Below are 43,856 nucleotides of genomic sequence, written 5' to 3' on the forward strand. Positions count from 1 at the left end.
CCGGGGGGGATCCTGCTGGTGATCATCGCCATCTCCATCTTCGGCCTGATTTTCGATCCGGCGGTGAAGTATCAGGGATTGTTCGCCCTGCCGAGCCTTTCGGACGATCAGGGCAAGTCCCTCATCTTCAGTCTGGATATCATGGGGGCTCTCTCGCCGCTGGTGCTGCCCAGCGTGCTGGCGCTGGTGATGACGGCGGTATTCGATGCCACCGGCACCATCCGGGCGGTGGCGGGGCAGGCCAACCTGCTCGATAAGGATGGTCACATCATCAACAGCGGCAAGGCACTCAGTGCCGACTCGGTCAGCAGCATCTTCTCCAGTCTGGTGGGGGCGGCCCCCGCTGCCGTTTATATCGAATCGGCGGCGGGCACGGCAGCGGGGGGCAAAACCGGCCTGACTGCCACCGTGGTGGGCGGCCTGTTCCTGTTAATGCTGTTCCTCTCGCCGCTCTCCTATCTGGTGCCGGCCTATGCCACCGCACCGGCCCTGATGTATGTGGGGCTCTTGATGCTGAGCAACGTCACCAAACTCGATTTCGATGACTTTGTCGGGGCCATGTCCGGGCTGGTGTGCGCCGTCTTTATCGTGCTCACCTGCAATATTGTCACCGGCATCATGCTCGGCTTCAGCTCGCTGGTGATCGGCCGCATCTGCTCGAAGGAGTGGCACAAGCTCAACGTCGGCACCGTGGTCATCGCCCTGGCGCTGGTGCTCTTTTATGCTGGGGGGTGGGCTATTTAGGGATAACCCGCCCGTTTGGGGCCGCACTGGCGGCCCCATTTTTATGCCTGTTATTTTTAGCCCGCTCATGCTGACTATCACGTCTCGGCCGTCTCCGAAGTTGGGGGGGTATCGCGATACCATTTTGATAAATCCTCCTACCAGATTGATAGGCTCCCACCCTTGCTCTTCTCGCTCTGCCGCTTTTGTCACCGCTGATGTGCCCCGTTTGCTCAGGGGCTGCCCCTGGCTTGTCGCTTCGGGCCAACAAAAGCGGGCTAGATGGGATCCCCTTCACACTTCTCCCCATTCTCCTGACGATGGCGGGAAACAGGCGCATATCTTGCTGTTTTTTATGCCGGTTCCAGATTTTTCCATTCGAAAAAGGACTTGCATATGTCCATAGGATTACCGCTCAAGCGGGTGGATGCCGAGGCCAAGGTGACCGGCAGCGCCCGCTATACCGATGACAACATCATGCTCGGGATGCGCCACGCCAAGTACGTGCGAAGCAATATTGCCCACGGCAAGGTGCTTGCCATCGATGCGACCGAGGCGCTGGCCCTGCACGGGGTCGAAGCCGTGTTTACCCATGAAGATGTCCCCACCACCTGTTTTCGCACCGCCGGTCACGCCTGGTCTCTCGATGAGGCGAAACGGGATGTGAAAGACCGCCGTCTGCTCACCGACCATGTACGCCACTTCGGCGATGGCGTCGCCATCGTGGTGGCCCGGGATCCGCTGGTGGCCGAGAAGGCTGCCGCCCTGGTCAAGGTGACCTACGAGCTACTGCCGGTGATGACGGATGCCGAAAGTGCCCTGGCCGACGGAGCCTATCCCATCCACCCGAGCGGCAATCTGCTGCGCCAAAGTCAACTCAGAGCCAATGAACCGGAGCAGGCCATTGCTGCCGCCGATCTGCAGTTTCAGGCACACTACCGGACTCCGGTGGTGCAGCACTGCCATCTGGAGACGGTGACCTGCTACGCCTACATGGATCAACCGGACCACATCATAGTGGTCACCAGTACCCAGATCCCCCAGATTGTGCGCAGCCGGGTGGCCAAATCCCTCGGCCTGCCCTGGTCCAGCGTGCGGGTGATCAAGCCCTATATGGGGGGCGGTTTTGGCAACAAGCAGGATGTGCTGGAAGAGCCGATGGCGGCATTTTTGAGCTACAAGCTCGGTGGCGTGCCGGTCAAGGTGACCTTGAGCCGGGAGGAGTGCTTCTTCGCCTCCCGCACCCGCCACGGCTTTGCCATCGACGGCAAGATGGGCCTCAACCGTGACGGCACCCTCAAGGGCTATCAGCTCGACGTGCTCTCCAACACCGGCGGGTATGCCTCGCACGGCCACTCCATCGCCAGCGCCGGTGGCAACAAGATCAGCTACCTCTATCCGCGCAGCGCTTTTGGTTATGACGCCACGACCTTCTACAGCAACCTGCCCACCGCCGGTGCCATGCGCGGTTACGGCGCGCCGCAGGTGATTTTTGCCCTCGAATGCATGCTGGATGACGCCTGCGTCGAGTTGGGGTTAGACCCGCTCGATGTGCGTATCGCCAACGTGGCGCGGGAGGGGGATGTCAATCAGGTCAATCAGAAGACCATCTACAGCGCCGGACTACCCGAGTGTCTGCTGCGTGGTCGCGAGATGTTTGAGTGGGATCGGCTCAAGGCCGAGTGTCTGGGGCAGGATCCCGCGAGCCGGGTACGGCGCGGTATCGGGGTGGCCTGTTTCAGCTACGGCTCCAACACCTATCCGGTGGGGGTCGAAATTGCCGGCGCTCGCATGCTGCTCAATCAGGATGGCACCGTCAATCTGCAGATAGGCGCCACCGAGATAGGGCAGGGATCGGACACCGTCTTTGCCCAGATGGCGGCCCAGACCCTTGGGATCCCGTTTGAGCAGATCCGGGTCATCTCGACTCAGGATACCGACATCACCGCCTACGATCCGGGCTCGTTCGCCTCGCGCCAGAGCTATGTGGCGGCGCCAGCCATCCATCAGGCGGCGCTGCAACTGCGGGCGCGCATTCTGTCGCTGGCTGCCCAGCTCTGTCATCAGGATGTAGGGTCGTTGACCCTGATCGATGGCTATGTGGTGCTGGCCGGAGCGCCGGACAAGGTGCTGATCAGCGTGGCCGAGGTATCGGTCAATGCCTACTACCACCTCACTATCGGCGGCCAGATCACCGCCGAGGTCTCCCACAAGACCACCACCAATCCGCCCAGTTTCGGCTGTACCTTTGTCGATCTCAGCGTCGATATCGATCTCTGCAAGGTCACTATCAATCGCATCATCAACCTCCACGATGCCGGCAAGATCCTCAATCCACAGCTGGCGGAGGGACAGGTGCATGGCGGCATGGGGATGGGGATCGGCTGGTCGCTGTTCGAGGAGATGATCATCGACGCCAAGAGCGGCGTGGTGCGCAACCCCAACCTGCTCGACTACAAGTTCCCCACCATGCTGGATTTGCCCGAGCTCGAATGCGACTTCGTGCAGACCTACGAGCCCCAGTCGGTCTATGGCCACAAATCACTGGGAGAACCGCCCATCATCTCCCCCGGCCCCGCCATCCGTAACGCCATTCGCATGGCGACCGGCGTCGCCATCAACGAGCTGCCCATCACCCCCAAGACCCTGTTTCGGGAGTTTGTCGCGGTGGGTCTGATTGGCGAGGGAGCAGGGGAGGAGCAACACCATGTTTGATATTTCCCGTTACTACAAGGCGCACAGTGTGGCCGAGGCGGTCGCCCTGCGTCAGGCCGACTCTGAGGCGCGCCTGCTGGCCGGTGGCACCGATGTGATGATCCAGCTGCATCACCTCAACGCCGCCTATCGCCATATCGTCGATATTCACGACTTGCCCGAGCTCAAAGGGGTGAGCGAGCTGGCTGATGGGTCGATCCGTATTGGCTCCGGTACCACCTTTACCGAGCTCATCGAAAACGAGCTGGTGCAGCGCCGCCTGCCGATGCTGGCCGAGGCGGCCGCCACCATCGCCGGGCCGCAGATCCGCAACGTCGCCACCTATGGCGGCAACATCTGCAACGGCGCCACCAGTGCCGACTCGGCGGCGCCCACGGTAGCGCTGGAAGCAGAGCTGGAGATCGCCGGACCCAATGGCACACGCCGCATTCCCATCGCCGGATTTCATACCGGCCCCGGCAAGGTGGCGCTGCAACCGGCGGAAATTCTGGTGGCATTCCACTTTGCGCCGGACTCGCACCCCCATGTGGGCTCCCACTACTTCAAATACGCCATGCGCGATGCCATGGATATCGCCACCATCGGCTGCGCCGCCTACTGTCAGATTGAGGATGGTCACTTCAAGCGTCTGCGGCTGGCCTACGGGGTAGCGGCCCCGACCCCGGTGCGCACGCCTCACGCGGAAGCGGCAGCCGAAGGGCAACCGCTGACTCGCGCCACACTGGCCGCCATTGCCGAGGCGGTGGTGGCCGATGTGGCGCCACGATCCTCCTGGCGGGCAGAGAAGGAGTTTCGCCTGCACCTTATCAAAACCCTGGCGCAGCGGGTGGTCGCCTGCGCAGTCGAACGTGCCGGAGGGAAGATCCTATGATGCAACCGCAAAGCTGTCCCGCCGTGGAGATCCAGTGCGAGATCAACGGCAAGCCTTACTCCTATGCAGTGCCGCCCACCATGTCGCTGCTCCACTTCCTGCGCGGGCAGGGGCTGATCAGTGTGAAAGAGGGGTGCAGTGTCGGTGAGTGCGGCGCCTGTACCGTGCGGGTGAATGGCACTGCCATCGACAGCTGCCTCTATCTGGCGGTCTGGGCCGATGGCAAATCCATTCGCACCGTGGAGGGGGAGCGCAAAGGTAATGAGCTCTCCGACGTGCAGCAGGCCTTTATCGACGAGGGGGCGGTACAGTGCGGTTTTTGTACCCCGGGCCTCGTGATGGCGAGCGCCGCTCTGCTCGACAAGACCGCACGTCGTCCGCTGACCGATGAGGAGATCCGCCGCGGGCTGTCGGGCAACCTCTGCCGCTGTACCGGTTATCAGAACGTGGTACGGGCGGTGAAGAAGTGCTGCAAAGGGTGATAGTTCGGGTGCCGTGAGTGGTGCGTGCCGTTGTTTGAAAAAGGAAAAAAGCCTTCCCAAAAACACAGGCCCGTCTCGAAAGAGACGGGCCTGCTGCTAAGTGGGGCCAAGAGACATCACACTTTTGGCTGGTCGATCACCAATTTGCCATCTTTGACCGGAATGGTGGCACCGGGGGCTTGCTTCATGCGGATCACCCCCTCCTGACCGGCGAGGCGATAGGTCACGTCATAACCTATGGTGTTGACGCTCGTATCCTGCACGGTCTTGCAGCGCTGCTCGGTGGTGGTGTAGGTATCGCCCGCCTGCATATTGCCCTGCACCTGATTACCGGCATAACCCCCTGCGACCGCCCCGGCTGCGGTGGCCACCTTCTTGCCGCTGCCGCCGCCAAACTGGTGGCCAACCACGCCACCCAGCGCTGCGCCAACCACTGTGCCGAGGATCTTGTGCTCATCCTGTACCGGCTTGCGGTGGGTCACGGTGACGTTGCGACACTCCTGTCGGGGAGTCTTGATGGTCTCGGTGATCGGCTTGCTGGCGATCACCTCGGCAAAGGTGGGCTGGGGTGTAAAGAGGGAGCCGCTGGCCGCCGCCGAGAGCGCCAGGGCCGAGGCGATGCCAATACCGATACCTGCCATCATGGATCTGTTCATTTTATGGTTCTCCTGCATACCCATACGGGCTCTTCCAATCTGGCGCCATCTTGTCACAACTGGTTGGCCGGACAAGGCGAGGGGGATGGGTCTGCGACAGGCGCTGGCAAGGTCAAAAAACAGCCACCATGAAAAAGTGTCGGACTTTGGCGACAACGGACTAAAAGTGACCGGTTTCCGACGTGTGGTGAACTTAGCAAGTGTGATAAGGAGCAATTCGAGTCGCAATTTGCAAGGCGGGCGGTGAGCAGAATGCCAGAGTGGCAAAGTGCTGACGGGGGTAGGTCAAGGAAGGTCTTGAACAAGGGCTCTGTTCGTTGAGATGGCCACGCAAGTGGTTGATAAATGGCTCCAGCCCCATCGGATGTTGGCCGATAAGAGATCACGGCAAGCATTTTGCTTTGATTGGGTGAAGCAGAGGGTGAGCGGGTCGGCAGACAACTGCGTAAGACCTGATATGAAGACGTTCACCCGAGATCACCGGATCAACGAGGGGGAGATATGTCAATGTTACCCAGCTGGATCACCCCGGCCATCCAGGCCAACATCATCACGGTGCAGCAGGCCGAACGTCTGCTCGCATCCCTCTACCGACCCCTGGCCGAGCAGGGAGAGGAGCTTCCCGCCGATATCGTCGACATCAGCCTTAAACTCTACTGCTTCCGCCAGCAGGGGCGGGTACGCCACTAAGGCTGACAAAAGAACACCCCGCGCCAGGCTCGGGGTGTTGTCACTCATGTATCACAGGCCTATCAGGCCAACATCACTTGCGCCACCAGCATCAGGGCGCCAAATCCCAGCACAAAGCCCACCATGGGCAGGACGAACTTGACCCACTTGTTGAACTGGATGCCGAGCATCTGCAGGGTGACCAGCACCAGTCCGGTGGGGGCCAGGAACAGCATGGCGTATTGGCCCCAGTTGTAGGCCGACACCACGATATAGCGGGGGATCATCACGGTATCTGCCAGCGGCGCCATGATGGGCATGGAGAGCACCGCGAGCCCCGAGGAGGAGGGCACCACCAGCCCCAGCAGGGTGAACACCAGCATCTGCGCCACCGCGAACACGGCGCCGTGCATGCCGGAGACCAGATCGGAGGCGTAGGCCAGAATGGTGTCCGAGATCATCCCCTGATCCAGCACCAGATTGACCCCCCGTGCCAGCCCGATGATGAGGGAGACGGCCACCAGTTCTGATGCCCCCTGAGTAAAGGCTTCGACCGCCTCTTTCTCTTTCAGGCCCGAGATAAAAATGATGATGATGGCGATGGTCAGGAAGGAGGCCGCCATCTGCGGAAACCACCAACCGGCCATGGAGACGCCCCACACCATCAGCGGGAAGGCGAGGATAAACAGGGTCAGAATGATCTTGCGGCGCAGGGTGAAGGGCACCCCTTCGTCCATAGAGCCCTCTTTGAGAAAACGGGCGCGAAAGCTCTCTCTGTCCTCATAGGTGTAGGAGAAGGCCGGGTTGGCCTTGATCTTCTTGCAGTACCAGTAGAGATAACCGATCACCACCAGAGTGCCCACCAGACAGCCAATGGCGCGAAAGATCAGCCCCTCGGTAAAGGGAATGCCAGCGGCATTGGAGGCGATCACCACCGAGAAGGGATTGATGGTGGAGAAGGTGGTGCCCATGGAGGCGGCGAGGAAGATGGCCCCTACGCAGACGATGGAGTCATAGCCGAGCGCCAGAAAGATGGGTACCAGTATGGGGTAGAAGGCGACCGCTTCTTCCTCCAGTCCGCAGGTGGTGCCTCCCAGCGCCATCACGAAGCAGACCAGCGCCACAAACAGGAACTCGTTGCCCCGGGTCTTGTGTGAGAGGGCGACAAGCCCCGCACTGAATGCGCCTGTCTTGTTGATGACGCCGATCAGCCCCCCGAGCACCAGAATAAAGACGATGATATCCGCCCCCTCTATAGTGCCCTTGACCATGCTGACCGCCACGTCACCGAACCCCTTGGGCGCTTGCTCCAATCGGGCATAGGTGCCGGGAATGGCAATGGGCTTGCGGATGGTGCCGTTGGTAAATTGCTCCACCGCAATATTGATATTAAGTTTTGCCAGGGCATCCTGGGTTGCGGGAAGTCGGCTTATTTCCCCCTGTGGGCTATTGACCATCAGACTTTCACTGGCTGGATTATAAGAGAGCTTGGCATAGGCGCCCGCCGGAATTATCCAGGTCAGTGCAATGGCCAGTAACATAATAAGAAACAGAATGGTAAATGCAGTAGGGAATTGTCTGCGTGGTGTGGTATTCGGCACGGCACACATAAAATGCTCCTTGATAAAGCAGGTTTGGGCTCGGCGGAATATCGGGTCGATAGGGTTTCTGCGTCATACATCCAAGGTACGCAAACTCACTGTGGATTGCGTAGTGATTGGCGAGAAATCTGGCCTGATATTGAACATCCGGTAGATTGTTTCACGTTGTAACCGTAACCCGTGTGTGGCTGAATGAACATGGTGCCATGCTCGCTTTATGGGATGGCTCACAAAATTTATTTTCCATGGATTTAACAGCTGATATGAAATAAAAGTTATTATGCAATAACTATTTCAGCTTTCGTTTTATGCGGTTTACCTTAAATAAAGGTCATGAAAATAGTGCGTGCCGAGATGAATGAAATGACATATAAAGCAGTTTTGACGGAATAATATTCCATTATCGTCATTTTTCGTTATTCGCCAAAAACAGCCTGTGAAAAAAATGGCACGCTTTCCCGTAATGAAATATTTTTTGCAACGAAAACAGGGGGCCTCTGTTGGCAGCAGGCTGCCCCTGTCTAAGACGTTTTGCTAATACCTGCCGCCACAGGCTCACTGTTAGGCTGTCATCCCCATAAGAGACCAGTGACGGGCAGGATGCCCGAGTCGCTTGCTGATCTCTGAATCATCCCGAAACTGCCCGTTTTGTGCCACTTGTGAGGAAGGAATCCGATGACAGTGCAGAACATCTATGAGCGCGACCTTGCCAAAACTGCCGCCAATTTCGAGGCCCTGACCCCCATCAGTTTTTTGGGGCGGGCGGAGCGGGTCTATCCCGACTATCCGGCGCTGATCCACGGCCCGCTGCGCCAGAGCTGGGGCCAGACTGCCCGCCGTTGCCGCCAGTTGGCCTCGGCCCTGCGGCTTCGCGGCACCGGGGAGGGGGATACCGTCTCCATCGTTGCGCCCAATATCCCGGCGATGTTTGAAGCTCACTTCGGGGTGCCCATGAGCGGCGCCGTGCTCAACACCATCAATACCCGGCTCGATGCAGAGTCGATGGCCTTTATCTTCCAGCATGCCCAGAGCAAGGTGGTGCTGGTGGACAGGGAGTTCGGCTCTGTGGTGCGCAAGGCGCTGGATCTGCTGGAGCGCCAACCACTGGTCATCGCCATCGACGATCCCCTCTACCGGGAAGGGGCGCTTGTCAGTGACCTCGACTATGAGACCTTTATTGCCACTGGTAACGGCGATGAACCCGGCTGGTTGCCAGAAGATGAGTGGCAGGCTATCTCCCTTAACTACACCTCCGGCACTACCGGCAACCCCAAGGGGGTGGTCTATCACCATCGCGGCGCCCACCTCAACGCCATCAACAACGTGCTCTCCTGGGAGCTGCCCAAACATCCCGTCTACCTCTGGACCTTGCCGATGTTTCACTGCAACGGCTGGTGCTTCCCCTGGACGCTGGCGGCCACCGCCGGGGTGAGCGTCTGCCTGCGGCATGTGCAGGCGGCCGCCATTTATGAGGCGCTGCACGAGCACAAGGTGAGCCACTTCTGCGCGGCGCCCATCGTGCTCAATATGCTCAACAATGCCGATCCGGCGCTCAAGCGGTGGCTGGATCACCCCATCAAGGTGATGACCGCCGGCGCTGCGCCCCCCGCCACCGTGATCGCCGGCATGGAGGCGATGGGGATCGCCGTGACCCACGTCTATGGCCTGACCGAAACCTATGGCCCCTGCGTGTTGTGCGAGCCGCAAAAAAGCTGGCAAGGTCAGGATGCCACTGCGCTCTCCCGCCTCAAGGCGCGGCAGGGGGTTGCGTCGCCTCTGCAGGGGGAGATGCGGGTTATCAATCCGGTCAGTGGCGAGCCGGTGGCCAAAGATGGCAAAACCATGGGGGAGATAGTGCTGCGCGGTAATGTGGTGATGAAGGGCTATCTAAAAAATCCGGCGGCCAGCGCCGAGGCGATGGCGGAGGGGTGGTTTCGCAGTGGCGATCTGGCGGTATGGCACCCGGATGGTTATGTGGAGATCAAGGACAGATCCAAGGACATCATCATCTCCGGCGGGGAGAATATCTCCAGTCTGGAGGTGGAAGATGTGCTCTATCGCCATCCCGATGTGGACGAAGCGGCGGTGATCGCCATGCCCGATGAGAAGTGGGGGGAGGTGCCCTGCGCCTTCGTGAAATTGAAAGAGGGGCGAGAGACTACCCAGGCGGAGCTGATCGCCTTTTGTCGTGAGCAGATGGCCCACTTCAAGGCCCCCAAACGCATCATCTTCACCCCGTTGCCCAAGACCTCGACCGGCAAGGTGCAAAAATTCGTGCTGCGCAAACAGCTGGGGTAGCGGTCTGTTCGTAAGGAGCCAGCACAGCAATTCATAGGAGGGAGATACAAGGGGTCTGGAGGGCTGCTGGCCCTCCCGTTGTATGGCTAGGGAGCCTTGCAGGCGACGCAGTTGCGGCCGCTCTGTTTAGCCTGATAGAGCATCTGATCGGCGCGGGCGTAGAGGCTCTCCATCAGCTCCCCCTCGCCATTTTCCACCAGTCCTGCGCTGATGGTGATGACCAGCTTATCTCCATCTGGCAGGGGCAGCGGGCTTTGCATCACCTGCAGGCGCAGTCGCTCGGCCAGGGATGCGGCGGCCGAGAGGGTGGTGTTGGGCAGCAAGATGGCAAACTCGTCACCGCCGATGCGGGCCAGCACATCTTCGCTGCGCAGCACCGATTGCATCACCCTGCCCAGATGCACCAGCGCGCTATCCCCAAGGGGATGACCGAAGCGATCGTTGATGCACTTGAACTGATCCACATCCAGCACCATCAGTACCGAGGTAAGGTGGTGGCGCATGTCCAGACTAAGGTTCTTCTCGCACATCTCGAAAAAGAAACGGCGGTTGTAGAGACCGGTGAGGCCATCGCGCACCGACTGTTGGTGCAGCTGCTCCTTGAGCTGGTGCAGTTCGGTGATATCGGAGGAGATACCGATCAGGGTCGGGGTGCCATCCCCCAGCAGAAAGGGTACCTTGACCGACCAGTAGTAGTGCTGATTGCCCTCGATATCGGTCAGCGTCTCTTCTCCGGCTTGCAGCTCGCCGGTTTCGAATACCCGGTTATCCAGCCGCCACAGCTGGCAGGCGCTGGCAGCCGGGAACACCTCATCATCGCGCCGGTTGATGATCTGCTCGGCAGGAAGGCCTAGCAGATCGGCGACCTTTTGGTTGACGTAGAGAAAGCGGTGCAGGCTGTCCTTCATATAGATATGGGCATCCACGTTGGCGAGGATGAGCTCCAGCAACTGGTGCTGCTCCGCCAGTTTTGCCTCGATCAGCTTGTGTTCGGTGATATCGGTGGAGATACCGCACAGGCCGATCAGGTTGCCGTCCCGGTCATACATGGGCTTTTTAACTGTCCAGTAGCAGCGCTTTTCCCCTGTGGTTTTGAGGTAGTTGATCTCCTCCTGGGCGAGGGCTAGCTGCTGCTCCAGTACCAGTTGGTCGTTGCGCTGAATCGCATCCGAGAATTCGAGATCAAAAAAAGCCCGATCATCCTGCCCCTGCAACTCGGCGAGGGTACAGCCAAAGAGGTCAAGCACCGCCTGATTGGCATAGGTGTAGCGGCCCGCCAAATCTTTGGTAAAAAGGTAAGCGTCAGTCTCGTTGAAGATGGCTTTGAGGTGATCCAGCTCATGCTGCAATCGAATGGAGAAGGGTTCATCCTTCATGGGGTTAACCATCCTTGGTCAATGGAGTCGTTGTATACCGCGCTAATATATGTACCAACGGTTTAAATTAAGCACTGAACAGGCCATATTTCGTGTTTATTTCCGCAGGATCTGCGCCATGTCACACGATTGTCATCGTTGGTGTGGTCAAAGGAAATCAACTGAGTCCGTGGCTGTTCAGATAACTGTCCCACTCATATCGGCCCAGCTTCGTGGGCCAGCAGCAGAGAAATTGCCCGGCAATCAAATGCGCCACTCCGATCGGTAGAAAGGGCAACAAACAGGTCTTTAATCAAACTATTTTCACTGTGTCCTTGATATCATTCTCAGCAACGCAATATGGAGAGATACGAGATGGCAGTGGCACCGTTTAATTGGGATGACGCAGTTCAGTGGGCCGGGCCGGGAGCCATTGACGGAGTGGTGGAAAAGTTGGCCGGTGATCGGCTGGAACGCGCCCGCTATGCCGAGTTTCTGACCAACTACCTCGCCGCCGAAGGCAAGCAGCGCAACTATGTGCTTAACCTCAATGCCGAATGGGGGGCGGGAAAAACCTGGTTTATCAAGCGCTGGTATATGGAGCTGAAAGCGCACTATCCGACCGTCTATATCGATGCCTGGCAGCAGGACTTTTCCGATGATCCCTTATTGACGGTGATTTCGTCGATAATCGATCAGCTCAAAGAGGTTGCAGGGAAAGATAACCCTATTCCAGAAAGGATGCGGCAGCGGCTGCTTGGATTATTTAAGGTCGGCGGCAAACTGGCATTGAAAGCGGCAATCAAGAAGGCTGGATTGGAAGAGGATGATTTTTCTCTGGATGGGGATGATGCCAATCAACTGGTCGATGCCTTATGCAGTAATCAGAAAGAGCGTTATGAATCCATCCAGTATCTTAAACAAGAAATTAGGCAATGGGTGGAAGGGGCTGTTGCTTTAGGTAAAGGAAAGCTGGATTATCCTGCCTTTATCTTGATTGATGAACTGGATCGTTGTCGTCCTTCCTATGCTGTGGAAATGCTGGAGACTATCAAGCATATTTTTGATATTCCCAAGGTGGTATTTGTGCTGGCAACAGATACCGAGCAGTTGCAGCATGCTATCAAGGTAATTTATGGGGAAGGATTTCATGCATCTGCTTATCTAAGACGTTTTTTCAGGCGGCAATTTGCCTTAAAGGAAATATCAAAAGCATCGTTCATTGAAAGCTACATGACTCTTGATGATGCATCATTTGAGCACCTTTTCCCAAGATTTAAAACAATAAACGAATTTTCATTGTTGCTATCAGTAATCGCAGATACTTTCGGTCTTAAACTTAGAGATATTGAACAGTACATAGACAAAGTAATGGCTGCAATATCAAACGTTAGCGATGATTTTGATTTAGTGATTTTTTCCATACTTCTTTTATCCAAAGAGCATGAGCCTGACTTATATAGGCAGATAGTGAATTTAGAACTATCACTTCGAAATGATAATAAAAAACCAATATCTAATGTTGGGTTCTATGAACGATTTAAAGTGAATAGTATGTTGCAGTTTAACTTGCCTTCAGAGAGTAATGGCACAGATCTTTTAAAGGCAGAAATAAGCATATCTAAATATATAAATTGTTTCTTTTATTCCATGAGACATAAAGCGCAATTAGTCGCAGAAAGGAACGCAATTGCGATAGGTGGGGTGTTGGGTCAACATCATATAGATGCATTCACAATTGCTAGCAAAGAAGAGACATTATTGGCTTATCACTTGGCGAATCAGAGTGTCAATATTAATGAGTATCAAGATCTTGTTGAGCTAGCATGCAATTTTAAATAGAAATGGGCATAAGCCCATTTCTAAACATGAATATTATTTTTGATGCCGCTCATAAAGCCGTTGAACGACATCCTGTAATCCCAGCCCTTCGTTTTGCAGCAGTACGGTCAGGTGGTAGAGCAGATCGGCGGATTCGTTAATGAGCTCCTCCCGATCCTTGGCCATGGCGGCCAGCGCCACTTCGACACCTTCCTCACCTACCTTCTGGGCGATGCGCTTGGTGCCTTTGCCGTAGAGGCTGGCGGTGTAGCTGGTGGCCGGATCGGCCCCTTTGCGGGCGGCCAGGATCTGTTCCAGCTCTGCCAGAAACCCGAGCGGTGGCAGCGGGTGGCCGTTAAAGCAGGAGGTTGTCCCTTTGTGGCAGGTGGGGCCGACGGGATTGGCGGCGATCAGCAGGGAGTCCTGATCGCAGTCGGTGCTGATGGCCACGAGTTTGAGCACATTGCCCGAGCTTTCACCCTTGGTCCACAGTCGCTGTTTGCTGCGGCTAAAGAAGGTGACCTGACTGGTAGTCTGGGTCTTCTCCAGCGCCTCGCGGGTCATAAAGCCCTGCATCAGCACCTCGCCGCTGGCGGCGTGTTGGACGATGGCGGGGATCATGCCGTCGCATTTTTCCCAGTCGAGCTGTTCAATTAATAAGTTGGAATTATGCACGGGTATCGGCTCCTCTATTATCAGACCGGCACTCAGGGCGGGGGATCATGGCGCATTTACATTTTTCCCAGTCGAGCTGCTCGGCAAGGGGGCGCGCGCTGTCGGTTGTTTGTGCATTTTCAGAGAAGTTATTCACGGATGGCGACTCCTTCGGTTTTCAGCCAGCGTTTCAATTCGGGAATGGGGATAAGGCCCTTGTGGAACACAGAGGCGGCCAGCGCCCCGTCCACATCGGCGAGGGTAAAGGCATCACGAAAGTGCGCCATGGCACCGGCGCCGCCGGAGGCGATCAGCGGCACCTTGCAGACGCTGCGCACCAGCTTGAGCTGGTCGAGATCATAACCCTGACGCATGCCGTCCTGATTCATCACGTTCAGCACAATTTCACCTGCGCCGCGCTTTTGCACCTCCTGCACCCAGTCGAGGGTGTGCCAGGCGGTGGTGCGGGTGCGGCTCTCGTCACCGGTAAACTGTTTGACCTGATAGTGGCCCGTCTCGGCGTCGAAGTAGGAGTCAATGCCCACCACCACGCACTGCACGCCAAAGCGCTCGGCCAGTCTGCTGATGAGGGTCGGGTCGGCAAGGGCAGGGGAGTTGATGGAGACCTTGTCGGCGCCAAATTCCAGGATCTGGCGGGCATCCTCCACGCTCTTGATGCCACCGGCGACGCAGAAGGGGATGTCGATCACCTCCGCTACCCGGCTCACCCAGCTCTTGTCCACCACCCGGGCATCGCTGGAGGCGGTGATGTCATAGAACACCAGCTCGTCAGCGCCCTCTTCGGCGTAGCGGCGCGCCAGCTCGACAATGCCGCCCATCACCTCGTGGTTGCGAAACTGCACCCCTTTGACCACCACGCCATCCTTCACGTCGAGGCAGGGGATAATGCGTCTTGCCAGCATCAGTTGCCTCCTGTGGTATCTGCTGCGGGGGCTTGCCAGCAGGCGATGGCGTCACCCACCGAGAACTTGCCCTCCAGCAGGGCGCGGCCAAGGATAATCCCCTTGACGCCGGAGCCCTTGAGCGCCTCGATATCCGCGATGCCGCCAATGCCGCCGGAGGCCTGAAAGGCGACGCTCGGGTAACGGGCGCAGAGATCCCGATAGAGTTCGACGTTGGTGCCAGCCAGGGTGCCGTCACGGCTGATGTCGGTGCAGAGCACATGCTTGAGCCCGGCGGGGAGGAAGCGTTCGATCAGCGCCTCGATGGTCACGCCGCTGTTCTCCTGCCAGCCTGCCACCGCGATATGGCGATTGCCCTGCTCATCGATATTGACGTCCAGCGCCAGCACGATCTGCTCGGGGCCATATTTCTCCATCCAGCTCGCCACCAGATCCGGGGATTTGACGGCGGTGGATCCAATCACCACCCGGCTGGCACCGGCGGCCAAGAGATCTGCCACATCCTGTTCGGTGCGCACGCCGCCGCCGACTTGCACCGGCGCTTCGGTGGCTGACAGCAGTTGAGTCAGCAGGGGCAGCTGGCGAGCCTTGGCATCCTTGGCACCGTCCAGATCCACCAGATGGAGCTGCACCGCCCCCTGGGAGACATATTCATCGAAGCGGGCTTGCGGGCTGCTGCTGTATTCGGTCTTCTGCTCGTAGTCCCCCTGATAGAGGCGAACTACCTGACCGTTGATAAGGTCAATTGCGGGAATGATCATTCATAGCTCCAGAAAATTTTGCAGCAAACGGGCACCGGCTGCGCCTGAGCGCTCCGGGTGGAATTGGGCGCCAAAGAAGTTGCTGTGCTCTGCAACCCCACCGACGATGGCGGTAAACGGCTTGCCGTAGTCGCAGGTCGCCAGCGTCGCCCCGGTCACCTCCAGCGCATAGGAGTGAACGAAGTAGAAGTAGCTGCCGCTCGGGATCCCCTTGAGCAGAGGATGGGTCTCGTCATGCTCAATCTGGTTCCAGCCCATATGGGGCAGGCGCAGATTACCGACCTCCATCAGGCGGATCTTGCCCGGCACTATGCCAAGGCAGTCGATAAGCCGCTCTGACGAGTCATCCGTACCCATGCTCTCTTCGGAGGCCTCTGCCAGCATCTGCATGCCGAGGCAAAAGCCCAGCAGCGGCTGCTTGGCGGCGCGAATAAGGGGCACCAGCCCGCGCTCGTTGAGGTTTTTCATGGCGGCCACCGCGGTGCCGACACCGGGCAGGATCAGCTTGTCCGCCTGCTCGATATCGGCCGCCACGCTTGAGACCAGCGGCTGCACGCCGAGGCGCTCGAACGCCATTCTGACCGAGGCTAGGTTAGCGCAGCCGGTATCGATAATGACCAGCTTCTGCTTGCTCACATCCATCACAGCACTCCCTTGCTGGAGGGAAGCTCGCTCCCTTCCACCCGAATGGCCTGACGCAGGGCGCGGCCAAAGCCCTTGAACAGCGCCTCCACCTGATGGTGGGTGTTGCCGCTGCCCACCTTCATCTGCAAGGTGATGGCCATGGCGTCGGAGAGGGAGCGGAAGAAGTGGGGCACCATCTCGGTGGCCATCTCGCCCACCTTGTCGCGGCCAAAGCCGCTCGGGCAGTCAAACACGAAGTAGGGGCGACCGCTGAGATCCAGCGCTGTGCTCACCTCCTGCTCGGTCAGCGGGCGCGCATCGATCACTGCCTGCACCTCGTCCATCGCCAGCACGAAGCCGAAACGGCCGATGCCGCGCTTGTTGCCAAGGGCCTGACGCAGCGCCTGACCTAGCGCCAGCCCCACATCCTCTACCGTGTGGTGATCATCGATATGCAGATCACCGCTGACGTTCAGTTTGAGCTGGAAACCGGCGTGGGTCGCTATCTGATCCAGCATGTGATCAAAGAAGCCGATACCGGTGGCGATCTGGTTGCCGCCGCTCTTGTCCAAGTCAACAGCTACCTGAATGCGGGTCTCCTTGGTATAGCGTTCCACCGAGGCTACGCGCCCCTTGGACAACAGCTGATCACGGATGGCGAGCCAGTCGTGATCCTGCGGGTGGTAGCGAATACCGCCAATGCCCATGTTCTCGGCCAGCTGCAGATCGGTCTGGCGATCGCCAATAACGAAGGAGTTGGCAAAGTCGATGCGACCGGAGGCGAGATAATCCTTCACCAGCCCAAGGTGGGGCTTGCGGCAGCTGCAGCCATCGGTGGGGAAGTGTGGGCAGATCAGCACCTGTTCCCACTTCACCCCTTGCGATTCGAACAGGTGCATCATCAGATCGTGGGGCGGCTGGAAGTTCTCCAGCGGCAGGCTGGCGGTGCCCAGCCCATCCTGGTTGGTCACCATCACCAGCACGTAGCCGGCGGCCTGCAACTCGCGCAGCACCGGAATGACCATGGGCTCGAAGCGCAGCTTGGCGAGGCTATCCACCTGCTTGTCGGTCACCGGCTCTTCAATCAGGGTGCCGTCGCGGTCGATAAACAAAAACGGGGTCTTCATCGCTACATCCTTGTCTTACAAAGTGGGAGAGGGCAGGTCACGCAATACCGCCAGCACGGCATCCATCTCGCCCTGATAGCCGATGGTGACGCGAATGCTGTTGTCCAGACCCGGCTTGCTTGAGAAATCCCGCAGAATGATGCCGGCGGCCTTCATGGCGGCAAAGACGGCTGCGCCATCCACAAAGCGCACCAGCACGAAGTTGCCCTTGTCCTCGAATACTTCCTTCACGCAGGCAAGCGTTGCCAGCTCTGCCTTGAAGGCGGCTTTTTGCTTGTTGAGCTCTACCACTCGCTCCTGCATCAGCTCCAGTCCCATGGGGGAGAGGGCCTGCGCCGCGATCTGGGCGATGGGCTCGGGGATGGGATAGGGGGCGATCACCTTGGCCAGCATGGCGATCACCTCGGGGCTTGCCAGCGTAAAGCCACAGCGGATCCCCGCCAGGGCAAAAGCCTTGGAGAGGGTGCGGGTCACCACCAGATTGGGGAAGCGGGCCAGCAGGTCCACCACGGACGCTTCTGGGCAGAACTCGATATAGGCCTCGTCCACCACCACGATGGCGCGATCCCGGGCTTTCTCCAGCAAAGCGATAAGACCGTCGCGACCCACCAGATCCCCGGTGGGGTTGTTGGGGGAGCAGAGAAACACCAGCTTCACGTCGGAAAGGCGATCGGCGATGGCGGGCCAGTCCGGTTGGCGGCTGGCGGTCAGCGGCTGCTCGACGATGCCAACGCCACAGGTCTCGGCGCTGATGGCGTACATGCCGTAGGTGGGCGGGCAGATCAGGATCTGATCTTCACCTGCTTCACAGAAGGTGCGAATAAGCAGCTCGATGGCCTCGTCGGCGCCACGGCTGACCAGCACCTGATCGGGGTTGACCCCGGCGTAGGCGGCATAGCTGTTCACCACCTCGGCCGGCTGGCACTCGGGGTAGCGGTTGAGACGGCTGCCCTCAATGGTGAAGGGATAGGCCAGCGGGGCCTCGTTGGCGTTGAGCCAGACGTGGCCCTTGCCGCCGATACGGCGGGCGGATTGATAGGGGGTGAGGGCCCGCACCACGCGGCGCGCCAGGTTGGCAATGCTCATGACAAATCCTTCTGCTGTGCTGTTGGTTGGGGCGCGGCGGCCAGGGCGTTCAACCTGAGGGTGACGGCATTTTTGTGGCCATCGAGCCCTTCGGCCTCGGCGATGCGCTCGACGATAGGGCCAAGGTCGCGAATGCCTTCGGCGCTCAGCTCCTGCACCGTGTAGCGGCGCTGATAATCGGCAAGGCCCAGGCTGGAGCAGGTGCGGGCATAGCCGTAGGTGGGCAGGGTGTGGTTGGTGCCGCTGGCGTAATCGCCGACCGACTCGGGGGTCCATGCTCCCAGAAAGATGGAACCGGCGTTCTCGAGTTTATCCAGCAGATCACGCGGGGCGCGGGTCTGCACGATCAGGTGCTCCGGTGCGTAGGCGTTGGAGATGGCACACGCCTCGGCCAGATCGTCACAGAGGATCACCAGACTTGAGCCCAGCGCCTGCGAGGCGATATCGCGGCGGCTCAACTTGGCCAGCTGGCTCTTGATTTCGCCAGCGATGGCATCGGCCAGCAGCGGCGAGGTGGTCACCAGCACCACCTGGCTGTCGGGGCCATGCTCGGCCTGGGAGAGCAGATCCGCCGCCACGAAGGCGGGGTTGGCGCTCTCGTCGGCAATCACCAGCACCTCGGAGGGGCCGGCGGGCATGTCGATGGCGGCGCCGCGCCAGTCGCGGGATACCTGCCCCTTGGCTTCGGTCACATAGGCGTTGCCCGGGCCGAAGATCTTGTCCACCTTGGGAATGCTCTCGGTGCCGTACGCCATGGCGGCGATGGCCTGGGCGCCGCCGATGGCGAACACCTTCTCGACCCCGCAGGCGCGGGCGGCAAACAGGATCTCGTCGCTGGCGGGGGACGGGGTGCAGAGCACCACTTCACGGCAACCGGCTAAGCGTGCCGGAATGGCCAGCATCATCACGGTGGAGGGGAGCGGTGCGCTGCCCCCCGGCACATAGAGGCCGACCCGACTGATGGGCTGGGTGCGCAGCTCGCATACCACCCCGGGCTGGGTTTCTACCCGTACCAATGGCTGCATTTGGGCGGCGTGGAAGGTGCGAATGTTGGCAATTGCCGCTTCGATGGCATTTTTGATGTCGTCATCCAGCCGCGCGCAGGCAGCTTCAATCTCATCTCCACTGACGCGCAGCTGCTCACGGGGGGCGCGCTCGAAGCGCAGGCTCAGCTCGCGCAGGGCCTCATCGCCACGGCTACGCACCGCGGCGATGATATCCCGCACCACGGCGCCGATATCCGCCTCGTCACTCAAGGCCGGTCGGGTCAGCACGTCGGCCTGCTGGGCGGGGGAGAGGGTCTTCCAGATCAGGGTCTGCATGATGTCCCTTCCTTATTCCATCATTTTTTCGATGGGCAGCACCAGAATGGAGCTGGCACCGAGGGCCTTGAGCTGCTCCATGGTCTCCCAGAACAGGGTCTCGCTGGAGACGACGTGCAGCGCCACCTGATTAGTGTCACCGGCCAGTTGCATGATGGTGGGGCGCTCGGCACCCGGCAGCAGATCGGTGATGGCATCGAGCTTGTCTTTGGGGGCGTGCAGCATGATGTACTTGCTCTCGCGGGCCTGCTGCATCCCCTGAATGCGGGGTAGCAGTTTATCGATGAGCTTCTGCTTGGCATCGGACAAGGGGTTGGGGGCCTGGACCAGTACCGCCTTGGAGCGGTAGATCACCTCCACCTCTTTCAGACCATTGGCTTCCAGGGTCGCACCGGTGGAGACCAGATCGCAGATGGCATCAGCCAAGCCCGCTCGGGGTGCCACTTCCACCGAGCCGCCCAGCATCACGCTCTTGAAGCCAAGGCCCTTTTCATCGAAGAAGCGCTTGAGCAGCCCCGGGTAGGAGGTGGCAATGCGCTTGCCCGCCAGACTCTGTGGCCCTGTGTAGGTCACATCTTCCGGCACCGCCAGCGAGAGGCGGCAGCCACCAAAGTCCAGCTGCTTGAGGGTTTTGACCTCGAAGGGGAGGCCTTGGGAGGCGCGAATAAGCTGCACCTCTTCCAGCACGTTCTCGCCGATGATGCCAAGGTCGACCACCCCTTCCATCACCAGACCCGGGATGTCGTCATCACGCACCCGCAGGATATCGATGGGCATGTTCTCGACATGGGCGATGAGGCGCTGCTCGCGCAGGTTGATTTTCAGGCCACAGCTCTTGAACAGGGCCTGGGAGTCCTGGCTCAGACGACCGGACTTTTGCATGGCGATACGTAGACGTTGTGTTTCCATTTGCTCGATTTCCTTTTAGTCAAAAACGAAAAAACCCTCGGAAGTGTGTGCTTCCGAGGGTTTATGAATCTTGCGGTCCTTTTGGAAGTCACCAGTTAAGTGTCTTCCAGCAGTCAACCTCCTGAAAGACTAGTCGGGATGATGATGGTGGTGATGAGTCTTCAGGGTGGTGAACTTCATGTAATCAATCCTTTACAAAATAAGATGTCGTAATTGACGCCTGATTTAAACTACCTGCCTTGACAGAAAATGCAACCCGAAATTGTGATTTGATCGATTAAAGTGGAGAAAACGGTTTTCTGGTCGATAACTAGACAATAACCCCTGCAGGAGTCGCCATCATGCCCAGCCAGGACCTGTTGTTCCCCATTTTGCCCCGGGCGCCCGCCGCGCCCGGCAGCGAAGAGATCAAGCGGGAAGTGAACCAGATCAGCAAAAAGCACCAGTTGCGCAAGACCAGCACTGACAACAGTGACTCCCAGCAGCGCCAGCAGGCATATAACACGCCAGCTAAGCGTGATCAGCCAAAGGCGGAGGAGGGTGATCACAAGCCGGACCCCGAGCATCAGATCGATCTGTTCGTCTAGGCAGATTATCTGTCCCGCTTTTGCCACGCTTTTGGCATAATGGCCGCTTTTGCTGCGGGACGCCCTTTTGACCATCCAGACCCTGTTCAAGCCAGATGGCCCTCTGGCCAGCCATATCGACGGTTTCAAAGCCCGCGCTCCCCAACTGGAGATGGCCGAAGCGGTCGCGCGCGCCATCAAGAGTGGTGGCCGTCTGCTGGTGGAGGCAGGAACCGGTACCGGCAAGACCTACGCCTATCTGGTCCCTGCGCTGGAATCCGGCAAGCGGGTGGTGATCAGCACTGGCTCCAAGAACCTGCAGGAGCAGCTCTTCTATCGGGATCTTCCGACCATCACAGGGGCGCTCTCCTACACCCCGCCGGTTGCCCTGCTCAAGGGTCGCAGCAACTATCTCTGCATCGAGCGGATGAACCGGCTCTTGAGCGAATCCCATCTGCAAAAGCCTGAAATCCTGAACGATCTGGTGAAGGTCAAATCCTGGTCCACCGCCACCGATAACGGCGATGTGGGGGATATTCCGGGATTGCAGGAGAACGCCGAGATCCTTGCCCACGTCACCAGCACCAACGACAACTGTCTCGGTCGCGACTGCCCCTATTACGACGATTGCCATCTGGTGGTGGCCCGACGCCGCGCCATGGATGCCCAGGTGGTGGTGATCAATCATCACCTCTTCTTCGCCGATATGGCGGTGAAAGACACCGGATTTGGTGAGTTGGTGCCCGAAGCGCAAGTCTATGTGTTTGACGAGGCGCACCAGCTGCCGGAGATCGCCACCAACTACTTCGGCAAGTCGGTAGGCAGCCGAACGATTCAGGATCTGGCGCAGGATATCCAGCTGGCCTATCGGGCAGAGGCGCACGACATGGCCCAGCTCGGCAAGGCGGCGGACCGGCTTGCTATCGCCAGTCAGGATCTGCGTCTGGCCTTCGGAGTGGATGGCGGTCGCGGCAATACCCGCGACATGCTGCGCCAGCCGCTCTGGGGGCAGGCCTTGGCTCGTCTCAACGATGCCATCGGGCTCTGCTACGAGGTGCTGAAACTGGCTCTCGGCCGTGGCGAGCAGCTGGATCACGCCTTCGAGCGCATCAGTGAACTGCGCACCCGCCTGGGTGAAGTGCTGGCGGTCAACCAGACCGGTTTCTCCTACTGGTATGACTGCTCACGGCTTCATTTCACCCTCAATCTGACGCCGCTCTCGGTGGCCGAGCGATTCAGTGCCGAGGTGCAGAAACCGGAGGTGGCCTGGGTCTTTACTTCCGCCACCCTGACGGTGGATATGCGCTTTGATCACTTCAAAGCCGAGCTGGGGCTGGCAGGCAGCGCCGAGCTGATCCTCGACAGTCCGTTCGACTATGGCGAGCAGGCGCGGCTCTGTGTGCCCCGCTATCTGCCGGAGCCCAACGCCTTTGGCCGTGGCGAGCAGCTGGCCAATCTGATGATCCCCCTCATCAACAAGACGCCGGGTGGCTGTTTCTTCCTCTGCACCAGCCATCAGGTGATGCGTCAGGTGGCCGAGGTGCTGCGCCGGGAGATTGGCCGCACCGTCTTGTTGCAGGGGGAGGACAACAAGCAGCGGTTGCTCAAGGAGTTTGTCGAGAATGGCCGCGCCGTGCTGGTGGCGACCAGCAGCTTCTGGGAGGGGATCGACGTGCGAGGGGCTGCGTTGTCGTGTGTTATCATCGACAAGCTGCCGTTTGCCAGCCCCGATGATCCGCTGCTCAAGGCGCGGGTGGATGATTGCAAGCTCAAGGGGGGCGATCCCTTCGCCGAGCTGCAGCTGCCCAAGGCGGTGATTGCCCTCAAGCAGGGGGTGGGGCGGCTTATTCGTGATCGCAGTGATCACGGGGTGCTGGTGATATGTGATCCTCGAATGGTCAACAAACCTTACGGCGCCACCTTTATCAAGAGTCTGCCTGCCATCCCCCGTACCCGGGAGTTGGGAACGTTGGGGAGTTTTTTCGATCGCACTGAACGCGGTGAATAAGGGTGCCGCCAGCTAACAGATTTGAACAACGGGTGAGCATATCTCGCTTGCCGGTTATGTAATTGACTGATTTTATAGAGATTGGAAAGCATGAACGAGTTGAAGATCCTGGCCGTTGATACCGCCACCGAAGCCTGCTCCGCCGCCTTGCTGGTGGGTGACAAGCTGTTCTCCCGCTGGGAGGAGGCGCCACGGGATCACACCCGAAAAATCCTGCCCATGGTTCAGGCTGTGTTAGAGGATGCCGGGATAAGTTTGAGTGACCTCGATGCCATCGCGTTCGGCCGCGGCCCGGGCTCCTTTACCGGCGTGCGGATCGGCATCAGTGTGGCGCAAGGTTTGGCGTTTGGCGCGGGAGTGCCGCTGATTGGCATCTCGACCCTGGCCGCCATGGCGCAAGGCGCCTATCGACTGGATGGCGCCGAGCAGGTGCTGACCGCCATCGATGCGCGGATGAACGAGGTCTATTTCGGCCGCTATGAGCTCATTGATGGCCGCATGCAGCTGGTGGGGGACGAGGTGGTGAGCGAACCCGCGGCACTTGTTGACGTCCGTGGCAAGCTTGCGGGCCCTGTGACCTGCGTCGGCACCGGTTTTGAAACCTATGGCGAGACCCTGAGTGGTCTGGCCGATGAGCTGGCGGTGAGCCAGGTGCGTTTCCCGGCGGCAGAAGACATGTTGCCGCTGGCCCGTGCCGCCTGGCTGGCGGGGGAGGCGGTACCGGTTGAACAAGCAACGCCGGTCTATTTGCGTGACAAGGTGACCTGGAAAAAACTGCCGGGTCGCGAATAAGGGCAGGAGCACTGACGTCATGTCGCTCTTGCCGCTCATCAGCTGCAACACAAGCGGATGGCCCGACGGGCCACGCTGGCAACAGGAGAGTGACATGATGCGTAATACCAGAAGCGACATGATGAAACGCGGGATGGTGGTCGGGGCGCTGGCTCTGCTGCTCGGGGCCTGCAGCTCGGTCCCCAAAGAGCTGGCCTATGAGCCAGAAAACCAACTGGTGGCCTATCAGCCCGCCCTTGGCGGAATGGAGGGCAAACCGGCCCGCTGGAGCGGCGTTATCTCGGCGGTGCACAACAAGGCGGATCAGAGCGTCATTGAAGTGGTCTACTTGCCGCTCAAGTCCAACGGTGTGCCGGAGCAGACCGAGCAGAGCCCGGGCCGTTTTCTGGCCATCATGAAGGGTTTTGTCGATCCGACCCTCTACGCCAAGGGGCGCAGCCTGACAGTGCTGGGCACCATAGGCAAACCGGTTGATAGCCAGATTGGCGAGCACAAGTACCGCTTCTCGGTGCTCAATGTGACGGGCAGCAAGCTGTGGCCGCCAGTCAAAGAGGTGGAGGTACGCTATATGGACCCCTACTTCTATGACCCCTTCTATGATCCCTTCTGGCCGAGACGGCCGCTGCGTCGCTAAGGCTTGCCATGATCAAGAGCATCAAAAGCACTCTGCACGAACGTCTGCTCACCTTGGCAGATGGTCGGCAGGTGGCCCTGCTTGAGAATCAACTCGCGGATCAGGCTCAGCAGGGCAAACCCCTGCTGATTGCGCTGCACGGCTGGCTCGACAACAGTGCCAGCTTCTTGCCGCTGGCGCCGCATCTGGGAGATTTTCACCTCATCTGTGTCGAGCTGCCGGGGCACGGTCACTCCGATCACAAGACCACCCCTTATGTTTTTGTCGACTGGCTGGACGATCTCTACCAGATCGTGCAGGCGGCGGGCTGGTCACGCTTCACTCTGCTCGGTCACTCCCTCGGGGCGTTGATCGCCTCGACCTATGCCGGGGTGTTTCCCGAACAGGTGGAACGGCTGATCATGCTGGAGGGGCTGGGCCCGCTCAGTCAGCCCGATGAGGAGGTACCTGCCCAGCTGCGACGTGCGATTTTAAACCGCAGTCGCACCAGGGAGCGCAGTGCCAACGGCTTTGCTTCCATCGATGAAGCCGTCGCCGCCCGTTGCAAGGTGGCGGATATCACGCCGCAGGCGGCGCGCCTGATCTGTGAGCGGCAGCTTGAAGAGCGGGCAGGCCGCTGGTACTGGCGCAGTGACCCCCGATTGCGGGATCTTTCACCCCTGAGAATGAGCGAAGGGCAGGCCCGGGCACTGATGGCGGCTATCCGTTGTCCTGTGCTGTTGATTCAGGGGGAGCAGGGCTTTGCTGCACTTGAAGCCCAATGGCAGGCCCGTCAGGATGCCTTCCAGCAGATCGAGCGGGTCATATTGGGTGGAAACCACCATTTTCATATGGAAAATTCGGTTGATACGGCCGTTTGTATCGTAAAGTTTTGTCAAGTTCGGTAGAATCGCCAGCTTTCAATAATTCCAGGTTTGTTTTCTCCCTCACATTTTTCTGTTGTTAATTTGCTGTTAATTGATGTTGCGCTGTGTAAATATGAGCGGCATTAGAGCATCAGCTTAAAACAACCGATTAAAATGGATGTGAACCGGGACGGAGGCAACACAGTGAGCGCACAGGTGCTAGTTATGCAGGAGAAGTTTGTGGAAAAAGTCTGGCTGAAACGTTATCCGGAAGGGGTCCCCGCCGAGATCAATCCAGACCAATACAGCTCCCTGGTCGAGATGTTCGAATCCTCGGTGACCCAGTTTGCCGATCAGCCCGCCTTCGTCAACATGGGCCAAACCATCACCTACCGCCGGCTGGAAGAGCAGTCCCGCGCTTTTGCTGCCTACCTGCAAAACGAGCTGAAGCTGGAGAAAGGGGATCGGGTTGCGGTGATGATGCCTAACCTGCTGCAATACCCCATCGCCGTGTTCGGCATCCTGCGCGCCGGCATGATAGTGGTCAACGTCAACCCGCTCTATACCCCGCGCGAGCTGGAGCATCAGCTCAAAGATTCCGGTGCCAAGGCCATCGTCATCGTCTCCAACTTCGCCCATACCCTGGAAAAGGTGGTCTACGACACCCCGATCAAGCATGTTATCCTGACCCGGATGGGGGATAACCTGGGGCTGGCCAAGGGCACCCTGGTCAACTTCGTGGTCAAGTACGTCAAGAAGCTGGTGCCGAAATACAATCTGCCCCACGCTACCACCATGCGTCAGGCCCTCTCCAAGGGGCGTTTCCTGCAGTACATCAAGCCGGAGATCACCAACGACGATCTCGCCTTCCTGCAGTACACCGGTGGCACCACCGGCCTCTCCAAAGGGGCCATGCTGACCCATCGCAACATGATTGCCAACGTCGAGCAGTGCCTCGGCGTCTACGGCCCCATGCTGGAGCGCGGCAAGGAGTTCGTGGTCACCGCGCTGCCGCTCTACCACGTCTTTGCCCTGACCGTGAACTGCCTGCTCTTTATGCGCATCGGCGGTTACAACCTGCTGATCAGTAACCCGCGCGACATTCCGGGTTTTGTCAAAGAGATCAAGAAGTATCCCTTCACCTGCATTACCGGGGTCAACACCCTGTTCAATGCGCTGGTCAACAATGAAGAGTTTCAGGGGATAGCCTTTGACAAGCTCAAGCTCACCATCGGCGGCGGCATGGCAGTGCAGCGCGCGGTTGCGGAGAAGTGGAAGACACTGACCGATACCCCGCTGCTGGAAGGCTATGGCCTGACCGAGTGCTCACCACTGGTGAGCGTCTGTCCCTACGACCTCACTGATTACAATGGCTCTATCGGTTTGCCGGTCTGCTCTACCGAGATCCGTCTGGTAGATGACAACGGTCAGGTGATCCACACCCTCGGCACCCCGGGCGAGATGCAGGTACGCGGCCCGCAGGTGATGGTGGGCTACTGGCAGCGTCCCGAGGCGACCGCCGAAGTGATGCAGGATGGCTGGCTCTGTACCGGTGATATCGCCGTCTGCGACGAGCAGGGCTTCTTCAAGATAGTTGACCGCAAGAAGGACATGATCCTGGTCTCCGGTTTCAACGTCTATCCGAACGAAATCGAAGATGTCGTTGCCCTGCACCCGAAAGTGCTGGAAGTGGCTGCCGTGGGTGTGCCACACAAGGTTTCCGGCGAGTTGGTGAAGATCTTTGTGGTCAAGAAAGATGCAAAATTGCAGGAGGACGAGATTATTGCCCACTGCCGCAAACATCTGACTGCCTATAAGGTGCCGAAACTGGTAGAATTTCGTGACGAACTTCCCAAGACCAATGTGGGCAAGATCCTGCGCCGCGTACTGCGCGACGAGGAGATTGCCAAGCAATAACCGGACTGTGGCTGCAGAAGCCTCTGCAAACCAGCACCGTCGTTATGCAAAACCGTGGGTCATCCCACGGTTTTTTCTTTTTGGCCCTGATCAACCGCGCAGGCACAGATGCACTATCAACTTATCACTCAGCAAGACGAACTTGAGCAGTATCTCGCTTCTCTGGCCGACGTTCCCCTGGCTATCGATACTGAATTCGTTCGCACCCGTACCTACTACCCCCAGCTTGGCCTGTTCCAGATCTATGACGGCGAGCATCTGGCGCTGCTGGATCCGCTGACGCTGGATCTCTCCGCCCTCTGGCAACGACTGGGCAGGGAAGGGCAGATCGCCATCCTGCACGCCTCTGGCGAAGATCTGGAGCTTATCCAGCATCAGGCGGGCCACCTGCCCAACCAGATGCACGACACCCAGCTGGCTACCGCCTTTCTCGGTTACGGCGTCTCGGTCGGTTTTGGTGCGCTGGTGAATGAATTCCTCGGGGTCGAGCTGGAAAAAGATCAGGCGCGCACCGACTGGCTGGCACGCCCGCTTACGCCACGTCAGCTCGAATACGCGGCGGCGGATGTCTTCTACCTGATGCCGCTCTACGAGAAGGTGATGGCCAAACTGCGGGAAAGCGGCAAGTTTGCCTGGTTCGAGCAGGAGTGCCAAAACCACTCCGCCCGCAAGACCCAGGGTAGCGATCCACGTCAGGCTTATCTTGACATCGTCAACGCCTGGCAACTGGGTCGCCGCGAGCTCGCCATTCTGCGCGAGCTAGCCGCCTGGCGCCAGCAAGAGGCGGTGCGCCGGGATCTAGCCCTCAATTTTGTGGTGAAAGAGCTGCACCTGTTCAAGGTGGCGGAGCGTCGTCCTGCCTCCATGAGGGATCTCAACGAGCTCGGCCTCTCGCCCATCGAGATCAAGATCCACGGCAAGCGGATGCTGGATATTGTCGCCAAGGCGCAGCAGAGCGATCCTGACAGCTGGCCCGAGCCCATTCGCCGGCTGGTGGACTTTCCCCAGTACAAGGCCGAGCTCAAGCGCATCAAGGCCATGGTGGAAGAGAAGGCCAAGGCGAGCAATATTCCGCCCGAGCTGATTGCCAGCAAGAAGATCATTCACCAGTACTTCACCTGGAGCTGGCGGATGAACGACGAAGAGCGGGCCCGCAGCGACAAGCCGTTGCTGCTGCAAGGGTGGCGTCATGAGCTGGTCGGTCACCTGCTGGCACAATAAGCCACCAGACGGTTGCACCTATAAATCAATCCTCACCCCCGGGTGGGGATTTTTATTGGGCGAAAGAGACAAACAGGCATGCTGAAATGTGGTACGCAGGTGGGACATGGCTGGCCGGATGGCAGGAGTCGAGAATGAAAAAGAGAGCAGAGAAGAAAAGGCAGCGGCTAATACCGCTGCCTTTTTTGATCACCAGATAGGCTGGGTCAGGTAGGGGTTGCTCACCTTCTCGCGACCGAAGGTGGAGCTGGGGCCGTGGCCCGGGATAAAGACGATTTCGTCCCCCAGCGGCAGCAGGGTCTCGGTGATCGACTTGATCAGCGTACCGTGATCCCCACGGGGGAAGTCGGTGCGGCCTATGCTACCGGCAAACAGCACGTCGCCAACCCAGGCGAGCTGCTCGGTTTGGGAGAGTAGCACGATATGGCCCGGGGTGTGGCCGGGGCAGAAGTAGACATCCAGCTCGCACTGGCCAAGCTGCACCTTGTCACCCTGCTCCAGCCACTGGTCGGGGCTAAAGGCAGGAGTATGGGCGAAGCCGAACATCTGGCTCTGCTGGGGCAGCATGTCGAGCCAGAAGGCGTCCTCCTTGTGGGGACCGGTAATGGCGACGCCGGTCTTTTCCCGCAGCTCGGCGGCGGCACCCACATGATCCAGATGACCGTGGGTCAGCAGGATATGGGTCAGGGTCAGGCCGCGCTTGGCGATGGCCGCCAGCAGTTTGTCCGCTTCGCCGCCCGGATCGATCAGGGCCGCCTGATGGGTCTCGTCACACCAGATGAGGGAGCAGTTCTGGGCGAACTGGGTGACCGGGATCACCTCGAATTTCAACATAGAGTTCCTCTCTTGGGATGGGTCAGTCGCGCAGCGCGTTGGCATGCTGCTCGGCGAAATAGTCGAGACAGGCCTGTTTGTCACCGCGGAATACGATGCGCTCCTGCTTGTTGCCAAGCTGATAGAGATACATGGGGTCGTAGTAGCGGGTCAGCAGCAACGTGATCCAGGCCAGATGCAGCGCGGTATCACCGCTCTTTTCCTGCTCGGTGAGAGCGGTCTGCATCAGGGCATCCAGCTCACGGTGGGCCTGATCGCCGAGGCGGCGCTTGAGACGTGCCAACGCATCGGTGAGGTAGGCGGCAAACAGTGGCCATCCCTCTTCTTGGCCATACATGGCTTGATAGCGCAGCCAGAGATCGTGCACGTAATCTTCGCGGATCTGCTCGGCCCGATCGATCTGCGGTACATCTACCACCACCAGCGGTGCCTGACTCATGGCCTCATGGAGGGAGAGGGGCAGGCAGCAGCGGCCAATCAGGCGGCTCTCATCTTCGACCACGAAGGCATGCTCGCCCTGATGGCGGCGCTTGAGTAGTTCGATGGCCATGTTGTTTTCAAAGTTGATGTTGCTGGGCTGGCCGCCGGGCAGCTGACCAAACGACGAGCCCCTGTGATGGGCGTGTCCTTCCAGATCGAGCGCTTGGGCAACGTGGTCCAGCATATGGGTCTTGCCGGAGCCGGTCATGCCGGTCAGCACAGTCCAGCGACACTCGGCAGAGGCCTTGTCCTGGGTGTCGATCAGGAAGCGGCGCAGCTCCTTGTAGCCACCGGCGACGCGGGGGCGAGTCACCCCGGCATCAGCCAGCCACTGTTGTACGGTTTGCGAGCGCAGGCCGCCGCGAAAGCAGTAGAGCAGGGCATCGGGCTGCTTGCGCAACTGCGCCAGCCAGCCTTCGAGTCGCTCGGCACGTACTGCTCCCCCCACCAGCTTGTGTCCAAGCTCAATGGCGGCGGCCTGACCCTGCTTCTTGAAGCAGGTCCCCACCTGGGCGCGCTCATCGTCTGTCATCAAGGGCAGATTGGTCGAGCAGGGGAAGGCCCCCTCCTTGAACTCGATGGGGGCGCGCACATCAATCAACGGCACATCGTCCAAAAAGAGTTGGGCGTAGTCCGTGGCCAGTGGCAATTCACTCATTGGACAATCTCGATAAAGCGGGTGCCTTCAAGGGGCTTGATCTGGCCGATGGGCAAGAGCGCAAGGCCAGCTTCGTGCGCGATGGCGAGCAGCTCGGCTTCGCTCTCTTTACCCACGGCAACCAGCAGGCCGCCGCTGGTTTGCGGATCGCACATGATGTTGCGGGTGCGATCGTCCATGGCATCCAGCTTGTGGCCGTAGGAGTCGTGGTTGCGCAGGGTACCGCCCGGGACGCAGCCCTCGGCGAGGTAGTAATCCACCTCGTCCAGCAGCGGCAGCGCCTTGAAGTCGAGGCGGGCGCTGACATTGGATCCTTCGCACATCTCCAGCAGATGGCCAGCCAGACCAAAACCGGTGACGTCGGTCATGGCGTGGACACCGGGCAGCTCGGCAAAGCGCTGGCCAATCTTGTTGAGAGTGCACATGGCGTTGGGCGCCAGTTGCTCATGCTCGGGCTTGAGCTTGCCCTTCTTCTGGGCGGTGGTGAGGATACCGATACCAAGGGGCTTGGTCAGATAGAGGGTGTCACCCACCTTGGCGGTGTCGTTCTGCTTGATGGCGTCCAGGGGCACGATACCGGTCACCGCGAGGCCGAAGATGGGCTCGGGGGCATCGATACTGTGGCCACCGGCCAGCGAAATCCCCGCTTCATGGCACACCTGACGGCCGCCGTCGATCACCTGCTGGGCCACTTCTGCGGGCAGGGTATTGATGGGCCAGCCGAGGATGGCGATGGCAACGATAGGCTTGCCGCCCATGGCGTAGATATCGCTGATGGCGTTGGTGGCGGCGATGCGGCCAAAGGTGAAGGGGTCATCGACGATGGGCATGAAGAAGTCGGTGGTGGAGACAATGCCCTGACCGTTGCCGATATCGACAACGGCCGCGTCATCCTTGCTGCTGTTGCCAACGATCAGGGTCGGGTCGTTGAAGCCCGGGATCTGGCTCTTGAGAATGGTGTCGAGTACCTTGGGAGAAATTTTGCAGCCGCAGCCAGCGCCGTGGCTGTATTGGGTCAGACGAATGGAAGACATACTTACCCCTTTTATTTGCAAACAGAGCAGAGGCTCTGTGGAGCCGTCTTGGTCAGTGGGCGGCCTTGTAGATTGGAAGACAAGAAGCCGCAAATATGGGTGGCCTCGGTGCCAACAGGGGCAGCGATGACTGGCAGTTATGGAGGACCGCCAGGCCGGACGGGGAACAAGAGGGCGACAAGGTGCGCCAGCGCAGCCCCGCCAAGGGCCACAGGACGGAGCATTATGCCACATTTGCCCCTTGGGGTTCGAACAGGAATTCACATAAACAGCAGGGAATTGCCAGCACTTGCCTGTCATCGGTCTGGATCCGGCGCTGACTGAATGATTACAGTACAGATGCAGCAAAGAGAACGTCAAAGAGACCAACAGCACGCAACTGCCGATCTACAACAGGAGAGCTTAGTGACCACCACACTTTTGGTTAACCACCCCATCACCACGGCGCAGTTCGCGGCGTTGTTGGCGCAGACCTCGCTGGGGGCGAGACGGCCGCTGGAGCATCCAGCCACCCTGCAGGGCATGCTGGATAACGCCAATTTGCTGCTCACCGCTTGGCAGGGCGAGACCCTGGTCGGGGTGGCCCGCTCGGTGACCGATTTTCATTTTTGCTGCTACCTCTCGGATCTGGCGGTAGCCGAGTCGGTGCAGGGGCAGGGGATTGGCAAAGCACTTATTCGCGAGACGTTTTTGCAATTGCAGCCCGGCTGCAAGCTGATCCTGCTGGCCGCACCGCAGGCGGGGGCGTACTACCCCAAGCTCGGATTTAGCCAGCACCCGAGCGCCTGGGTGATGAGCAGTCTGGATGAACTGGTACTGGATGAGTTGGCATAAAACCGTCAACTCATCCAGACAGGGCGAGATTAGCTTATCCGGCTTGCTCCAGCGCCGGTTGCCGTGACTTGCCCCAGCGGCGCAGTCGTCGTTGTAGTGGTCGCTCCAGCAGGTTGTAGCTCAGCGCCGAGAGCCCGATCAGCACCGCCAGCATCAGCAAGGTTGCCACCACGCCCAACAGCGGGTGGGTCTGGGCATACCACCACGCGGTGAGCTCCGGCGCCAGGTAGTGGATCAGTTCGCAACCCGTGAGCAATACCAGCGCATGCAGCAGGTAGATGGAGTAGGAGAGATCCCCCAGCCAGTTGGTGAAGCGGTTGTCCAGCAGGCGCAGCAGCGGACTCTGGCGCGCCCCCTGTGCGGCGGCAATCCAAATCAGCAGCACGTAGGCACCAATGAGCAGCAAGGTCAGTGGCGGCGTCATGGCGAACTGCATCAGCGCGAAGGGCAGCACAAAGGCGATCAGCAGCGGCAGATCCCGTTGCATCATGGGCAAGCGTTGTGCGGCTTTTACCCTGGGCAGTAGCCAGAGCCCGAGCACAAATTCACTCACCCCGCGTCCCACTGCAAGCGCGCCGCTGGTGACATCCAGCGTGCCGCGACTGTGCACGATAAAGGCCAGCACCGTCAGCGCCAGCAGGGGGGCGAGATGGCTCCAGCGACTGCGGGTCACCGCCAGCGGGATAAGCAGCGGGAACAGCAGGTAGCTGATCCACTCCACGCTGAGGGACCAGGCGGCGAAGTTCCAGGTCAGCCCGTGATCGGTCACCACCTGCAGCAGCAGGAAGGCGCTTGGCAGCGCCTCGGCCGGGGTGAAGGGGGAACCGAAGGGCTGCATCCCTTCCCACTCCCACATCTTGAACAGGGGGCCAGCGTAGAAGCCCACCCCGTGCCGCGCCTTGTAAAGCTCCCAGCTAACCAGCAACAGCAGGGTCACCAGATAGAGGGGGTAGACGCGGGTCAGCCGCAGCCAGAGAAAGCGGCCATAGCCCACGGTGCGGGGCGTGCGGGTGAAGGCCTCCCCATAGACATGTGCCAGCACCACGCCGCTCAAAATAAAGAACAGATCGACCCAGAGGTAGCCGTTCTCGATGAGTTGGGTGTGGCCTGCGATCGGCTCCATCCACTGGGGAAAGAGCAATAATCGGGCATGGAACAGCACCACCATCAGGGCAGCGATGCCCCGCAGCGGCGTTAACAGCGGCAATGATTGATTCATATCGGGATCCCTTATGATGTTCAGCTTGGCCTGACATCTATTTTGTTGTTGTGCCGCCCATCAATCCTGACGGGACGGTTGCCCCGGCTCGGCTGCCGCAGGCGGGATCACACTACGGAAAAGAGAGTCATACGGGTGTGATTTAAATCATAAATGTGCAGTTATTGTGCAAAGTAATTTAAACAGAGAAGAAGTGGGGCGCCGGCAGCAAAAGAGGAGGAGAAGGAATGCGAATAAAGCAGAGAGGGGGAATCGGGACGAGCGTCAGGCTCAGGCACCATACGATGCAAAGCAATCAGGCCCGCAAGGGGCCTGATTGATCACAAGGGGAGAGTGGTTGCCGATCAGCGGGCGCGTACCACCAGACCCTTGAGGTAGAAGCCTTCTGGATAGGCGGTACCGATGGGGTGATCGGAGGCCTGGGAGAGCAGCTCCAGGATCTGGGCATCGCGACCGGCGTCGAGCGCTGCATCGGCGACGATCTTCTGGAACAGGCTCTGCTCCATCAGGCCGGAGCAGGAGTAGGTCAAGAGTACGCCACCCGGCGCCAGCAGCTGGAACGCCAGCATATTGATGTCCTTGTAGCCACGGCAGGCACCCAGCAGCTGGGCCTTGCTTTCGGCAAACTTGGGCGGGTCCAGCACGATGACATCGAACTTCTCGCCCTTCTCGCGATATTCACGCAGCAGCTTGAACACGTCGTGACGGACAAACTGGGTATTGCTGGTATCCAGCCCGTTCAGCTCGGCGTTCTGGCGGGCGATATCCAGTGCATTCTGGGAGAGATCGACGTTGACCACTTCCTTCGCGCCGCCCTTGAGGGCATAAACGCCAAAACCGCCAGTGTAGCAGAAGCAGTTGAGCACCCGCTTGCCTTCGGTGTATTTGGCGGCAGCCTGACGGTTGTCACGCTGATCCAGATAGAAACCGGTTTTGTGGCCGTTGCGAATATCCACCAGGATCTTGACGCCACCGTTCTCTTCGATGACCACCGGCTCGTTCGGGGTCTCGCCATAAATGACGCCGGTGCGCTCTTTCAGCCCTTCCTTCTTGCGCACTGCCACATCGGAGCGCTCATAGATGCTGCACTCTGGGTAGAGGGTACGCAGTGCTTGGGTGATCAGCTCACGCTGGAACTCGGCACCGGCAGAGAGGATCTGGCACACCAGAAAATCGGCATAACGGTCGATGGTCAGACCCGGCAGGCCATCGGATTCGGCGGCGCAGAGGCGATAGCCGGTGAGGCCCTGACGCTTGATCAGCGGATCGCGAGACTCCTGCGCATATTTGAGACGACGGATAAAGAAGTCGAGATCGACGGTCTCATCCTTGTCGAAGGTCCAGACCCGGGCACGGATCTGGGAACTGCCTGACCAGGCGCCACGGGCGAGCCACTTGCCATCGTTGGCATAGATCTCGACGGTATCGCCGTCAATGGGGTTGCCCTGAACCCGCTCAATCCCCTTGGAGAAGATCCAGGGGTGGCGACGCAGCAGGGATTTTTCGCGGCCTTTGACGAGATAGATGGAAGCGCTCATGGATGTTTGCCGATGGTAGAAAGAAAAGGGGCCACATTCTATGTGGCCCGCAGGTAAAACTCAAACAACCCTGTGTAATGGATGGGGTTGCCCTGATCTGACACCTCATATGGTCAGAGCTTAATCCCCTTGAGCGCCTGAGTCAGTTCGCTGGCTGTGGCTTTCAGCCCTTGCGTGCCAGCCACCGAGGCGCTGGCGGACTCTTCCACCTGCGCCGCTTCATGGCGCACCTGATCCAGATTGTGGGTGATCTCGGCGGCGACCGAGCTCTGCTCTTCGCTCGAGGTAGCGATCTGGGTGCTCATCTCCAGCACCGCATCGCTGTGGTTGCTCAGTTTTTCGATATCGAGCCCCACTTCGCTGATGAGCTGCTGGCTGCTGGCAGCGCGCCCTACAGTCTTTTCCATGATCTCGTTCAGCGCGCCGGTACCGGTCTGCAGCTCTTCGATCATCTGCTGGATCTCTACCGTCGCCTGTTGGGTACGGCTGGCGAGGGTACGCACTTCATCCGCTACCACCGCAAAGCCGCGACCCTGCTCACCGGCACGGGCCGCTTCGATGGCGGCGTTGAGGGCCAGCAGGTTGGTTTGCTGGGAGATGGCGTTGATGACGTTGACCACCTCGTTGATCCGGTTGGCGTTGTGGGTGAGCCGCTCGACCGCGCCGGAGGCGTTGCCAATCTCGTCGGCTAGGGTACGGATCGCCTCTATGGTGCGGGCTACCCGGTTGGCGCCATTGGCCGCCTCTTCGCTCGATTGGCGGGTTTGTTGCAGGGTGTCGTCGGCATTGCGCGCTACTTCGCGAATGGCGGCTGACATCTGCTCCATGGCGGTGGCCAGTGAATCCATGTGCTGGCGCTGGGAACGCGCCATGCTCTCGCCTTCTCGTGCATGGTCACGAAACTCGTCGGCGGCCATGGTCAGCGCTTCGGCAGACTCCTCCACCAGTTTGACGATCTGGTGCTGGCGGTCGGTAAAGCGGTCGATGCTGCCCGCCAGGGTGGAGAACTCGTCGCGCACCGGAAAGAAGTTGAGACGGAAGGTGAGATCCCCGTCCGCCACGGTTTGCAGCGCCTTGTTGGTGGAGTAGAGCGCACCGGAGACAAAGGTCATCATGTAGTGGATCACCAGCGCCATCAGGGCGGCCAGCGCGCCGATCAGGAGCAGGGTAGAGCCCTGACCCTCCCACATGGAGAGGTTGCCGGTATCGAGATCACCGGTGACGTAGCCCGCCTGACCCGCTGGCGCGCTAAAGAGGTAGTGACCTCCTTGCTGCTGCAACCCGCTGCTGCCTTGCCGGGTCAGACGCAGATCAGCAGGCAACACCAGAGTGGGCTGCTGGCTGACCAGCTGCGCTGTGGTCTCAACCCGTTGCTGCAACTGCGCTACCCGCAGGGAGATCTCCTGCTGATGGCTGGCCGCCAGCATATACCAGCTGAGAAAAGCGATGATGAAGAGAGGTAACCAGAACGCGATATGGAATTTTTCACTGATGGTGAGGTGAATGAGATAGCGGTCAACCCACCGGAATTTAACTTCTTTCATAATGGAGCTGCATCCTGCAGAGATAGAGTGTCGGGCACATTATCGTCTCGGGAATTTTTTTCTTAAGCGGAAGGTGTGAGAAATGGGAGAGCAATCGTTTGTCATTCGGGTGTGGGGGCAGGTGCAGGGGGTGGGATTTCGCTATTTCACCCGTGAGCGGGCGCTGCAACTGGGTTTGCGGGGCCATGCCTACAACCTGGAGGATGGATCGGTGGAGATCCTCATCAGCGGCCCCGCGCAAGGGGTGCAGATGATGCTGGGTTGGCTGGAGCATGGCCCGCGCACCGCCAGGGTGACCCGGATGGAGTATGAAGAGGCGCTGCCGCCCACCGGTCAGGGCTTTCACACCAACTGAAGGGGCGGAGACGAGATGGACGCTGACAAGGAAGGTCTGTTGCTGACTCAGGCAACAAGCTGGGTCGCCCGTTATCAGGAGGCGGCGCGGGTGGTGCGCGAAGAGGCCAGTGAACCGGCCGTGCATGGCTACCGTATCGCAGCGCGCCGCTTGCTGGCGCTGCTCGCCCTGTGGCGACCACTCATCTATCATCCCGAGCTGGAGCGGCGTCTGCTGCGCTCGGTCGGGCGGCTCTCGGCGCTGCGGGATGCTCAGGTTTACGCCGAGCGTTTTGGCAAGCCGCCTGCCAGCACGGGCAATACCCACAAATCTGCCTGTCGCGTACCCCTGTTGTCGAGGCGACTGGCCCGCTGGCTTGCGGCGGTGGTGCAGGTGCAGGTGCAGGTGCAGGATGCGCGTGCATTGGCGTTCCTCTATCAGCAGCATCTGGCCCTGCGCCTTGATGAGGCGCAGAGCGCTCTCGATGAACATATTCTCTGCGTTGTGAAATCTGCCAGCTCCCGTCAGCAACAGTTGCGCCGCTGGCATCGGCTGCGCCTCGAGATCAAGCAGGCCCGTTATGGCGTGGAATTGTTGCTGGATCTGGGGAGTGGAGATCCCGGCTGGTTGAGCACTTTGACTCACTGGCAGGAGCGACTCGGCCAGTTGCAGGATTGGCGGCAATGGCGGCGGAGGTTGCGAACAGAGCAGGGGAACACCTGCAAGCAGACGAAACTACGGCAGCAGTTGAAGGGGAAGATCACCACCCGTTTGCGTCAACTGGACTGCCAGCTGGCGGAGCTGGTGGCGCTCAAACTGGCGATGCAGGCAGGCCACAACATGAATGACATGCCAAGTCGGGTGGTCAGGTATTCAGAACAAAATGTATCGCCCGCCAAGTCAAGCGGTGGATAGCCCCAAGGCCGCAATCTGCGAAAGTCATCCGCGACCAGCATCTACAAAAACTCTCCAAGCCACAAATGCGAGACAAAAAAAGAGAGGCCGTTTGGCCTCTCTTCTCTATCTGGCTGTGATCGCAGTCAGCGATGTGCTTACTTGACGCGCATACCAGGCTGGGCGCCTTCCTGCGGCTCCAGGATCCAGAGATCCTTGCCGCCCGGGCCTGCAGCCAGCACCATCCCTTCTGACATGCCGAAACGCATCTTGCGCGGCGCCAGGTTGGCCACCATCACTGTCAGCTTGCCTTCCAGATCTTCCGGGTTGTAGGCGGACTTGATACCGGCAAACACCTGACGGGTCTCGCCGCCGATATCCAGTTGCAGCTTGAGCAGCTTCTCGGCTTCCGGTACCGCTTCGGCCTTCTTGATCAGCGCGACGCGCAGGTCAATCTTGGCAAAATCGTCATAGGTGATGGTTTCGCTGATGGGGTCATCAGCCAGCGGGCCGGTCACTTTCGGTGCCTGCTCCTTGGCCAGGTCTTCCTTGGATGCCTCGATCATGGCTTCAATCTTCGCCGGCTCGATGCGGGAGAAGAGGGCCTTGAACGGCGCAACGGTATGGTCGACCAGCGGCATTTCGATGCCATCCCAGCTGAGGGTTTCGGCCAGGAAGGCTTCGGCACGCTCGGCCAGCAGCGGCATGACGGGCTTGAGGTAGGCCATCAGCACGCGGAACAGGTTGATACCGACGGAGCAAACGGCTTGCAGCTCGGCGTCAGCCCCTTCCTGCTTGGCGATGACCCAAGGAGCCTTGTCATCCACGTAGCGGTTGGCCTTGTCGGCCAACGCCATGATTTCACGGATGGCGCGGCTGAACTCGCGGCTCTCATACGCTTCGGCAATGGCGGTACGGGCATTGGCAAACTCGGCGTAGAGCTCGGGTTCGGCGCAGGTTGCCGCCAGCTTGCCGCCAAAACGCTTGGCGATAAAACCGGCGTTGCGGGAGGCGAGGTTGACCAGCTTGTTGACCACGTCAGCGTTGACGCGCTGCACGAAATCTTCGAGGTTCAAGTCCAGATCGTCGATGCGGCTGTTGAGCTTGGCGGCGTAGTAGTAACGCAGGCACTCCGGATCCAGGTGGTTCAGGTAGGTAGATGCCTTGATGAACGTGCCCTTGGATTTGGACATCTTGGCGCCGTTGACGGTCACATAACCGTGCACGTTGACCTTGGTCGGTTTGCGGAAGTTGGCACCTTCCAGCATGGACGGCCAGAACAGGCAGTGGAAGTAGGCGATGTCCTTGCCGATGAAGTGGTAGAGCTCGGCCTCGGAGTCCGCTTTCCAGTAGCTGTCAAAGTCGATGTCGCCACGCTTGTTGCACAGGTTCTTGAAGGAAGCCATGTAGCCGATGGGCGCATCCAGCCAGACGTAGAAGTACTTGCCCGGGGCGCCGGGAATTTCGAACCCGAAGTAGGGGGCATCACGGGTGATGTCCCACTGCTGCAGGCCGCTTTCGAACCACTCCTGCATCTTGTTGGCCATCTCTTCCTGAATGGCGCCTGAGCCGCGTACCCACTCTGCCAGCCATTTTTCAAACTGCGGCAGGTCGAAGAAGAAGTGCTCGGAGTCCTTCATTACCGGAGTGGCGCCGGAGACGGCAGATTTCGGATCGATAAGCTCGGTCGGGCTGTAGGTGGCGCCGCAGCTGTCGCAGTTGTCGCCATACTGCTCCGGAGATTTGCACTTGGGGCAGGTCCCCTTGACGAAACGGTCCGGCAGGAACATGGATTTTTCCGGATCGAACAGCTGGGAGATGGTGCGGCTCTTGATAAAGCCACCATTTTTCAGGCGGCCATAGATCAGCTCCGCCAGCTCGCGGTTTTCGTCGCTGTGGGTGGAGTGATAGTTGTCAAAGCTGATGTTGAACCCGGCGAAGTCGGCCTGGTGCTCCTTGGAGACCGCGGCGATCATCTCTTCCGGGGTGATCCCCATCTGCTGTGCCTTGAGCATGATCGGGGTGCCGTGGGCATCATCGGCACAGATGAAGTGCACCTGATGACCGCGCATTCGCTGATAACGAACCCAGATATCGGCCTGGATATGTTCCAGCATGTGGCCAAGATGGATGGAGCCATTGGCATAGGGGAGGGCGCAGGTTACCAGCATTTTACGAGGATCAGTTGCCATATTACGTTCTTGATGTGCTTGTTGGGATGATAGAGTGCCGTGCATGTTACCCGAATTGGGGGTAGCCTGCCTAGGGTTGTGGCTATGCCAACCTTGGCAGCACCTGCCGTTATGATGGCAGGCAAGCCACTGATTTGTGTGCGGTAACCGTTCACCTCAAGATAATGACAAGATAATGAGGAGTTAATGGTGATTGATTCAGTAAAACAGATCCTCGCCGAATTTAAGCCAGCTGGCTGGCACAAGGATCTGGTGGATGCCGGCTTCGTTCGCGAGATCATCAATCAGGGTCAGGGGCTCACTATCCGGCTGGTATTGCCGTTTGCCGGTCTTTCGCTGCTCGATCAGCTCAAAGAAAACTACGATGCCAGGCTGCGCAGCGCCACCGGCGCCGCCCGTATCGACTGGGCACTGGAGATTGACGTCGCCAGCATGCCGCGGGCGCAGGGCCTCAATGCCGTGCAGGGCATTCGCAACATCATCGTGGTTGCTTCCGGCAAGGGGGGGGTGGGCAAATCTACCACTGCGGTCAACCTGGCGCTGGCCCTGCAAAAAGAGGGCGCGCGAGTCGCCATTCTCGATGCCGATATCTATGGCCCTTCCATTCCCACCATGATGGGCACCCTCAAGGAGCGCCCGGTCAGCCATGACGGCAAGCTGATGGAACCGGTGATGGCCTGCGGCCTCAAGAGCAACAGCATTGGCTATCTGGTCTCCGAACAGGATGCCACCATCTGGCGCGGCCCGATGGCGAGCAAGGCGCTGGCGCAGATCCTCCATGAGACCCGCTGGGGCGAGGTGGATTATCTGGTGGTAGACATGCCCCCGGGCACTGGCGATATCCAGCTCACCATGGCCCAGCAGGTGCCGACTTCGGCGGCGGTGATCGTTACCACCCCGCAAGATGTGGCACTGGCCGATGCCCGCAAGGGGATCGCCATGTTCAACAAGGTCAATGTGCCGGTGCTCGGTATTATCGAGAACATGAGCTACCACGTCTGCAGCGCTTGTGGTCACCATGAGCCGCTGTTCGGTACCGGTGGCGGCCAGAAGATGGCAGAGCAGTATCAAGTGGCGCTGCTTGGCCTGTTGCCGTTGCACATCGACATCCGCCAGCACATGGATGATGGCTGCCCGACGGTGTTCGGCGCACCGGAAGGGAGCCTGGCTCAGGCCTATTTGAAGCTGGCGCGCAGGGTAGGGGCTGAACTCTTTTTCAGCGCAAAACCGATTGCGACCCCCCTCTATGCCATGGCCCTGGATGAATAATCGGCGGTCGGTCACTTGAAAGGGAATTGAGGGTGGGCATGACCCACCCTTTTTTATATAATGGATCGGTTTAAACCATCCCCACTGCTCTTCTCTTTTAGGTATTTGTCATGTCTGATACTCAACATTCGTGTGTGATCATCGGTATTGCGGGCGCATCTGCGTCTGGCAAAAGTCTTATAGCCCAGACCATTTATGAAGAGCTGGTGGCCGAACTGGGCGCAGGTCAGATTGGTGTGATCACCGAAGATTGCTACTACCGTGATCAGACCCACCTGACCATGGAAGAGCGGGTCAAGACCAACTATGACCACCCCAACGCGTTGGATCACGACCTGCTGGTACAGCACCTTAGTCAGCTGGTTAAAGGTGACGCGGTTGCCATTCCCCAGTACTCCTACACCGAACACACCCGGATGAGCGAAGTGACCCCGTTTGCGCCGCGCCGGGTGATCATTCTGGAAGGGATCCTGCTGCTGACCGACAGCCGTCTGCGGGATCTGATGGATGCCTCCATCTTCATGGATACCCCGCTCGACATCTGCCTGCTGCGCCGTCTGGTGCGTGATGTGCAGGAGCGTGGCCGGACTATGGACTCCGTGCTCAAGCAATATCAAAAGACCGTACGCCCCATGTTCCTGCAGTTTATCGAGCCTTCCAAACAGTATGCCGATGTGATCGTGCCTCGTGGTGGCAAGAACCGCATCGCCATCGACATGCTCAAGGCGCGTATCCGCCACATGTTGATCGGTTAAGATGAAACAAGCCGGGTGATGCCCGGCTTTTTTAAAAGCACAATTTGTCAGGAGAGTCGCCCAATGCGTCTGTGTGATACCGATATTGAACGCCATCTGGATGAAGGCAAGATCGTCATTGAGCCACGGCCCGGGGTAGAGCGGATCAGTGGTGTCAGTGTCGATGTGCTGCTGGGTAACGAGTTTCGGGTGTTTCGCGATCATACCGCACCCTATATCGACCTGAGCGGCCCGAGCAGCGAGATGGCCGATGCCATCGATCGGGTGATGAGTGATGAGATCCACATCCCCGATGGCGAAGCCTTCTATCTGCACCCGGGTCAGCTGGCGCTGGCGGTGACCTACGAATCCGTTACTCTGCCTGCCGATATCGTCGGCTGGCTGGATGGCCGCTCTTCATTGGCGCGCCTGGGTCTGATGGTGCACGTGACCGCGCACCGGATCGATCCGGGTTGGTCCGGTCGCATCGTGCTGGAGTTCTACAACGGCGGCAAATTGCCGCTGGCGCTGCGTCCGAAGATGAAGATCGGCGCCTTGAACTTCGAGATGCTCTCCGGCGTCGCGGCCCGTCCCTACAACAAGCGGGAAAATGCCAAGTACAAGAGCCAACAGGGCGCCGTTGCCAGCCGCATCAATCAGGACTGATAACTGGCAACACAGCAACGATTCAAGGGAGCACAAGGTGCTAATGCCAGTCAGTTAAGCCTGACTGGCATTGTTTTTATTGGCTTTTTTCACGGCATACTTCTGCGGCTTCGCCTTCACACTGCGGGGGTAACTTCGCTCCCTTCGTTCCGGCAGCACAAACTGGCCCGCTTGTTTCTCCAGGTCAGCTACCCGCTTCGGGATAGTACCCGGTGATAGGTACGGCATGCAGCTCAGTTCATGGATAAGATAGACCGACGCCATGTGAAAACTCAGCTGGCTCGCCGTGTATCCCTTCAGACTTGCCGCCATCTTTACCATCTGGCTGCGCAGCAGATTGTACGCCAGCAACACCCCCCACAGCTCCTGCCGTATACCCGCCGCCTTCTTGCTGCGCAAGGTCAGCCGGTGCTCTTGCAGGCTGTGCTTCATCTCCCGATAGCCCAACTCGATTTCCCAGCGATGGCTGTAGAGCTCGACAATATCGGCGCTCGGAAAGCGCATCGGGTCGACCATTGAGGTCAATACTTGGCGCTCCTTGCCGCTGATGTTGCGGGTCAGCAAACGGGCTTCCACCGTGTCCGGCAGTTGCGGCCACTTCTTGCGTGCCTGTGGACTGGTCTTGAGCTGCACCAGGGCATCCTGACGCCCCAGCTTGCGCACCACCTCGTATTGCGTGCCCTTTTTGAGTGGCAGCAGCCAGTGCCGCTCGCTGCCAGTGGTTTGCCAGGCGTGGAGCAGACCGAGAGAGTAAAACCCCTTGTCGAACAGAGTTAGCGAGTGGTCTGGTGTGTGCGCGACAAGCTGCTCGGCCAACACCATCTCGTTGACGGCGCAGCTCTCCATGACCGCCTGAACAAGCAGGTGGCTGGTCAGCTCCATCTGGCAGAGCATGCGTGCCTGCGGATAAGCGGTCTCCCCATGCTGAGTACCGGGCTTGGCAAAGGCAGCGGCATTGTCCGGGGTATCGGGTGTGCGCCACATCACGCCATCGACGGCGAGCAGTTGCAGCCCGGCCCAGCCGGGATGATTGGCCTGCTGGTGCC

Annotated in this window: 39 protein-coding genes and 1 other annotated feature; of the genes, 20 read left to right on the top strand and 19 right to left on the bottom strand. The window is 59.3% G+C overall.

The features are described from left to right. The 4 genes from AB5Z09_RS16585 to xdhC all read left to right on the top strand — a co-directional run. Positions 1-744, top strand: a 744-nt coding sequence (locus AB5Z09_RS16585; protein WP_368195750.1) for a solute carrier family 23 protein, incomplete at its 5' end; no start/stop codon positions are given. A gap of 375 nt (positions 745-1,119) precedes the next feature. After that, positions 1,120-3,438 (top strand): xanthine dehydrogenase molybdenum-binding subunit XdhA, encoded by a 2,319-nt coding sequence (xdhA, locus tag AB5Z09_RS16590; protein WP_368195751.1) that lies wholly within the window; start codon positions 1,120-1,122, stop codon positions 3,436-3,438. Next, positions 3,431-4,309 carry a xanthine dehydrogenase FAD-binding subunit XdhB gene (gene xdhB, locus AB5Z09_RS16595; protein WP_368195752.1) on the top strand — a complete coding sequence of 293 codons (879 nt, stop codon included), beginning with the start codon at positions 3,431-3,433 and terminating at the stop codon, positions 4,307-4,309. Before xdhA ends, xdhB begins: the two co-directional genes overlap by 8 nt. Continuing rightward, positions 4,306-4,791: a xanthine dehydrogenase iron sulfur-binding subunit XdhC gene (gene xdhC, locus AB5Z09_RS16600; protein ID WP_167556461.1), complete on the top strand. Its 486-nt coding sequence runs from the start codon at positions 4,306-4,308 to the stop codon at positions 4,789-4,791. Before xdhB ends, xdhC begins: the two co-directional genes overlap by 4 nt. A gap of 116 nt (positions 4,792-4,907) precedes the next feature. Here the strand turns inward: xdhC and AB5Z09_RS16605 are convergent, their stop codons facing one another. Beyond that, the gene (locus AB5Z09_RS16605) at positions 4,908-5,447 is read right to left on the bottom strand and encodes a glycine zipper 2TM domain-containing protein (RefSeq protein ID WP_026035120.1); all 540 of its coding nucleotides are present in this window, start codon (positions 5,445-5,447) and stop codon (positions 4,908-4,910) included. 501 nt (positions 5,448-5,948) lie between these two features. On the opposite strand from AB5Z09_RS16605, the gene AB5Z09_RS16610 reads away from it, so the two are divergent. Then, a complete protein-coding gene (locus AB5Z09_RS16610) occupies positions 5,949-6,137 on the top strand; it encodes a hypothetical protein (protein WP_368195754.1) in 189 nt (62 codons plus the stop codon). Positions 6,138-6,199: 62 nt separating this feature from the next. Here AB5Z09_RS16610 and AB5Z09_RS16615 read toward each other — a convergent pair whose 3' ends face one another. Beyond that, positions 6,200-7,726 carry a YfcC family protein gene (locus AB5Z09_RS16615; protein ID WP_201997641.1) on the bottom strand — a complete coding sequence of 509 codons (1,527 nt, stop codon included), beginning with the start codon at positions 7,724-7,726 and terminating at the stop codon, positions 6,200-6,202. A 666-nt stretch (positions 7,727-8,392) separates the two neighbouring features. Here AB5Z09_RS16615 and AB5Z09_RS16620 point away from each other — a divergent pair. Beyond that, the gene (locus AB5Z09_RS16620; RefSeq protein ID WP_368195755.1) at positions 8,393-10,015 is read left to right on the top strand and encodes an acyl-CoA synthetase; all 1,623 of its coding nucleotides are present in this window, start codon (positions 8,393-8,395) and stop codon (positions 10,013-10,015) included. Between the two features lie 86 nt (positions 10,016-10,101). On the opposite strand, the gene AB5Z09_RS16625 is transcribed toward AB5Z09_RS16620, so the two are convergent. After that, positions 10,102-11,391 (bottom strand): diguanylate cyclase, encoded by a 1,290-nt coding sequence (locus AB5Z09_RS16625; RefSeq protein WP_368195757.1) that lies wholly within the window; start codon positions 11,389-11,391, stop codon positions 10,102-10,104. Positions 11,392-11,745: 354 nt separating this feature from the next. Here AB5Z09_RS16625 and AB5Z09_RS16630 point away from each other — a divergent pair, with 354 nt between their 5' ends. Beyond that, positions 11,746-13,212 carry a P-loop NTPase fold protein gene (locus AB5Z09_RS16630; RefSeq protein WP_368195758.1) on the top strand — a complete coding sequence of 489 codons (1,467 nt, stop codon included), beginning with the start codon at positions 11,746-11,748 and terminating at the stop codon, positions 13,210-13,212. Between the two features lie 33 nt (positions 13,213-13,245). Here AB5Z09_RS16630 and hisIE read toward each other — a convergent pair whose 3' ends face one another. From hisIE to hisG, 8 genes are all read right to left on the bottom strand, one after another. After that, positions 13,246-13,866 (bottom strand): bifunctional phosphoribosyl-AMP cyclohydrolase/phosphoribosyl-ATP diphosphatase HisIE, encoded by a 621-nt coding sequence (gene hisIE, locus AB5Z09_RS16635; protein ID WP_368195759.1) that lies wholly within the window; start codon positions 13,864-13,866, stop codon positions 13,246-13,248. Between the two features lie 128 nt (positions 13,867-13,994). Next, positions 13,995-14,768 carry an imidazole glycerol phosphate synthase subunit HisF gene (hisF, locus tag AB5Z09_RS16640; RefSeq protein WP_019446757.1) on the bottom strand — a complete coding sequence of 258 codons (774 nt, stop codon included), beginning with the start codon at positions 14,766-14,768 and terminating at the stop codon, positions 13,995-13,997. Then, positions 14,768-15,529: a 1-(5-phosphoribosyl)-5-[(5-phosphoribosylamino)methylideneamino]imidazole-4-carboxamide isomerase gene (gene hisA, locus AB5Z09_RS16645; RefSeq protein WP_042030922.1), complete on the bottom strand. Its 762-nt coding sequence runs from the start codon at positions 15,527-15,529 to the stop codon at positions 14,768-14,770. Before hisA ends, hisF begins: the two co-directional genes overlap by 1 nt. After that, positions 15,530-16,171, bottom strand: coding sequence for an imidazole glycerol phosphate synthase subunit HisH (hisH, locus tag AB5Z09_RS16650; protein ID WP_368195760.1), 642 nt, complete (start codon positions 16,169-16,171; stop codon positions 15,530-15,532). After that, a complete protein-coding gene (gene hisB / locus AB5Z09_RS16655; RefSeq protein ID WP_368195762.1) occupies positions 16,171-17,280 on the bottom strand; it encodes a bifunctional histidinol-phosphatase/imidazoleglycerol-phosphate dehydratase HisB in 1,110 nt (369 codons plus the stop codon). The genes hisH and hisB overlap by 1 nt, the downstream gene beginning before the upstream one ends. A gap of 15 nt (positions 17,281-17,295) precedes the next feature. Next, the gene (gene hisC, locus AB5Z09_RS16660) at positions 17,296-18,366 is read right to left on the bottom strand and encodes a histidinol-phosphate transaminase (RefSeq protein ID WP_368195763.1); all 1,071 of its coding nucleotides are present in this window, start codon (positions 18,364-18,366) and stop codon (positions 17,296-17,298) included. After that, entirely contained in the window at positions 18,363-19,688 is a 1,326-nt protein-coding gene (hisD, locus tag AB5Z09_RS16665; protein ID WP_368195764.1) for a histidinol dehydrogenase, read from the bottom strand. Before hisD ends, hisC begins: the two co-directional genes overlap by 4 nt. A gap of 12 nt (positions 19,689-19,700) precedes the next feature. Next, positions 19,701-20,597 (bottom strand): ATP phosphoribosyltransferase, encoded by an 897-nt coding sequence (gene hisG, locus AB5Z09_RS16670; protein WP_005352174.1) that lies wholly within the window; start codon positions 20,595-20,597, stop codon positions 19,701-19,703. A gap of 29 nt (positions 20,598-20,626) precedes the next feature. Then, positions 20,627-20,751 (bottom strand) — a sequence feature (His leader region). Between the two features lie 187 nt (positions 20,752-20,938). Between hisG and AB5Z09_RS16675 the strand changes: the two genes are divergently transcribed. The 7 genes from AB5Z09_RS16675 to rnd all read left to right on the top strand — a co-directional run bounded on the left by AB5Z09_RS16675 (position 20,939) and on the right by rnd (position 28,580). Continuing rightward, on the top strand, positions 20,939-21,184 hold the full coding sequence (locus AB5Z09_RS16675) for a hypothetical protein (RefSeq protein WP_047440092.1): 246 nt from the start codon (positions 20,939-20,941) through the stop codon (positions 21,182-21,184). Positions 21,185-21,251: 67 nt separating this feature from the next. Beyond that, positions 21,252-23,171: an ATP-dependent DNA helicase gene (locus AB5Z09_RS16680; protein WP_158110778.1), complete on the top strand. Its 1,920-nt coding sequence runs from the start codon at positions 21,252-21,254 to the stop codon at positions 23,169-23,171. Between the two features lie 90 nt (positions 23,172-23,261). Further along, complete coding sequence (gene tsaB, locus AB5Z09_RS16685; RefSeq protein ID WP_005345613.1) at positions 23,262-23,963, top strand: tRNA (adenosine(37)-N6)-threonylcarbamoyltransferase complex dimerization subunit type 1 TsaB; 702 nt, start codon at positions 23,262-23,264, stop codon at positions 23,961-23,963. 118 nt (positions 23,964-24,081) lie between these two features. Next, complete coding sequence (locus AB5Z09_RS16690) at positions 24,082-24,597, top strand: Slp family lipoprotein (RefSeq protein WP_041202708.1); 516 nt, start codon at positions 24,082-24,084, stop codon at positions 24,595-24,597. Between the two features lie 8 nt (positions 24,598-24,605). Further along, on the top strand, positions 24,606-25,484 hold the full coding sequence (locus tag AB5Z09_RS16695) for an alpha/beta fold hydrolase (protein WP_368195766.1): 879 nt from the start codon (positions 24,606-24,608) through the stop codon (positions 25,482-25,484). 198 nt (positions 25,485-25,682) lie between these two features. Then, positions 25,683-27,359, top strand: a complete 1,677-nt coding sequence (gene fadD, locus AB5Z09_RS16700; RefSeq protein WP_100654806.1) for a long-chain-fatty-acid--CoA ligase FadD — start codon at positions 25,683-25,685, stop codon at positions 27,357-27,359. A 108-nt stretch (positions 27,360-27,467) separates the two neighbouring features. Continuing rightward, a complete protein-coding gene (gene rnd, locus AB5Z09_RS16705) occupies positions 27,468-28,580 on the top strand; it encodes a ribonuclease D (RefSeq protein ID WP_368195767.1) in 1,113 nt (370 codons plus the stop codon). Positions 28,581-28,769: 189 nt separating this feature from the next. Here the strand turns inward: rnd and AB5Z09_RS16710 are convergent, their stop codons facing one another. The 3 genes from AB5Z09_RS16710 to selD are packed head-to-tail and all read right to left on the bottom strand — an operon-like array spanning position 28,770 to position 31,586. Continuing rightward, on the bottom strand, positions 28,770-29,414 hold the full coding sequence (locus tag AB5Z09_RS16710) for an MBL fold metallo-hydrolase (protein ID WP_368195768.1): 645 nt from the start codon (positions 29,412-29,414) through the stop codon (positions 28,770-28,772). 22 nt (positions 29,415-29,436) lie between these two features. Continuing rightward, positions 29,437-30,552 carry a tRNA 2-selenouridine(34) synthase MnmH gene (gene mnmH / locus AB5Z09_RS16715; protein ID WP_368195769.1) on the bottom strand — a complete coding sequence of 372 codons (1,116 nt, stop codon included), beginning with the start codon at positions 30,550-30,552 and terminating at the stop codon, positions 29,437-29,439. Next, positions 30,549-31,586, bottom strand: coding sequence for a selenide, water dikinase SelD (gene selD / locus AB5Z09_RS16720; RefSeq protein WP_368195771.1), 1,038 nt, complete (start codon positions 31,584-31,586; stop codon positions 30,549-30,551). The genes mnmH and selD overlap by 4 nt, the downstream gene beginning before the upstream one ends. Positions 31,587-31,991: 405 nt before the next feature. Here selD and AB5Z09_RS16725 point away from each other — a divergent pair, with 405 nt between their 5' ends. Further along, complete coding sequence (locus tag AB5Z09_RS16725; RefSeq protein ID WP_368195772.1) at positions 31,992-32,420, top strand: GNAT family N-acetyltransferase; 429 nt, start codon at positions 31,992-31,994, stop codon at positions 32,418-32,420. Positions 32,421-32,454: 34 nt separating this feature from the next. Here AB5Z09_RS16725 and AB5Z09_RS16730 read toward each other — a convergent pair whose 3' ends face one another. The 3 genes from AB5Z09_RS16730 to AB5Z09_RS16740 form a co-directional block, all read right to left on the bottom strand. Continuing rightward, positions 32,455-33,639, bottom strand: coding sequence for an acyltransferase family protein (locus tag AB5Z09_RS16730; protein WP_368195773.1), 1,185 nt, complete (start codon positions 33,637-33,639; stop codon positions 32,455-32,457). A gap of 344 nt (positions 33,640-33,983) precedes the next feature. Next, entirely contained in the window at positions 33,984-35,177 is a 1,194-nt protein-coding gene (locus AB5Z09_RS16735) for a class I SAM-dependent methyltransferase (RefSeq protein WP_005336736.1), read from the bottom strand. A gap of 113 nt (positions 35,178-35,290) precedes the next feature. After that, positions 35,291-36,721 carry a methyl-accepting chemotaxis protein gene (locus AB5Z09_RS16740; RefSeq protein ID WP_368195775.1) on the bottom strand — a complete coding sequence of 477 codons (1,431 nt, stop codon included), beginning with the start codon at positions 36,719-36,721 and terminating at the stop codon, positions 35,291-35,293. 82 nt (positions 36,722-36,803) lie between these two features. On the opposite strand from AB5Z09_RS16740, the gene AB5Z09_RS16745 reads away from it, so the two are divergent. Both AB5Z09_RS16745 and AB5Z09_RS16750 read left to right on the top strand, forming a co-directional pair. Further along, on the top strand, positions 36,804-37,076 hold the full coding sequence (locus tag AB5Z09_RS16745) for an acylphosphatase (protein ID WP_005345583.1): 273 nt from the start codon (positions 36,804-36,806) through the stop codon (positions 37,074-37,076). Between the two features lie 15 nt (positions 37,077-37,091). Further along, positions 37,092-37,970: a CHAD domain-containing protein gene (locus tag AB5Z09_RS16750; protein WP_368195776.1), complete on the top strand. Its 879-nt coding sequence runs from the start codon at positions 37,092-37,094 to the stop codon at positions 37,968-37,970. Between the two features lie 137 nt (positions 37,971-38,107). Here AB5Z09_RS16750 and metG read toward each other — a convergent pair whose 3' ends face one another. Beyond that, positions 38,108-40,141 carry a methionine--tRNA ligase gene (gene metG, locus AB5Z09_RS16755; RefSeq protein WP_104014789.1) on the bottom strand — a complete coding sequence of 678 codons (2,034 nt, stop codon included), beginning with the start codon at positions 40,139-40,141 and terminating at the stop codon, positions 38,108-38,110. A gap of 186 nt (positions 40,142-40,327) precedes the next feature. On the opposite strand from metG, the gene apbC reads away from it, so the two are divergent. From apbC to dcd, 3 genes are all read left to right on the top strand, one after another. Next, a complete protein-coding gene (gene apbC, locus AB5Z09_RS16760) occupies positions 40,328-41,410 on the top strand; it encodes an iron-sulfur cluster carrier protein ApbC (protein ID WP_368195777.1) in 1,083 nt (360 codons plus the stop codon). Between the two features lie 110 nt (positions 41,411-41,520). Next, positions 41,521-42,165 (top strand): uridine kinase, encoded by a 645-nt coding sequence (gene udk, locus AB5Z09_RS16765; RefSeq protein ID WP_005345570.1) that lies wholly within the window; start codon positions 41,521-41,523, stop codon positions 42,163-42,165. Between the two features lie 63 nt (positions 42,166-42,228). Continuing rightward, positions 42,229-42,810 carry a dCTP deaminase gene (gene dcd, locus AB5Z09_RS16770; protein ID WP_005336719.1) on the top strand — a complete coding sequence of 194 codons (582 nt, stop codon included), beginning with the start codon at positions 42,229-42,231 and terminating at the stop codon, positions 42,808-42,810. A gap of 54 nt (positions 42,811-42,864) precedes the next feature. On the opposite strand, the gene AB5Z09_RS16775 is transcribed toward dcd, so the two are convergent. Continuing rightward, positions 42,865-43,856 (bottom strand): IS4 family transposase (locus tag AB5Z09_RS16775; protein ID WP_368195206.1); only part of this gene is annotated, 992 nt, incomplete at its 5' end.

The organism is Aeromonas sp. R2-2, assembly GCF_040908355.1.
Lineage (GTDB): Bacteria > Pseudomonadota > Gammaproteobacteria > Enterobacterales > Aeromonadaceae > Aeromonas > Aeromonas veronii.

What these genes read in the sequence shown, in the direction of transcription:
- AB5Z09_RS16750 (WP_368195776.1), top strand. Translation starts at nt 37,092, where the DNA reads ATGGACGCTGACAAGGAAGGTCTGTTGCTGACTCAGGCAACAAGCTGG.
- AB5Z09_RS16630 (WP_368195758.1), top strand. Translation starts at nt 11,746, where the DNA reads ATGGCAGTGGCACCGTTTAATTGGGATGACGCAGTTCAGTGGGCCGGG.
- rnd (WP_368195767.1), top strand. Translation starts at nt 27,468, where the DNA reads ATGCACTATCAACTTATCACTCAGCAAGACGAACTTGAGCAGTATCTC.
- hisB (WP_368195762.1), bottom strand. Translation starts at nt 17,280, where the DNA reads ATGAAGACCCCGTTTTTGTTTATCGACCGCGACGGCACCCTGATTGAA.
- AB5Z09_RS16625 (WP_368195757.1), bottom strand. Translation starts at nt 11,391, where the DNA reads ATGAAGGATGAACCCTTCTCCATTCGATTGCAGCATGAGCTGGATCAC.
- hisG (WP_005352174.1), bottom strand. Translation starts at nt 20,597, where the DNA reads ATGGAAACACAACGTCTACGTATCGCCATGCAAAAGTCCGGTCGTCTG.
- AB5Z09_RS16620 (WP_368195755.1), top strand. Translation starts at nt 8,393, where the DNA reads ATGACAGTGCAGAACATCTATGAGCGCGACCTTGCCAAAACTGCCGCC.
- AB5Z09_RS16675 (WP_047440092.1), top strand. Translation starts at nt 20,939, where the DNA reads ATGCCCAGCCAGGACCTGTTGTTCCCCATTTTGCCCCGGGCGCCCGCC.
- hisF (WP_019446757.1), bottom strand. Translation starts at nt 14,768, where the DNA reads ATGCTGGCAAGACGCATTATCCCCTGCCTCGACGTGAAGGATGGCGTG.
- selD (WP_368195771.1), bottom strand. Translation starts at nt 31,586, where the DNA reads ATGTCTTCCATTCGTCTGACCCAATACAGCCACGGCGCTGGCTGCGGC.
- dcd (WP_005336719.1), top strand. Translation starts at nt 42,229, where the DNA reads ATGCGTCTGTGTGATACCGATATTGAACGCCATCTGGATGAAGGCAAG.
- AB5Z09_RS16695 (WP_368195766.1), top strand. Translation starts at nt 24,606, where the DNA reads ATGATCAAGAGCATCAAAAGCACTCTGCACGAACGTCTGCTCACCTTG.
- AB5Z09_RS16605 (WP_026035120.1), bottom strand. Translation starts at nt 5,447, where the DNA reads ATGAACAGATCCATGATGGCAGGTATCGGTATTGGCATCGCCTCGGCC.
- AB5Z09_RS16745 (WP_005345583.1), top strand. Translation starts at nt 36,804, where the DNA reads ATGGGAGAGCAATCGTTTGTCATTCGGGTGTGGGGGCAGGTGCAGGGG.
- hisA (WP_042030922.1), bottom strand. Translation starts at nt 15,529, where the DNA reads ATGATCATTCCCGCAATTGACCTTATCAACGGTCAGGTAGTTCGCCTC.
- AB5Z09_RS16730 (WP_368195773.1), bottom strand. Translation starts at nt 33,639, where the DNA reads ATGAATCAATCATTGCCGCTGTTAACGCCGCTGCGGGGCATCGCTGCC.
- AB5Z09_RS16690 (WP_041202708.1), top strand. Translation starts at nt 24,082, where the DNA reads ATGATGAAACGCGGGATGGTGGTCGGGGCGCTGGCTCTGCTGCTCGGG.
- AB5Z09_RS16740 (WP_368195775.1), bottom strand. Translation starts at nt 36,721, where the DNA reads ATGAAAGAAGTTAAATTCCGGTGGGTTGACCGCTATCTCATTCACCTC.
- AB5Z09_RS16735 (WP_005336736.1), bottom strand. Translation starts at nt 35,177, where the DNA reads ATGAGCGCTTCCATCTATCTCGTCAAAGGCCGCGAAAAATCCCTGCTG.
- udk (WP_005345570.1), top strand. Translation starts at nt 41,521, where the DNA reads ATGTCTGATACTCAACATTCGTGTGTGATCATCGGTATTGCGGGCGCA.
- apbC (WP_368195777.1), top strand. Translation starts at nt 40,328, where the DNA reads ATGGTGATTGATTCAGTAAAACAGATCCTCGCCGAATTTAAGCCAGCT.
- AB5Z09_RS16710 (WP_368195768.1), bottom strand. Translation starts at nt 29,414, where the DNA reads ATGTTGAAATTCGAGGTGATCCCGGTCACCCAGTTCGCCCAGAACTGC.
- xdhC (WP_167556461.1), top strand. Translation starts at nt 4,306, where the DNA reads ATGATGCAACCGCAAAGCTGTCCCGCCGTGGAGATCCAGTGCGAGATC.
- hisC (WP_368195763.1), bottom strand. Translation starts at nt 18,366, where the DNA reads ATGAGCATTGCCAACCTGGCGCGCCGCGTGGTGCGGGCCCTCACCCCC.
- AB5Z09_RS16615 (WP_201997641.1), bottom strand. Translation starts at nt 7,726, where the DNA reads ATGTGTGCCGTGCCGAATACCACACCACGCAGACAATTCCCTACTGCA.
- tsaB (WP_005345613.1), top strand. Translation starts at nt 23,262, where the DNA reads ATGAACGAGTTGAAGATCCTGGCCGTTGATACCGCCACCGAAGCCTGC.
- AB5Z09_RS16610 (WP_368195754.1), top strand. Translation starts at nt 5,949, where the DNA reads ATGTCAATGTTACCCAGCTGGATCACCCCGGCCATCCAGGCCAACATC.
- mnmH (WP_368195769.1), bottom strand. Translation starts at nt 30,552, where the DNA reads ATGAGTGAATTGCCACTGGCCACGGACTACGCCCAACTCTTTTTGGAC.
- hisD (WP_368195764.1), bottom strand. Translation starts at nt 19,688, where the DNA reads ATGCAGACCCTGATCTGGAAGACCCTCTCCCCCGCCCAGCAGGCCGAC.
- hisH (WP_368195760.1), bottom strand. Translation starts at nt 16,171, where the DNA reads ATGGATGTGAGCAAGCAGAAGCTGGTCATTATCGATACCGGCTGCGCT.
- xdhB (WP_368195752.1), top strand. Translation starts at nt 3,431, where the DNA reads ATGTTTGATATTTCCCGTTACTACAAGGCGCACAGTGTGGCCGAGGCG.
- xdhA (WP_368195751.1), top strand. Translation starts at nt 1,120, where the DNA reads ATGTCCATAGGATTACCGCTCAAGCGGGTGGATGCCGAGGCCAAGGTG.
- metG (WP_104014789.1), bottom strand. Translation starts at nt 40,141, where the DNA reads ATGGCAACTGATCCTCGTAAAATGCTGGTAACCTGCGCCCTCCCCTAT.